The 49453-nt window shown below is 37.2% G+C and carries 58 protein-coding genes (1 of these 58 running past the window's edge); 49 read left to right on the top strand and 9 right to left on the bottom strand.

Annotated elements, in window-relative coordinates; translation table 11 throughout:
• The first annotated feature begins 245 nt into the window (after nucleotides 1–245).
• From rimP to tyrA, 35 genes are all read left to right on the top strand, one after another.
• Entirely contained in the window at nucleotides 246–701 is a 456-nt protein-coding gene (gene rimP / locus ABW51_RS00940; protein WP_053465171.1) for a ribosome maturation factor RimP, read from the top strand.
• A gap of 17 nt (nucleotides 702–718) precedes the next feature.
• Complete coding sequence (gene nusA / locus ABW51_RS00935; protein ID WP_005645077.1) at nucleotides 719–2206, top strand: transcription termination factor NusA; 1488 nt, start codon at nucleotides 719–721, stop codon at nucleotides 2204–2206.
• A gap of 11 nt (nucleotides 2207–2217) precedes the next feature.
• Nucleotides 2218–4752 carry a translation initiation factor IF-2 gene (infB, locus tag ABW51_RS00930; RefSeq protein WP_053465170.1) on the top strand — a complete coding sequence of 845 codons (2535 nt, stop codon included), beginning with the start codon at nucleotides 2218–2220 and terminating at the stop codon, nucleotides 4750–4752.
• A gap of 139 nt (nucleotides 4753–4891) precedes the next feature.
• Nucleotides 4892–5311 (top strand): hypothetical protein, encoded by a 420-nt coding sequence (locus ABW51_RS00925; protein WP_053465181.1) that lies wholly within the window; start codon nucleotides 4892–4894, stop codon nucleotides 5309–5311.
• Nucleotides 5312–6532: a beta-ketoacyl-ACP synthase gene (locus tag ABW51_RS00920; protein ID WP_053465169.1), complete on the top strand. Its 1221-nt coding sequence runs from the start codon at nucleotides 5312–5314 to the stop codon at nucleotides 6530–6532.
• Entirely contained in the window at nucleotides 6529–7002 is a 474-nt protein-coding gene (locus tag ABW51_RS00915; protein ID WP_053465168.1) for an ApeP family dehydratase, read from the top strand. The genes ABW51_RS00920 and ABW51_RS00915 overlap by 4 nt, the downstream gene beginning before the upstream one ends.
• 73 nt (nucleotides 7003–7075) lie before the next feature.
• On the top strand, nucleotides 7076–7810 hold the full coding sequence (gene fabG, locus ABW51_RS00910; protein ID WP_053465167.1) for a 3-oxoacyl-ACP reductase FabG: 735 nt from the start codon (nucleotides 7076–7078) through the stop codon (nucleotides 7808–7810).
• A 58-nt stretch (nucleotides 7811–7868) separates the two neighbouring features.
• Nucleotides 7869–9116, top strand: a complete 1248-nt coding sequence (locus ABW51_RS00905; protein WP_053465166.1) for a beta-ketoacyl-ACP synthase — start codon at nucleotides 7869–7871, stop codon at nucleotides 9114–9116.
• Nucleotides 9116–10024, top strand: coding sequence for a hypothetical protein (locus ABW51_RS00900; protein ID WP_053465165.1), 909 nt, complete (start codon nucleotides 9116–9118; stop codon nucleotides 10022–10024). The genes ABW51_RS00905 and ABW51_RS00900 overlap by 1 nt, the downstream gene beginning before the upstream one ends.
• Nucleotides 10025–10060: 36 nt before the next feature.
• On the top strand, nucleotides 10061–11194 hold the full coding sequence (locus tag ABW51_RS00895; protein WP_053465164.1) for a beta-ketoacyl-ACP synthase III: 1134 nt from the start codon (nucleotides 10061–10063) through the stop codon (nucleotides 11192–11194).
• A gap of 53 nt (nucleotides 11195–11247) precedes the next feature.
• On the top strand, nucleotides 11248–11631 hold the full coding sequence (locus tag ABW51_RS00890; protein WP_053465163.1) for a hypothetical protein: 384 nt from the start codon (nucleotides 11248–11250) through the stop codon (nucleotides 11629–11631).
• A complete protein-coding gene (locus ABW51_RS00885) occupies nucleotides 11624–12610 on the top strand; it encodes a BtrH N-terminal domain-containing protein (protein ID WP_053465162.1) in 987 nt (328 codons plus the stop codon). Before ABW51_RS00890 ends, ABW51_RS00885 begins: the two co-directional genes overlap by 8 nt.
• Nucleotides 12611–12627: 17 nt before the next feature.
• A complete protein-coding gene (locus ABW51_RS00880; RefSeq protein ID WP_053465161.1) occupies nucleotides 12628–13116 on the top strand; it encodes an ATP-binding protein in 489 nt (162 codons plus the stop codon).
• The gene (locus ABW51_RS00875; RefSeq protein ID WP_053465160.1) at nucleotides 13113–13838 is read left to right on the top strand and encodes an ABC transporter ATP-binding protein; all 726 of its coding nucleotides are present in this window, start codon (nucleotides 13113–13115) and stop codon (nucleotides 13836–13838) included. Before ABW51_RS00880 ends, ABW51_RS00875 begins: the two co-directional genes overlap by 4 nt.
• Complete coding sequence (locus ABW51_RS00870) at nucleotides 13832–15076, top strand: ABC transporter permease (RefSeq protein ID WP_053465159.1); 1245 nt, start codon at nucleotides 13832–13834, stop codon at nucleotides 15074–15076. Before ABW51_RS00875 ends, ABW51_RS00870 begins: the two co-directional genes overlap by 7 nt.
• Nucleotides 15076–15363 (top strand): acyl carrier protein, encoded by a 288-nt coding sequence (locus tag ABW51_RS00865; protein WP_053465158.1) that lies wholly within the window; start codon nucleotides 15076–15078, stop codon nucleotides 15361–15363. Before ABW51_RS00870 ends, ABW51_RS00865 begins: the two co-directional genes overlap by 1 nt.
• Entirely contained in the window at nucleotides 15363–16325 is a 963-nt protein-coding gene (locus ABW51_RS00860; protein ID WP_053465157.1) for a beta-ketoacyl synthase N-terminal-like domain-containing protein, read from the top strand. The genes ABW51_RS00865 and ABW51_RS00860 overlap by 1 nt, the downstream gene beginning before the upstream one ends.
• On the top strand, nucleotides 16316–16798 hold the full coding sequence (locus ABW51_RS00855; RefSeq protein WP_053465156.1) for a hypothetical protein: 483 nt from the start codon (nucleotides 16316–16318) through the stop codon (nucleotides 16796–16798). The genes ABW51_RS00860 and ABW51_RS00855 overlap by 10 nt, the downstream gene beginning before the upstream one ends.
• Nucleotides 16799–16883: 85 nt before the next feature.
• Complete coding sequence (locus ABW51_RS00850; protein WP_053465155.1) at nucleotides 16884–17321, top strand: hypothetical protein; 438 nt, start codon at nucleotides 16884–16886, stop codon at nucleotides 17319–17321.
• A gap of 9 nt (nucleotides 17322–17330) precedes the next feature.
• Nucleotides 17331–18095, top strand: coding sequence for a beta-ketoacyl synthase chain length factor (locus ABW51_RS00845; RefSeq protein WP_053465154.1), 765 nt, complete (start codon nucleotides 17331–17333; stop codon nucleotides 18093–18095).
• Entirely contained in the window at nucleotides 18080–18838 is a 759-nt protein-coding gene (locus ABW51_RS00840; protein ID WP_053465153.1) for a lysophospholipid acyltransferase family protein, read from the top strand. Before ABW51_RS00845 ends, ABW51_RS00840 begins: the two co-directional genes overlap by 16 nt.
• 16 nt (nucleotides 18839–18854) lie before the next feature.
• Nucleotides 18855–19112 (top strand): phosphopantetheine-binding protein, encoded by a 258-nt coding sequence (locus ABW51_RS00835; protein ID WP_053465152.1) that lies wholly within the window; start codon nucleotides 18855–18857, stop codon nucleotides 19110–19112.
• 9 nt (nucleotides 19113–19121) lie between these two features.
• Complete coding sequence (locus tag ABW51_RS00830) at nucleotides 19122–19373, top strand: acyl carrier protein (RefSeq protein WP_053465151.1); 252 nt, start codon at nucleotides 19122–19124, stop codon at nucleotides 19371–19373.
• A gap of 35 nt (nucleotides 19374–19408) precedes the next feature.
• Entirely contained in the window at nucleotides 19409–20740 is a 1332-nt protein-coding gene (locus ABW51_RS00825; RefSeq protein ID WP_053465150.1) for an AMP-binding protein, read from the top strand.
• On the top strand, nucleotides 20733–21266 hold the full coding sequence (locus ABW51_RS00820) for a hypothetical protein (RefSeq protein ID WP_053465149.1): 534 nt from the start codon (nucleotides 20733–20735) through the stop codon (nucleotides 21264–21266). The genes ABW51_RS00825 and ABW51_RS00820 overlap by 8 nt, the downstream gene beginning before the upstream one ends.
• Before the next feature lie 3 nt (nucleotides 21267–21269).
• On the top strand, nucleotides 21270–22904 hold the full coding sequence (locus ABW51_RS00815; RefSeq protein ID WP_053465148.1) for an ApeI family dehydratase: 1635 nt from the start codon (nucleotides 21270–21272) through the stop codon (nucleotides 22902–22904).
• A 10-nt stretch (nucleotides 22905–22914) separates the two neighbouring features.
• Nucleotides 22915–23634: a glycosyltransferase family 2 protein gene (locus ABW51_RS00810; protein WP_053465147.1), complete on the top strand. Its 720-nt coding sequence runs from the start codon at nucleotides 22915–22917 to the stop codon at nucleotides 23632–23634.
• Complete coding sequence (locus ABW51_RS00805; RefSeq protein ID WP_231625688.1) at nucleotides 23634–24572, top strand: LpxL/LpxP family acyltransferase; 939 nt, start codon at nucleotides 23634–23636, stop codon at nucleotides 24570–24572. Before ABW51_RS00810 ends, ABW51_RS00805 begins: the two co-directional genes overlap by 1 nt.
• Nucleotides 24573–24615: 43 nt before the next feature.
• The gene (locus ABW51_RS00800) at nucleotides 24616–25041 is read left to right on the top strand and encodes a hypothetical protein (RefSeq protein ID WP_053465146.1); all 426 of its coding nucleotides are present in this window, start codon (nucleotides 24616–24618) and stop codon (nucleotides 25039–25041) included.
• Between the two features lie 59 nt (nucleotides 25042–25100).
• Nucleotides 25101–25544, top strand: coding sequence for an acyl-CoA thioesterase (locus ABW51_RS00795; protein WP_053465179.1), 444 nt, complete (start codon nucleotides 25101–25103; stop codon nucleotides 25542–25544).
• 9 nt (nucleotides 25545–25553) lie between these two features.
• Nucleotides 25554–26126 (top strand): LolA family protein, encoded by a 573-nt coding sequence (locus ABW51_RS00790; RefSeq protein WP_053465145.1) that lies wholly within the window; start codon nucleotides 25554–25556, stop codon nucleotides 26124–26126.
• 16 nt (nucleotides 26127–26142) lie between these two features.
• Nucleotides 26143–28395: an MMPL family transporter gene (locus tag ABW51_RS10280; protein ID WP_053465144.1), complete on the top strand. Its 2253-nt coding sequence runs from the start codon at nucleotides 26143–26145 to the stop codon at nucleotides 28393–28395.
• A gap of 151 nt (nucleotides 28396–28546) precedes the next feature.
• Nucleotides 28547–28933 (top strand): 30S ribosome-binding factor RbfA, encoded by a 387-nt coding sequence (gene rbfA, locus ABW51_RS00780; protein ID WP_053465143.1) that lies wholly within the window; start codon nucleotides 28547–28549, stop codon nucleotides 28931–28933.
• Entirely contained in the window at nucleotides 28933–29853 is a 921-nt protein-coding gene (gene truB / locus ABW51_RS00775) for a tRNA pseudouridine(55) synthase TruB (RefSeq protein ID WP_053465142.1), read from the top strand. Before rbfA ends, truB begins: the two co-directional genes overlap by 1 nt.
• A gap of 89 nt (nucleotides 29854–29942) precedes the next feature.
• Entirely contained in the window at nucleotides 29943–31067 is a 1125-nt protein-coding gene (gene tyrA / locus ABW51_RS00770) for a bifunctional chorismate mutase/prephenate dehydrogenase (RefSeq protein WP_053465141.1), read from the top strand.
• A gap of 34 nt (nucleotides 31068–31101) precedes the next feature.
• On the opposite strand, the gene ABW51_RS00765 is transcribed toward tyrA, so the two are convergent.
• Nucleotides 31102–31857 (bottom strand): DUF3944 domain-containing protein, encoded by a 756-nt coding sequence (locus ABW51_RS00765; protein WP_053465140.1) that lies wholly within the window; start codon nucleotides 31855–31857, stop codon nucleotides 31102–31104.
• Between the two features lie 137 nt (nucleotides 31858–31994).
• On the opposite strand from ABW51_RS00765, the gene ABW51_RS00760 reads away from it, so the two are divergent.
• Nucleotides 31995–32246, top strand: coding sequence for a helix-turn-helix domain-containing protein (locus ABW51_RS00760; RefSeq protein WP_053465139.1), 252 nt, complete (start codon nucleotides 31995–31997; stop codon nucleotides 32244–32246).
• Between the two features lie 49 nt (nucleotides 32247–32295).
• Here the strand turns inward: ABW51_RS00760 and queF are convergent, their stop codons facing one another.
• The 5 genes from queF to ABW51_RS00735 are packed head-to-tail and all read right to left on the bottom strand — an operon-like array spanning nucleotide 32296 to nucleotide 36026.
• Complete coding sequence (gene queF / locus ABW51_RS00755; protein ID WP_053465138.1) at nucleotides 32296–33135, bottom strand: NADPH-dependent 7-cyano-7-deazaguanine reductase QueF; 840 nt, start codon at nucleotides 33133–33135, stop codon at nucleotides 32296–32298.
• Between the two features lie 54 nt (nucleotides 33136–33189).
• Nucleotides 33190–33975 (bottom strand): Zn-ribbon-containing protein, encoded by a 786-nt coding sequence (locus ABW51_RS00750; RefSeq protein ID WP_053465137.1) that lies wholly within the window; start codon nucleotides 33973–33975, stop codon nucleotides 33190–33192.
• Nucleotides 33966–34346 (bottom strand): SufE family protein, encoded by a 381-nt coding sequence (locus ABW51_RS00745; RefSeq protein ID WP_053465136.1) that lies wholly within the window; start codon nucleotides 34344–34346, stop codon nucleotides 33966–33968. The genes ABW51_RS00750 and ABW51_RS00745 overlap by 10 nt, the downstream gene beginning before the upstream one ends.
• Nucleotides 34343–35542 carry a cysteine desulfurase gene (locus ABW51_RS00740; RefSeq protein ID WP_053465135.1) on the bottom strand — a complete coding sequence of 400 codons (1200 nt, stop codon included), beginning with the start codon at nucleotides 35540–35542 and terminating at the stop codon, nucleotides 34343–34345. Before ABW51_RS00740 ends, ABW51_RS00745 begins: the two co-directional genes overlap by 4 nt.
• Nucleotides 35532–36026 carry a thermonuclease family protein gene (locus tag ABW51_RS00735; protein ID WP_053465134.1) on the bottom strand — a complete coding sequence of 165 codons (495 nt, stop codon included), beginning with the start codon at nucleotides 36024–36026 and terminating at the stop codon, nucleotides 35532–35534. The genes ABW51_RS00740 and ABW51_RS00735 overlap by 11 nt, the downstream gene beginning before the upstream one ends.
• A gap of 118 nt (nucleotides 36027–36144) precedes the next feature.
• On the opposite strand from ABW51_RS00735, the gene ABW51_RS00730 reads away from it, so the two are divergent.
• The 4 genes from ABW51_RS00730 (at nucleotide 36145) to ABW51_RS00715 (ending at nucleotide 40806) form a co-directional block, all read left to right on the top strand.
• Nucleotides 36145–36576 (top strand): CidA/LrgA family protein, encoded by a 432-nt coding sequence (locus ABW51_RS00730; RefSeq protein WP_053465133.1) that lies wholly within the window; start codon nucleotides 36145–36147, stop codon nucleotides 36574–36576.
• A 19-nt stretch (nucleotides 36577–36595) separates the two neighbouring features.
• A complete protein-coding gene (locus ABW51_RS00725) occupies nucleotides 36596–37291 on the top strand; it encodes a CidB/LrgB family autolysis modulator (protein ID WP_053465178.1) in 696 nt (231 codons plus the stop codon).
• 122 nt (nucleotides 37292–37413) lie between these two features.
• Nucleotides 37414–38769, top strand: coding sequence for an anti-phage deoxyguanosine triphosphatase (locus ABW51_RS00720; protein ID WP_053465132.1), 1356 nt, complete (start codon nucleotides 37414–37416; stop codon nucleotides 38767–38769).
• Nucleotides 38770–38862: 93 nt separating this feature from the next.
• Nucleotides 38863–40806 (top strand): ABC transporter ATP-binding protein, encoded by a 1944-nt coding sequence (locus tag ABW51_RS00715; RefSeq protein ID WP_053465131.1) that lies wholly within the window; start codon nucleotides 38863–38865, stop codon nucleotides 40804–40806.
• A 26-nt stretch (nucleotides 40807–40832) separates the two neighbouring features.
• On the opposite strand, the gene can is transcribed toward ABW51_RS00715, so the two are convergent.
• Nucleotides 40833–41522 carry a carbonate dehydratase gene (gene can, locus ABW51_RS00710; RefSeq protein ID WP_053465130.1) on the bottom strand — a complete coding sequence of 230 codons (690 nt, stop codon included), beginning with the start codon at nucleotides 41520–41522 and terminating at the stop codon, nucleotides 40833–40835.
• Between the two features lie 75 nt (nucleotides 41523–41597).
• A complete protein-coding gene (gene asnS, locus ABW51_RS00705) occupies nucleotides 41598–43001 on the bottom strand; it encodes an asparagine--tRNA ligase (protein WP_053465129.1) in 1404 nt (467 codons plus the stop codon).
• Nucleotides 43002–43226: 225 nt separating this feature from the next.
• Between asnS and ribH the strand changes: the two genes are divergently transcribed.
• From ribH to dapB, 6 genes are all read left to right on the top strand, one after another.
• Nucleotides 43227–43700, top strand: a complete 474-nt coding sequence (gene ribH / locus ABW51_RS00700) for a 6,7-dimethyl-8-ribityllumazine synthase (protein WP_005628657.1) — start codon at nucleotides 43227–43229, stop codon at nucleotides 43698–43700.
• A 3-nt stretch (nucleotides 43701–43703) separates the two neighbouring features.
• A complete protein-coding gene (gene nusB, locus ABW51_RS00695; protein ID WP_053465128.1) occupies nucleotides 43704–44138 on the top strand; it encodes a transcription antitermination factor NusB in 435 nt (144 codons plus the stop codon).
• Between the two features lie 65 nt (nucleotides 44139–44203).
• Nucleotides 44204–45190, top strand: a complete 987-nt coding sequence (thiL, locus tag ABW51_RS00690; protein ID WP_053465127.1) for a thiamine-phosphate kinase — start codon at nucleotides 44204–44206, stop codon at nucleotides 45188–45190.
• Nucleotides 45187–45678 (top strand): phosphatidylglycerophosphatase A family protein, encoded by a 492-nt coding sequence (locus ABW51_RS00685; protein ID WP_053465126.1) that lies wholly within the window; start codon nucleotides 45187–45189, stop codon nucleotides 45676–45678. The genes thiL and ABW51_RS00685 overlap by 4 nt, the downstream gene beginning before the upstream one ends.
• A complete protein-coding gene (locus ABW51_RS00680; protein WP_053465125.1) occupies nucleotides 45678–46307 on the top strand; it encodes a LysE family transporter in 630 nt (209 codons plus the stop codon). The genes ABW51_RS00685 and ABW51_RS00680 overlap by 1 nt, the downstream gene beginning before the upstream one ends.
• A 16-nt stretch (nucleotides 46308–46323) precedes the next feature.
• Nucleotides 46324–47136: a 4-hydroxy-tetrahydrodipicolinate reductase gene (gene dapB, locus ABW51_RS00675; protein ID WP_053465124.1), complete on the top strand. Its 813-nt coding sequence runs from the start codon at nucleotides 46324–46326 to the stop codon at nucleotides 47134–47136.
• Here dapB and yfaE read toward each other — a convergent pair.
• Nucleotides 47131–47379: a class I ribonucleotide reductase maintenance protein YfaE gene (gene yfaE / locus ABW51_RS00670; RefSeq protein WP_053465123.1), complete on the bottom strand. Its 249-nt coding sequence runs from the start codon at nucleotides 47377–47379 to the stop codon at nucleotides 47131–47133. The two genes, dapB and yfaE, sit on opposite strands and share 6 nt — an antisense overlap.
• A gap of 48 nt (nucleotides 47380–47427) precedes the next feature.
• On the opposite strand from yfaE, the gene ABW51_RS00665 reads away from it, so the two are divergent.
• The 3 genes from ABW51_RS00665 to pheT all read left to right on the top strand — a co-directional run.
• Nucleotides 47428–48105 carry a hypothetical protein gene (locus tag ABW51_RS00665; protein ID WP_231625687.1) on the top strand — a complete coding sequence of 226 codons (678 nt, stop codon included), beginning with the start codon at nucleotides 47428–47430 and terminating at the stop codon, nucleotides 48103–48105.
• A 147-nt stretch (nucleotides 48106–48252) separates the two neighbouring features.
• Nucleotides 48253–49242, top strand: coding sequence for a phenylalanine--tRNA ligase subunit alpha (pheS, locus tag ABW51_RS00660; RefSeq protein ID WP_053465121.1), 990 nt, complete (start codon nucleotides 48253–48255; stop codon nucleotides 49240–49242).
• Between the two features lie 33 nt (nucleotides 49243–49275).
• A protein-coding gene (pheT, locus tag ABW51_RS00655; protein ID WP_053465120.1) for a phenylalanine--tRNA ligase subunit beta crosses the window boundary here: on the top strand, nucleotides 49276–49453 show its start. 2210 nt of this gene lie beyond the right edge of the window; only the first 178 of its 2388 coding nucleotides appear in the window; it begins with the start codon at nucleotides 49276–49278; the stop codon falls past the right edge of the window.

The raw sequence follows: 49453 nt of genomic DNA, 5'->3' as shown, positions 1-49453 counted from the left end.
GTAGCTCGTCGGGCTCATAACCCGAAGGCCGTCGGTTCAAATCCGGCCCCCGCAACCAATAATAAGTTCAGTAAAAGAACCCCAGTTTTGGGGTTTTTTTCTATAAGAAATTTAATAAAAACTGGGCTTAGGTTCCTGTGAACCTAACCCTTTTTTTATGCCTAAAATTTTTTGTAGAAGTTTTTTAGATTAATTAAAAGAAGTAATTTTGACTAAAAACTAACACTACAGTATAGGAGTAGAAATTGGCTACATTAGAACAAAATTTACAAGAAATGCTACAAGGCGCAGTAGAGGATTTAGGCTGTGAACTTTGGGGCATTGAATGTCAACGCGCAGGTCGTTTTATGACAGTGCGTTTATTTATTGATAAAGAAGGTGGCGTAACTGTTGATGATTGTGCTGATGTAAGTCGTCAAGTGAGCGCAATTTTAGACGTGGAAGATCCAATTGCGGATAAATACAATCTAGAAGTGTCTTCACCAGGTTTAGATCGTCCGCTATTTACCTTGTCACAATTTGAACGCTATATTGGGCAAGATATCTCAGTGCATTTGCGAATTCCAGTGATGGAACGCCGTAAATGGCAAGGTAAGTTAGAGCGTATTGAAAACGATGTGATTATTTTAATTGTTGATGGACAGGAACAAGTTTTAGTCTTTGGTAACATTCAAAAAGCAAATGTTGTTGCAAAATTTTAAAAGGAGTAAGAGAAAAAATGAGTAAAGAAATTTTACTGGCGGCAGAAGCTGTATCCAATGAAAAGTTATTACCACGTGAGAAAATTTTTGAAGCGTTAGAAAGTGCTATTGCACTCTCTACCAAGAAAAAATACGAATACGAAACAGATATTCGTGTATCAATCAACCCAAAAACAGGTGATTTTGATACTTTCCGTCGTTGGTTAATTGTTGATGAAGTCAAAGTGCCAACGAAAGAAATCACTTTAGAAGCGGCACAATTTGAAGATCCAAATCTTCAACTTGGCGATTATGTAGAAGATCAAATCGAATCTATCGCATTTGACCGTATTGCAATGCAAACTGTACGCCAAGTAATCAGTACCAAAATCCGTGAGGCTGAGCGTGCAAAAGTTGTAGAACAATTCCGTGCTGAAGAAGGCAAAATTGTCACCGGTACTGTGAAAAAAGTAAGTCGTGACAGTATCATCTTAGATCTTGGCAATAAAGCAGAAGCGATGATTGCTCGTGAAGATATGTTACCACGTGAAAATTTCCGTCCAGGTGACCGTGTGCGTGGTGTGCTTTATAAAGTAAATCCTGAAGGCAAAACTGCACAATTATTTGTGACACGTTCTAAACCAGAAATGTTGATAGAATTATTCCGTATTGAAGTGCCTGAAATTGGCGAGGAAATGATTGAAATTCGTGGTGCGGCTCGTGATCCTGGCTCTCGCGCTAAAATTGCGGTGAAATCAAACGATAAACGTATTGACCCTGTTGGCGCTTGTGTGGGGATGCGTGGTGCGCGTGTTCAAGCCATTACCAATGAACTTGGTGGTGAACGCGTAGATATCGTGCTTTGGGATGATAATCCAGCACAATTTGTGATTAATGCAATGGCACCAGCTGATGTGTCTTCTATCATTGTTGATGAAGATAATCATTCTATGGATATTGCAGTTGAAGCAGCTAATCTTGCGCAAGCAATTGGTCGTAATGGTCAAAACGTGCGTTTAGCAACACAATTAACAGGTTGGACACTAAACGTAATGACGACTGATGATTTAAATGCAAAACATCAAGCAGAAGATAACAAAGTTTTAAACTTATTTATGAACGCATTAGAACTTGATGAAGAATTTGCACAAATCCTTGTCGAAGAAGGCTTCACAAGTTTAGAAGAAATTGCTTATGTGCCAATGAATGAATTGACAGCAATTGATGGTTTAGAAGATGAAGATCTTGTCGAAGAGCTTCAAACTCGAGCTAAAAATGCGATTACAGCCGCAGCAGTAGCTGAAGAAGAAGCATTGAAAAAAGCAAATATTGAAGATCGCTTATTGAATTTAGATGGTATGAATCGCCATGTAGCATTCAAATTAGCTGAAAAACAAATTACTACTCTCGAAGAACTCGCCGAACAGGGTGTAGATGATTTAGCAGATATTGAAGAATTAACAGCAGAACAAGCAGCAGATTTAATTATGGCTGCACGTAATATCTGTTGGTTTGGCGAAGAATAAGGAGAGCAGTAATGACTGAAGATGTTAAGGCTGATGCACCAAAAAAATTAAGCATTCAACGCAGAACAAAAACAACAGTAAGCAGTACAACAACTGGTGGTAAAAGCAAAGAAGTACAAGTAGAAGTACGTAAAAAACGCACAGTAAAAACTGATATTGCTCAACAAGAAGAAGCAAAATTAAAAGCACAGCAAGAAGCGGAAGCTAAAAAAATTGCTGAACAAAAAGCGGCAGAAGAAAAAGCTCGTTTAGAAGCTGAAAAAGCAGCAGCTAAGAAAGAAGCTGATGAAAAAGCAAAAGCTGAAAAAGCGAAATCAGAAGCAGCTAAGCCAGCAAAAAGTGCGGTAGATTCTAAAGCTAAATCTGTTGATCCTGAAAAAGAGAAACGCAAAGCAGAAGAAGCTGAACTTCGTCGTAAAGCTGAAGAATTGGCTCGTCAAAAAGCAGAAGAACAAGCTCGTCGTGCAGCAGAAGAAGCGAAACGTTATGCTGAAGCTGATGATTCAGACAATGAATCTTCTTCAGAAGACTATTCTGACTACAACTTAAGTTCAAGATATGCACTTGAAGCAGAAGATGAAGAAGATCGTCGTAACGAAAATCGTGGCCGTGGCAAAAATAAAGTAGCGAAAGCGAAAAAAGGTGGTCGCGACGATGAAAATAGCAAAAACTCGAAAAACGAGCGCGAATCTAATCGTAAAAATCAAAAAGATGCTAAGTTTGGTAAAGGTAAAAACGGCAAAAAAGGTGCCGCACTTCAACAAGCCTTTACTAAACCAGTTCAAGCTGTAAAAGCAGATGTTGTCATTGGTGAAACCATCACCGTTGCTGAATTAGCGAACAAGATGGCTGTAAAAGCGACTGAAATCATCAAAACGATGATGAAGATGGGCGAAATGGTTACTATCAACCAAGTTATCGACCAAGAAACCGCTCAATTAGTAGCGGAAGAACTTGGTCATAAAGTAATTCTTCGCAATGAAAATGAGCTTGAAGAAGCGGTATTAGGTGATCGCGATGTAAACGCAGAAAAAGTAACGCGTGCCCCAGTTGTAACCATCATGGGTCACGTTGACCATGGTAAAACCTCTTTACTTGATTATATTCGTAAAGCGAAAGTTGCTGCTGGCGAAGCAGGGGGGATTACCCAACATATCGGTGCGTATCACGTAGAAATGGATGATGGTAAAATGATCACCTTCTTGGATACTCCGGGACACGCAGCGTTTACTTCTATGCGTGCGCGTGGTGCTAAAGCAACAGATATCGTTGTTCTTGTTGTTGCTGCCGATGATGGTGTGATGCCTCAAACTATCGAAGCGATTCAACACGCAAAAGCAGCGGGTGCACCTTTAGTGGTTGCAGTAAATAAAATCGATAAACCAGAAGCCAATCCAGACCGTGTTGAGCAAGAATTATTACAACATGATGTCATTTCTGAAAAATTCGGTGGTGATGTGCAATTCGTTCCAGTATCTGCGAAGAAAGGTACAGGGGTTGATGATTTATTAGATGCTATTTTACTTCAATCTGAAGTACTTGAATTGACCGCTGTAAAAGACGGTATGGCAAGTGGTGTTGTCATTGAATCTTACTTGGATAAAGGTCGTGGTCCAGTGGCAACTATCTTGGTTCAATCAGGTACTCTATGTAAAGGCGACATCGTACTTTGTGGTTTTGAATACGGCCGTGTGCGCGCAATGCGCGATGAAAACGGGAAAGAAGTTGATGAAGCAGGTCCTTCAATTCCAGTTGAATTATTAGGTCTTTCAGGTGTGCCTGCAGCGGGTGATGAAGCAACCGTTGTACGTGATGAGAAAAAAGCACGTGAAGTGGCATTATATCGTCAAGGTAAATTCCGTGAAGTGAAATTAGCTCGTCAGCAAAAAGCTAAACTTGAAAATATGTTTAGCAATATGTCTGAAGGCGATGTGGCTGAATTGAACGTCATTGTGAAAGCGGACGTACAAGGCTCTGTAGAAGCGATTGTTCAAGCGTTAAATGAACTTTCTACCAATGAAGTAAAAGTTAAAGTTGTTGGTTCAGGTGTAGGTGGTATTACTGAAACTGATGCAACTTTAGCTGCAGCATCTAATGCCATCATTGTTGGCTTTAATGTTCGTGCTGATGCATCTGCGCGTCGTGTTATTGAAGCAGAAAACATTGATTTACGCTACTACTCAATCATTTATGAATTGTTGAATGAAATTAAAGCCGCAATGAGCGGTATGTTAGAGCCTGAATTTAAACAAGAAATTATTGGCTTAGCTGAAGTTCGTGATGTATTCCGTCATCCGAAATTTGGTGCAATCGCAGGTTGTATGGTGACCGAAGGTGTAGTGAAACGTAACAATCCAATCCGTGTATTACGTGACAACGTCGTTATCTTTGAAGGGGAATTAGAATCTCTTCGCCGTTTCAAAGACGATGTATCTGAAGTTCGTAACGGTATGGAATGTGGTATTGGCGTGAAAAACTACAACGATGTAAAAGTCGGCGACCAAATCGAGGTGTTTGAAGTGGTTGAAGTTAAACGTTCGATTTAATTTTTTCGTGGGTAATTGAAAGACTGATTTAATATTAGAATCTAAATCAGTCTTTTTTTATAAGGTGTTAGAAAAACAATTATCATTAAATTAAAGATTGGATCTACCTATATATTAAAGTAAGGTTATTACATTGAGAATAAGAAAGTTATTTGTAGTGATTTTTGCGTTATTTTTGACTTTCTGCACTACTTTACCTAAACCTGAGCGGCTACCTTTACAATCTCAAAAAGTGAGATTGTTTAAAGTAGAGAACGTAAATGAAGTTAGTTTACTTACGGTACAATTTGAAGATTTTCAATGGCGTTGGGTGCAAACTGATCCTTTAGGCTCACCGATTGCGCGAGTAATACTAACTAAGAAAGGCTGGCAAAATGATGGTTTTATTATGCCAAATATGCAAGCAAAGATGCTATTTTCAGGTTTAGCTGTTGCACTTAATTCTCAACAGCCTCCTTTTAAGCTTTCTTCACAATGGGATATTACTTCTAATTCGCCTCATTTTGAGATTCGGACACCAGACGGTATACTATGGAAAGTTGATGAATTGGAGCAATAAATGACACTATATCTATCCCAGCCTGCTATGTTGAGTGCAATTGGTAATGGCATCAATATTCATCTTGATATTCTATTAAATTATGGGGATTCACCTTTAACTAAAACCGATTTTCCTTATACTTCTCATCAAATAGATGGTCAATCTTATGTTTTAGGTAAAGTTAAGGAGGAGCTCCGTCCATTTCCTTGCGATCTACCTGCAGAACATCAAAGCCGTAATAATCAATTGCTTTGGCATGCTCTTGAGCAAATTGAACCACAAATTGAAGCTGCAATGACAAAATTTGGTAGAAATCGTGTTGCTTGTGTAATTGGCACTTCTACAACAGGCGTTGATGAAAATATTCCCGTATTCAAATATGCAGCAGAACACCAAGATTGGTCGTGCATACCATTTCGTCAGCAACAACAATATTTCTCAGCTCCCTCTGATTTTGTCGCATATCAATATGGCATACAAAATATGAGCTATGGTATTTCAACCGCATGTACATCGGGGGCTAGAGCACTTATTTCAGCTGCTCGTTTATTGAAAACTAATCTGTGTGATGCGGTAATTTGTGGCGGTGTTGATACACTTTCGCCTCTTACCATTACTGGGTTTAATTCACTTTCAGTATTATCTCATCAACGTACTAATCCGTTATCAGCCAACCGTAATGGTATCAATATTGGCGAGGGTGCAGCTGTATTTGTGATGACAAGGGAGGCAATAGATCATCATTCGATTGCCTTGTTGGGGTATGGTTCAAGTTCAGATGCTTATCATATGTCATCTCCTCACCCAGAAGGTATAGGTGCTATTGTAGCTTTTGAGGATGCATTAAAATCGGCTGAACTTTCTCCTGAAAAAATAGGTTGGATTAATTTGCATGGTACGGGTACAGTTCATAATGATCAAATGGAAACACTTGCTGTATCTAGTGTATTTGGTAATAAAATTCCTTGTACCACTACAAAGGCTTACACAGGGCATACTTTGGGGGCTGCTGGGGCATTGGAAGCTGCAATTTTATGGGCAGTAATTTCAAAATATCATAACCCAATAGGAAAATTGCCAGCTCAATTATGGGATGCCGTGCGAGATGATTCTCTCCCAACTATTTCAATTACGCATTCAAATAGCTATTGGAAAGATGAAAAGCGTATTGGGGCAAGCAGTTCTTTTGCTTTCGGTGGAAATAATGCCGTGCTGATTTTAGGTGAGGTAGAGCAATGAAATTAACCTTACCTATTGAAAATGTATCGCCTTTAATTCCCCAATCAGGTGAAATGGTTTTAGTCGATAGAGTAATTGATTACGGAGCTGATTTTCTTATTGGTGAAGCAAAAATTAAATCTGATCATATTTTATTAAGTCAAGGTGTTTTGCCAACTTATGCTGGTATTGAAATTATGGCTCAGGGCGTAGCTGCTTGGGCTGGGTGTCATAATCAGGAACAGGTTATAGCACGAAATAAGCAAGCTGAGGTTCGTTTAGGTTATTTACTTGGTACGCGCAAATTATATATCCATCAATCTCATATTGAGGTAGGGACCATCCTTGAAATTCAAATAAAGATGTCTATTCAAGATGCCACTGGTTTTGGTGTATTTGATTGTCAGTTAATTGATAAAAACTCGCGTAAGGTTTTACTTGAGGGGGCATTAAATGTATTTAGCCCAAAAGATGGTAAAGTGACGAAATAATATATAGGGACACAGGCTTGTGCCTCAAAATTGATGAATAGGAACATTACTCAATGTACAGCGAGGAAGAATTATGTCAGATAAGAAAACCATTTTAATCACCGGATCTAGTCGAGGTATTGGTAAGGCGATTGCCCTTGAATTAGCGCAAAAGGGCTTTGATATTGTGATTCATTGCCGAAGTTGTATACAAGAGGCTGAAGAAGTTGCACAAAGAATTAAAAATCTCGGAAAAAATGCAAGAGTATTACAATTTGATGTAAGCAATCGTGAGCAAGCAAAAATAGTTTTAGAAACAGATGTGGAAGCAAATGGGGCTTACTATGGAGTGGTATTAAATGCAGGTTTAACCCGAGATAATGCTTTCCCTGCACTATCAGAGGAAGATTGGGATATAGTATTACGCACAAATTTAGATGGTTTCTATAATGTACTTCATCCTGTGATGATGCCAATGATTCGACGCCGCAAGGCTGGGCGAATTGTGTGTATTACTTCTGTTTCTGGCATTATTGGCAATCGTGGGCAAGTGAATTATAGTGCATCAAAAGCGGGTTTAATTGGAGCGGTAAAAGCACTTGCTGTAGAATTAGCAAAACGAAAAATTACTGTAAATTGCGTGGCTCCGGGTTTAATTGATACAGATATTATTGATGAAAATCTACCACTTGAGCAGATTTTAAAGGCTATTCCAATGGAGCGAATGGGGCTTCCAGAAGAAGTTGCTCATGCAGTTAGCTTTTTAATGGACGGTAAAGCACAATACATTACTCGCCAAGTGATAGGGGTAAATGGTGGGCTTTGCTAATTGAGGATAATTAGGCAAATATCACGATTGTATTAGTATAAAATAATTGAGAAAAATAATGCAAAATAAACGAGTTGTAGTGACAGGTATTGGTGCAATTACTGCTTTTGGGCGTACATGGTCAGAAGTGCGGTCTGCTTTTGAGCAGAAACAAAATGCTGTGCGGAATATGGGATGGAATGATAAATACCCTGAACTTGAAGCGCAATTGGGGGCACCTTTACCCAACTATAATCCACCCAGTCATTGGACGCGTAAACAACTTCGCTCAATGGGACGTGTTTCTCAGCTATGCGTTGATGCAGCAGAACAAGCCTTAGCCAATGCTGGTTTGTTAAATGATGGTGAAGTGTCACCGCTTATCAAAAATGGCAATATGGGAGTAGCGAGTGGCTCGAGCACAGGTTCAACTGCAGATGTGCGAGATATGGCAGAACTGTTGATGACGGGAAAATCTGACACTTTCAATGCTTCAACTTATGTGCGTGCAATGCCTCATACTACAGCAGCAAATGTCGGTATTTTCTTTGGGCTGCAAGGCAGAATTATCCCAACTTCAAGTGCTTGTTCATCGGGCTCTCAAGGAATTGGCTATGCATATGAAGCAATTAAATACGGTATGATTCCTATGATGCTGGCTGGCGGAGGAGAAGAATTTTGTCCCTCTGAAGTTTATGTTTTTGACAGCCTTTATGCTGCGAGTCGTAATAATGATAATCCTAAAGGCTCTCCCCGTCCTTATGATCGAGATAGAGATGGTTTAGTGATCGGTGAGGGGGCTGGAATGTTTGTATTAGAGGAACTCGAGCATGCTTTGAATCGAGATGCTAATATTATTGCCGAATTGGTGGGCTACGGTGCTAATAGTGATGGTAGCCATGTAACTCAGCCACAAGCAGAAACAATGCAACATTGTATGGAATTAGCCCTAAAAGATGCGGGGATTTCAGCTGATCAGATCGGTTATGTGAGTGGACATGGTACAGCAACAGAAAAAGGCGATATTGCTGAAACTCAAGCAACAGAAGCGGTGTTTGGTAGGGTACCAATTAGTTCACAAAAAAGCTATCTTGGACATACACTCGGTGCTTGTGGTGCATTAGAAAGCTGGTTTTGTATTGAAATGATGAGGGATTGCTGGTTTGCTCCAACGTTAAATCTTGAGAATATAGACGAACGATGTGGTCAGCTTGATTATATTCAAGGTGATGGTAGAAGGATCCATACTGATTATGTGATGAATAATAATTTTGCATTTGGTGGAGTAAATACTTCGTTGATTTTTAAACGTTGGCAAGAAAAATAATGAAAAAAGTGCTTTTAATTTCTTATTCACAGACGGGGCAACTCACTAATTTAGCAGAAAATTTTCTTTCTCCTCTGAGAAATCATTCTGACATTTTTGTAGAGCATTGCCAGTTGCAACCTGAAACTGCTTATGGGTTTCCATGGCGGTTTCTATCATTTTTTAATACCTTTCCAGAAACGGTGCATTTAAAACCTGCCCCTATTATTCCGCCAAAATTGCAGCATGAAATGTATGATGTGATTATTATTGCTTATACAGTTTGGTTTTTATCGCCCAATCAACCGATTACTGCGTTCTTACAAAGTGAACAGGCGAAGTTGATTTTAAAAGATACGCCTGTGATTACATTGATCGGCTGCCGTAACATGTGGTTGCAGGCACAAGAGAAAATGAAAGGTTTACTTAAGCAATGTGAGGCAAAACTGATAGGAAATATTGTGAAAATCGATCAGTGCAATGATTGGGTAAGTTTTATTACTACGCCAGTTTGGTTATTAACAGGCAAGAAAAAAATTAAAGGCTTTCAATCAGCAGGTATCGCTGAAAGTGAAATACAAGATACCCAACGATTTGGATTACAGCTTTTGAAGTATTTCAATGATAATTACCCACTGGATAGAACAATTTTTCAAGGAATGGGCGCAGTAAAAATTGATGAAAAGCTAATGATGAGTGAAAAAGTAGGGGTAAGAAGTTTTCATATTTGGGGAAAGCTATTATTAAAATGCGGTAAGATTTCACCAAGTTTTCGTAAAATGATGCTTTGTGGTTACATTGTTTTTTTGATCGCTATGATTTTAACTGTGGTGCCGATTTCTTCCGTGATAAAGAGATTATTTAAACCGTTATTACAGAAAACATTAGATGAGCAGAAACGATATTTTGCTCAACCATCAGGGGAATGATAGCTTCCTATTATTAATGACAACGAAATAATAAAAATGCAAAACGTTTATATTAACAAAATTTCTTCTTTCCTGCCGAATAAGCCTGTTTCTAATGAGCAAATGGAAGCCGTGCTTGGAATGGTGGGGGATGTGCCTTCTCGTGTCCGTAAAATGATTTTGCGTTCAAATGGAATTGAACAACGTTACTATGCGATTGACTCTACGACTCGTCAAACAACGCATACCAGCACGGAATTAGCGGTTCAAGCAATTAAGAATTTAGGTATTTCTGCAAATGATTTCAGCGTATTAGCCGTAGGTACGTCTTATCCCGATCAAATTTTACCTGGTCAAGGCGTAATGGTTCATGGTTTGTTAGATAATGCACCACCAATGGAAGTGATGTCAATGGCAGGGGTATGTGTTGCTGGTATGGCTGCGATGAAACATGCCTATAATGCAGTGAAAACAGGTGAACATCAAAGTGCGGTGGCGGTTTCGAGTGAATGTGCTTCTGCCATTATGCGTAGCGAAAATTTCAAATCAGAAGTTGCTCAAAAACAACTTGAGGAGGCGAAGCCTGAAATTGGTTTTGAAAAAGACTTCTTACGTTGGATGCTTTCTGATGGTGCAGGGGCAGTACAGCTTTCTAACCAACCTAATGAGCAAGGATTCAGTTTTAAAATCCATTGGATTGATTTGGTTTCATATGCTAACGAAATGCCAGTGTGTATGTATGCGGGTGGCGAAGTGCAAAATGAACAATTTATCAGTTGGAAATCAGTTTCAGCCACAGAGCGTGATGCAAAAAGTTTTATGGCAATTAAGCAAGATGTGAAGCTACTCAATGAAAATATTGTGAAATATACGGTAGAAAAAGCCCTTTCTCGTATAGTGAAAAAATATCAATTAAAAGCCGATGAAATAGACTATTTGTTACCACATTACTCATCAAACTTTTTCCGTAATAGATTGCTTGAGGGCTTACGAAACATAAACTTTGAAATTCCTCAGAAAAAGTGGTTCACTAATTTAACTCAATGTGGCAATACAGGATCAGCTTCTATTTATATTATTTTAGAGGAATTTGTCCGCACTTTTGATCTTCGATCTGGGCAAAAAGTCCTATGCTATGTGCCAGAAAGTGGACGTTTTTCTAGTTGCTTTATGTTGTTAGAAGTAGTTTAAGTCTTTTCTAAATATCCTCTTTATAAAAGAGAAAACTTATATTTGATAAAATTATGGATATAAACGATATTCCCCAAGATGAGAGTAAAATTTTCCAAGGGCAGTGTAAAGTGATTTACGGTACCCGTAATGGAAAGTTTGAAGCAGGTAAATCTAATGGCTGGGCGGAAGAAGAATTTGCTACGGCTCAAGCTGTAGAAGAGCTTAATCAGCAAGCCCAAGAAGCCTTACAAGCCGTAAAAAACGGCGAAAAATCGCCACTTTACTATTTAATGTATAAAAATCGCTATGATCTCCAAAGCCTTGCTCAAGCAACAGGTTTTTGGCAATGGCAGATAAAAAGACATTTTAATCCAGAAGTGTTTAAGAAATTAAATAAAGCCAAGCTGGAACAGTATAAATTCGTTTTTGGTATCGATAATTTTACAAATGAATAATTTTCACCACCAACACACCGCCCACTGTGAAACTGGGGTAATGTCTACTTTATTAAAATCACAAGGTATAGATTTTAACGAAGCAATGGTTTTCGGGTTGGCCTCTGCTTTAACCTTTGTTTATCTGCCGATTATCAAAATCAGTGGTATGCCGTTAATTTCTTATCGGATGCCACCGAAGTCGATTATTACCAAAGTGGCTAAATTGTTAAAAGTGCGGTTAAAAATTCAGAAGTTTTCTTCTGAAATAGAAGGGCAAAAGGCACTTGACGAAGCCTTAAATCAAGGAAAACTTGTCGGTTTGCAAACTTCTGTTTTTTGGCTTCCTTACTTTCCGCCTGAAATGCGTTTCCATTTTAATGCGCATAATCTGCTGGTCTATGGTAAAGAACAACGTGATTACTTAATCAGTGATCCTGTTTTTGAAACAGTACAACGTTGTGCGGAAGAGGATTTGCAAAAAGCACGATTTGCGAAAGGTGCGTTGGCGGCAAAAGGATTGATGTATTATTTAGAAAAATTGCCAAATCAGACCGCACTTGATTTGTCTTCAATGCTACGTAAAGCAATTCGCAAACAAGCCAAACAGATGCTTACGCCCTTGCCATTTGTTGGCGTAAAAGGCATTCGCTTGGTAGCAAAATCTATTGAAAAATTAGCCTTTTGTAAAAAAAGTGAAAAATTTAAAAAGCTTTATTTAGGGCATATTGTGCGGATGCAAGAAGAAATTGGCACTGGTGGGGCAGGTTTCCGCTATATTTACGCTTATTTCTTGGAACAAGCTGCAGAGATTTGCCAAGAACCAAAATTTAAACAAGCTTCTGAACAGCTTACTCAAATCGGTGATTTGTGGCGAGAATTTGCCAGTCTTTGTGTGAAACAGTGTCGTAAATCAAGTGTTGATGGGTATAAAGAAACGGCAGAGTTTTTGAGAGATATTGCGGAGAGAGAGCAAGGACTTTGGGAAATTTTAGTATAAAAATAAGAGTGTAAAATATGAACAAACAAATTATTGTACTATTTGGTTCTAGTGGCCGAGGAAAAACAACGACATTAAAAAAACTTATTGAAGAGTTAAAAACTAAGTCAGAATTTTTATTTATGGGATATGTGGATGAGTATAATGATAGTCGTGTTGATGTTATTGCATTATTTAAACATCAAGAAAGTGATACTATTATTGGTATTTCAACAGCAGGAGATATCCAGAGCATTATTAAAAAGAGAATTGGTAGTATTTTAATTGAAAAATATAAATGTAAAATCATTTTTACTGCGTCAAGAACAAAAGGTAAAACTTGTTATGAATTAGATTCTTTAGCGGAAAAGCATAATTATTCTTTAAATTGGATTGAAAAATTATATAGAACATATGATCCTATTAAAAATTTGATTGGTGTAAAAAATAATAGCCATTTAGATAATATTACAAAAATAGAAGTAAAATATTTATTAGATTATTTATCGAATTATACTTTAAAATGATTGTATTAAAAGAACTCTTTCATTTCTACCCAAATGCTCATACCCCAGCCTTATATAATATAAACCTCAATATAACTCAAGGCTCTACCGTTGGTTTACTCGGACCTAATGGTGCAGGAAAAACCACGTTGATGTCGTTGCTTACTGGTTTGCAATCGGTACAGCAGGGGAAGATTTTATTTGAAGGTATCTCATTTGATAAATTGACGAAACAGCAACGTCGCCAATTTTCACTTGTTCCGCAGGATTTTGCTTTTTACCCACTTTTAAGCGTGTGGGAAAATTTGAAATTTTTCGCCGCACTTTATGAGATCACTGATAAAAATTGGCTATTAGAATTGTTGCAAAAAACGGGATTGACAGCATATAAATCCAAATTGGCAAAACATCTTTCTGGCGGTTTGAAACGTCGTTTAAATTTTGCGATTGGTTTAATTAATCGTCCCAAAGTCATTTTTCTTGATGAAATTACTGTGGGAATAGATCCTCAATCTCGTCAGTTTATTTTAGATAGTGTAAAAATGCTAAAAGAGCAAGGGGTCACAGTGATTTATACCTCTCATTATTTACAAGAGATTGAGCTGTTATGTGATAAATTAGTGCTATTAAATGAAGGAAAATTAATATATCAAGGGGAATTAAGCGGTATTTTGTCTGCTGGACAAAATCTTGAGCATTTTTACTTGCATTTTTTAGACAAACAGGTGGTAAAAACGTGCTGATTGTTTCAATTCTCAAAGAGCTTCGGCTATTAAGTCGAGATCTTCATGGCGTGGCAGTATTATTTATTATGCCAATTCTGTTTGTGTTGATTATGTCGGCAGCATTAAGTAATAACAATGAATTAAGTCAAGATTTGCCGATAGTATTATTATCTGACAGCAACAATCTATTAAATGATGAATTATTGCAAAAACTGAAATTGGAACAGCTTAATGTTCAGCAGGCTGATATTCATCAACTGTCTGAGTATCAATCTGAGTTACAAGCCGGTAAATTTGAATTATTGATTGCAAATTTTAATGAAAAATCGACCGCACTTTCAGATGAAAAACCACTAGCATTGTGGCTTAATCCTAGCGTTGAGCGAGGCTGGTTATTAGGTGTGAAAGGCGTATTGCAAAAATATTATACGCAGTTACGTTTAGCACAATATTTATCAGATAACCACATTACACTGAAAAATAATAAACAGAAACAAATCAAAGCGATAGAGAAAAAAGTCAATCAAGAATTAGATAAAAAGTTTGAGCAGATTAAGGTTTATTTAGATAAAAATTTATGGGAGGAATCCTATCTTAATCGTCAAGGTAAAGAAGTGGAGAAACCTAATTCAGTACAACATAGTGTACCTGCATGGTTAATTTTTGGTATGTTCTTTATTATGATCCCACTTTCAAATGTAATGGCAATGGAGCGACAAACGAATACTATCACTCGTCTTAGAATGGCTCGAGCTTCGGCATTTAAGCTTATTTTGGCTAAATTAATTCCCTATTTTTTAATTAATCAGTGTCAATTTATTGGAATGGTTGTATTGGGTTATTGGGTGTTACCTCATCTTAGTATGCCAGCTTTTGAGTTAAATGGTTCATGGTTTATCTATGCCGTTTTATCGAGTTGTGTGAGTTTAGCTGCTTTAGGTTATGGTTTGTTGATGAGTGTCATTGCGCGAACCACGGAACACGCTGTTGTGTTGGGTGGCGGGGGCATTATTATTATGGCTGCGGTTGGTGGAATTATGGTGCCTACTTATGTTATGCCCGAAATGATGCAAACCGTGGCTCAATTTTCACCGATGGGATGGGCATTAACAGGCTTTCAAAATTTATTGTTGAATCAATACCATTTGATACAAATATCTTCACAGTTAATCAAATTAGGCTTTTTTGGTGTAATTACATTGATATTGTCTGCAATAATTTATCAACAACAATTAAAAAAACAGGTAAGATTTTAATGAAATATACGTTCACTTTAGCACCTCAATTATTAGAGTTGGAATTAAAAAAGCTGATTTTGACAGAATCTCAGAAAGATGATTTTGAGCCTGAAGAAATCAGCGATGATGAACTACTCTTTGGCGACCAAAGTCGTATTCAATTGGATTCTCTTGATGCCTTACAGATTGTAGTTGCCCTGCAGGCTCATTTTAAAGTGCGTTTGCAAGGGGATCGTCAAGTGCGTAAACATATGATGAATGTGCATGATTTAGCGGCATTTATTCGTGCGGAACACACGAAATAATGGCGGTTTATATTCAAGCAAGCAGTTTAATTTCTGCAAAAAATTGTCAAAAACGTACCGCACTTCAATTGGAACGAGAGATTGAATTACCCTATTTTAGTGCGTTTGATAAGCCATTATTGAGTTTAAATGCTCTCGTTCATTTACTTATTCAGCAAGTTGAAATATGTATTAAAAAAGCGGGTTGGCAACAGACAGCGTTATCTGAAATCCCTATTTTACTAGGTTCAACAGCTTATACGATCGCGGATTGTGAATGGCGTTTTCAGCATCACCAATCTTTACCAGAAGTTCCCAATATTACGAGCATTGCGGAACAGCTTAAACAATATTTTGGCTCGCCTGTTTTAAGTATTGCCACCTCTTGTACTTCATCGGCGCAAGCTATGGGATATGCAAGCAAAATGATTGAGCAAGGAATATGCCGCAAAGCGATTGTAGTTGGTTTTGAAATGTTTAATCGGCTTACGTTTGAGCATTTTCAAGCAATGGGGCTATTGTCTCAGACTGAGAGTGAAGATGGTATTATTTTAGGGGAAGGCATAGGATGTGTTGCATTAAGTCATGAGCCATCTGAATGTCAAATTTCATCCATAGTGAGTGTGACCGATAACGCTAGTTTAACAAATAATAGTGATAAATCATTACAAGACTTAATAACGCAGATTTTAAATAAAGCGGATAAAGACGCTACAGATATTGATCTTATTAAACCACATTTTGTGGGAGGGCAATTTGATCGCGAAGAGAATGCGTTATTACAACAGCTAGCACTTATTCGTTCTGATGATATGTTAATGTTACCCAAAAAAGTGCTAGGGCATACGCTTGGGGCTAGTGGAGCAATGGAAACCGCTTGGCTTTTAACACAATTACATTTATCAGATAAGCCTAAAACAATCTTGAATTATTTTCTAGGTTTTGGTGGTAGCAATATTGGATGGATACTAAAATGGAAATAGTGGCACAATTTGAATTGCATGAACCAATTGATGATAAAATGTTGCGACAACACTTAAAAATAAAAGGAATCGATGCTCGCCGATTAAGTCGATTTACTCAACTTGCTTTATTTGGTGCTTTAGAACTACAGTCCTATTTATCTGAAGATAGTTGTATTTACTTAGGATCATCATTTAATTCACCGAGTAAATTTTTCAAAATGTTTAATGGACTTATGATGGAGAATGTACCAAGCCCATTAGATTTTGCTGCAAATATAAGTAATGCAACAGTTTTCCAACTAGCGAAGACATTAAAGTTACAAGGCACGAGTTTATTTCTTGCCTTAGAGAAACTGCAACTTCCCCAGCTTTTTCAACTTGCTCAATTAGATGTTCAACCCAATCAAACTGCTTTGATTGGTTGGGTGTTGGAAGATATTAATGATATAGCAAACGATGAAAGTCAGTGGTGGGTGATTAGAGGAAAATGAGTTTTTAGCTTGATTTGTTATTTAGAAAAAATCGTGTAAACTTGGCGCAATTTTTTACTGCAATGATATAGAGGATTATTAGAAAATGAAAAAATTAACATTAGCGATGTTAGGTGTATTGGTTGTGAGTGCATGTACAAATAACTTTGCGACGATTACCCCCATAGAAAAACGTGATAATTTAAATCATATTTGTATTAAGGAAGCGAAAAAACCGCGTTTGCCATCATTTGTACCAAGTATTGTAAACAGCTTGAAAAATAAAGGTATTACAAGTCAAGTTTATGTGAATAGTATTCCGAAAGAATCGTGTAAATATATGTTGAATTACGCTATTAATACTCGTAATGACGTTGTATTACGTACAACTATTCGAGTGCAGGAATTGGAAGGGGACGATTATACTAAAATTGGTGAAGTTGTTTATAAACAACGTAGTGCGGAAGAACAGGCATTGTCAAAATCACAAGGTGTACAAGGTCAAGCTGATCGTATTGTCGCAGAGCTGTTCAAAAATTATTAATTAGCTGACATGGATCAAAAGTGTGAATTTTCTTTTCACATTGTAGAGTGGAAAGTTGTAACTAATAAACTGTTATCTGAAGATGATTGGCGTTTAGGTGCCGAGCATTGGTATAAAAATAGATCTTCTTTTGAAGATTTTACGCCTAAACTCACTTTTTTACCTGCAATGAAACGTCGTCGTTTGAGCGATCTCGCACGTTTGTTTTTTGAAGCTGCTTGGGAACTTGTACCCGAAGAACAGAGTAACATTCCTGTAGTGTATGCTTCAAGAAATAGCGAGATCAATCGTAATTTTGCTTTATGGCAACAACTTTTGACAGAGGGCGACGTTTCGCCCACCTCATTTAGTTTATCAGTACATAATGCGTTGGTTGGGCAATGGTCTGAATTTCGTCAAGTAACAACTGAAACGATAGCGATTACGGCTCGTCAAGATAATCTTGAAACGGCTTTATTAGAGGCTTATTTATTGTTAAATGATGGATATGAACAGGTATTAGTTGTCTCGTCAGAGTATCCACTCGCAGAAAGTTATAATGTTCAACCTGTTGAACGACAACCTTTTGCTTATGCATTAGCAATGGTTATTGAGAAAGGTGAGCAGTACAGTTTGGCTCTTTCTACTATAAATCAAGAAAAATTAACTGTTTGTAAATCTTCATTGTTTACATCAGATAGCACATTGATGTGGGTTCATAACCAATTTGTAAAAAAAATGGAATGGGATACTGTAAGTAGTTCAGGAGCAATTTGGAAATGGCAGAAAAAATAGATTTTGTACGCCGTTTTATAGGTACAGCTTTCGGTTTTTTCTTGTTCGGTTTACTTGGGATTGCATATAGAATTATTCTTTATCCTTATGTCAAACGTGCAAAGTGTGGTGATTTTTCACAACAATTTAAGGCTCGGCAATTAGTGGGTAATATTTGGGCTTTCTTCGTTAAATATATGATTTGGGCCGGATTGCTAGAAGTAAAATATGAGGGATTTGAACGTTTAGGACGAAAAGGTCAATTGGTTGTGGCAAATCATCCTTCATTGATTGATGTTGTATTGATTTTTAGTAAAGTACCTCGTTTGAATTGTATTGTTAAAAAAGACTTGTTAAAAAATCCAGTTATGGTTTTTCCTATCATTGCTTGTGGTTTTTTACCTAATAGCGAAAGTGAGGAAGTGTTAGAAAAAAGCCATCAAATTTTGCAAGAAGAATCCTTATTACTTTTTCCAGAAGGAACGAGAACAGGTTTAGATGGAATCGTAAATTTACATCGAGGAGCTCTGTCAATTGGCTTACGTAGTTCAAGTCTTATTACACCTATTATAATAAAGATGACCCCTCCTAGTTTAAAGAAAGGGCAGCCTTGGTATAAAATCGCGACAAATAAAATTTGTTATGAGCTCAAAGTTGGAGAGGATATTGATCCTAAAGTGTTATTATCTGAAAAACCACTACCAATAGCTTCTCGTCGTTTGAAAAAGCAATTAGAAGATTTATTTAATTCACAAACTCATTAAATTTTAAGGAAACATTATGGAACTAGAACAACAATTAAAACAGCTGATCATTGATAGTCTTGCTCTTGAAGATATGACTGTTGAGGATATAGAAACGGATGCACCATTATTTGGCGATGATGGTTTAGGTTTGGATTCTGTAGATGCATTGGAATTGGGGCTTGCTGTGCAAAAAGCATTCAATTTGCAATTAGATAGTGAGAAGCAAGGATTAAGAGATCACTTTGAATCTGTCGCAACGTTGGCAAAGTTTATTCGTGAACAAAATAACTAGGGGTTAATCATGACTGAACAAGAAATTCAAATAGTATTGGTTAATGCATTAGAAACACTTTTTGAGGTTGATCCAAATAAGGTCACTCTTGATACAAATTTATATCAGGATTTGGAAATAGACAGTATTGATGCAATTGATTTAATTGATCATATTAAGCGTGAAACAGGTTATAAACTTCAAGCGGAAGATTTTCGTAATGTTCGCACAGTCGCTGATGTCATACAAGCTGTGTTAAAAATTAGTCAGAATACGGAGTAATTAGATGGTAGGTATTTTCCTACCTTATTTAGATTATGCAATTTTTATCTTCTCATTATATCGCTCAAAATCCAGTATGGCTCTATATTGATTTTGAAAAGCGAGTTTGGCAAATCGTACACCAATTTAGACAACACAAAATTTCTAGTGTTGCATTATGGTTTGAAGATGGCGCAAAGCTTGCTTGTACCCTGCTTGCTTGTTGGCACGCTAATGTCCGTGCGATTTTTTTACCTAATTTAGCAGAAGAAAACCTAGTTTGGGGCAAATCATTAGTTGATTTGTGGCTTACCGATACTCAGTTTCCTCTTGATGATGCCGTTCAGTTTGATTGTTTTGCAACTGAATATATAGAGAAAATTATTCCAGACAAGTCACTTATGGATTTTATTTCTGAAACGGAATTTTTATTGAAAACCTCAGGAAGTACTGGTAGCCCTAAAATTATTACAAAAACGGCAGGACAGCTTTGGCAGAATGCTCAAGCTTGTGCGAAAACGTTTGGTTTTACATCAGATAATAGCTATACCGCAATTAGCACAGTTAGTATTCAACATTTATATGGTTTAATTTGTCAGATTATGATGCCATTAGTACTGGGGTGGCAAATTGAACGTAAACAACAATTTTTTCCTGAAATGGTTTCTTCAGCCTGTAAACAAGCAGAAAAAAGTGTGTTGATTACCAGTCCGACAATGTTGTGTAGCATTGATTGGAATCGTCTTAAGTTTCCGAATTTAACCGCTATTGTATCGGCGGGAGGAAGACTTTCAGAGGATGTAGGAGAGAATATTTTTACAATAACTAATGTTGATGTTATTGATTTTTATGGCACCACTGAAATTGGCGCTATTGCAACAAAACAACGTAATCAACATTGGAAGCCAATGGAAAATGTGATGATTGGTGTTGATGATCGTTCAGCATTATGGGTTGAAGCTCCGTGGGCTAAAGGAAGGGAGCAAACAGAAGATGTCGTTTGTTTGCATTCAACATATTTTGAGATGCTAGGAAGAGCAGATCGTATCTTAAAATTAGGGGATAAACGTATTTCTCTGTTAAGTGTGGAAAATGCATTATTGCAGCATCATTGGGTTGAAGATATTTTTGTTGGGAAACATCCTGATTTTGATAGACTTGTAGCTTGGGTGGCACTTTCTGAAAGTGGAATGTCTGTTTACCATCAGAGTCGTAAAATTTTGGTTACAACGTTAAAACAACACCTTGCTCATACACAAGACAAAATGGCTTTTCCTCGTTTTTGGCGATTCACGAATAAGCTACCGCGTAATGCGCAATCTAAATTAAGTAAAATAGACTTTGAAAATCTTTGTCGATCAAAAAAGTTAGACGAATTTTATGTTTAAACTAAGCGTAAATACTTTATTAACATTACTTTCGATTGCATATCCATTATGTATTTTATGCCAGCCACAAGCAAAATTTTTGTCTTATTTTGCTTTTGGTTTGTCTATTTTATGGTTATTTAAAAGTCTACAAGCTGTTAAATTTTTACGGCTTTTTGCTATTTTTATGTCAATGCTACTTCTTTTAGTAGGGATAACAAGAACATTTAATCTTATGTATTGGTATCCTGTTGTTATTAACAGTATTATGTTGATATCCTTCGGGGGAAGTTTATGGGCAAAACAAACTTTTGTGGAGCGTTTAGCCCGTTTACAAACACCTAATTTGCCTTTTGAGGCTGTTGCTTATACACGTAAAGTAACGCAAATTTGGTGTGGTGTTTTTATTCTGAATATAGTGATGTCAAGTGGTTTAATTTTGTTTGAACAGATTGAACTTTGGGCATTTTATACGGGCGGTGTAGCTTATTTTATTATGGGGGCTGTTATGTTAATTGAATGGATTGTTCGCCCTAAATATAAATAGATTATGAAAAAGAATTTAATTGCTATACATCCTCATTGGGAGGAAGATGATTTTTTTTTGAGAGTGGCACAGATTGCAAAGCAATTTCGGCAAGATGATGTTCATTCTATTGGACTTTGGTTTGAAGATGCTGCAAATTTTGCTTGTGTGCTTATAGCATGTTTTCAGGAAAATATCACTGTATTATTACCACCAAATTTGCTGGTAGAAAATCAGCAATGGATTGCTGATAACACGACCTTATTTCTTGATGATAATAAGTTTAAAAAGTATGGCTGCTTGCAGCATATTACAGAAATTCAGCCATTCGATCCTACTGTTTCTCAAGCCAAAATTTGTATGAAAACGTCGGGGAGTAGTGGGGAAGCTAAAGTTTTGGTAAAAACGGCTGATATTTTATGGAGAGAGGCTATTGAGGTTGGTAAGTTTTTACCTTTCCAACAAAATACTTTATCTGTTATAGGTACTGTTAGTATTCAGCATTTTTATGGCTTAACCTATCGCGTTTTAATTCCTCTTTGGCATAGATTGCAAGGAAAACAGTGGTTATTGGGAAGAGAGCAGGTTATTTATCCAGAGCGTTTGATTATGAATAGTCAAGATGAAATAGAAACATTATGGATTACTAGCCCGGCATTACTTAGTAGAATGAATTTAGATATGCTTAAATCGGCAGATTGTCATCTTGCAGGTATAATTTCTTCTGGTGGAGCCTTAGATGAACAGTTAGGTTTAGCTATTCAACAAGCTACACATAGCCCAGTTATGGAAGGATATGGTAGTACAGAAACGGGATGTATTGCTTTTCGGCAACCTACTCAATTGTGGAAACCTTTATTTGATATAAAACTTGGTATAAATGATGAAGGCGCATTATGGGTGGAATCAAGTCGTACTGAAGGGCGAGAACAAACAGCTGATGCAGTAGATTTATATAAAGAAGGATTCCATTTATTAGGACGTATTGATCGTATCGTTAAGTTAGGAGATAAGCGCCTATCGTTAGTAACGATAGAGCAGTGTTTACAGCGTAGTGAATTGATAATGGATGCATATGTTGCACAACATCCTGAAAAACAACGAATTGTGGCATGGTTAGCTTTAAATGAAATAGGAATTTCATTCATTCGTGAAAATGGACGTAAGGCACTTATTGAAGGATTAAAATTAAATCTATCTCTCAGTCATGAGTTATTTGCTCATCCTCGTTATTGGCGATTCACGACAGAACTGCCTCGTAGTGCGCAGTCAAAAATACAACGTAGTGACTTTGAAGCTGTTTGTTATAACGAATTAAGAGAGCCAATTTGGTATGAGAATCAAACTGAAGATAATTCAATAACCTTTAAAGGTGTTGTGCCTCTGGATTTAATTTATTTCAAAGGGCATTTTTCAAATTTTCCACTTGTTCCTGGAGTTGTAGAATTACAGTGGACGGTAGAAAAGTCACAAGAATTTTTAGGGCGAAATTTTGAAATAGAAAGAATCGATAATTTGAAATACCAAGCCTTTCTTCGCCCAAATGATTATGTTGAATTAACTCTAATTTGGGATCAGGATAAACATCGTATGAAATTTACCCTTAGAAATGCAGAAAGCCTCTGTGCAAGTGGTCTTATTATTGAAAGACTTTGTTAAGGAGAAAATAATGTTTAATCCCGTTGCGTTAGTTCCACACTACAATCATTCCAGTACAGTGACACAGGTTGTGCAAGATTTATTAGCTCTTGGTTTGCCTGTTATTATCGTCGATGATGCCTCGCAAAAAGAGCAAACAAGTGTGCTTGAAACATTAGCGATATTGCCAAATGTCTCTGTTATTTATCGTTCTAAAAATGGGGGAAAAGGAGCCGCGGTAAAAACAGGATTAAAAGCTGCGAAATCAGAGGGATTTAGTCATGCTGTACAAGTTGATGCTGATGGACAGCATCATCTTGAGGATATTCAAAAAATGTTAGTGAAAGCACAACAATATCCAAATGCAGTAATTTGTGGAAAACCTATTTATGGCGATGATGCTCCTAAGTCTCGTTTGTATGGCCGTAAAATTACGAATTTTTGGATTGCCATTAACACTTGTTCTTTAGCTATTGAAGATGGAATGTGCGGTTTCCGTTTATATCCCTTAGAGTCGGTTGTTACGATTATTGAGCAGGTTAATTTAGGCGAGCGTATGGATTTCGACATTGAGATTTTAGTACATTGCCACTGGGAACGTATACCAATGGTTTGGATTGCAACCCCTATAAAATATGAACAAAACGGTATTTCACATTTTCGTGGTTGGGTTGATAATTGGCTGATTAGTAAAATGCATGCGAAACTATTTTTCAGGATGCTGAAACGTGTTGTGACTGGGAAAATTTAGTGATTTCAAAACAAAATGAACAGCATTGGGCTAAGCAGAAAGAGAGAGGCTCAAGGTTTTTTTTAAGTATTACTCGTTGGGTGGTACAATATTGTCCACTATGGTTGATCCGTTTTTTTACTTTCTGGGTTGTTTTATATTTTTACCTGACTTCTCGTCATGGGCGTAAAAATATTGCAGAATATCAGCAAAATTTGACCGCACATTTCCCTCATATTCAGTTAGGTTTCGCACCTATTTTTCGGCAATTTTTAGCTTTTGGTGAAGCTATTACTGATCGTTTTGCCGTTTGGCAACGCCAAATTTGTTATGATGATCTAGTTATTGATGATTCTGAAAACCTTTATGCTGAAATTGATGCTGGAGGGCGAGGACAAATATTGTTGTGTTCTCATTTTGGTAATATAGAAATTTGTCGTGCTTTATCTAATAATGAATATCACAAAGAGTTTAAATTAAATACATTAGTACATAGCAAAAATGCTGAAGTTTTTAATCATGCTTTATACGAGGCGGGAGCGGGGGCATTACCATTGATTCAAGTAGAAGATCTGAATGCAGAAAAGATGCTTGAATTAAGTGAGTGCCTTGAGCGAGGAGAATGGATTGCTATTGCAGCAGATCGTGTGCCTATTCGAGGCGATAGAATACAAAAAGTGGATTTTCTTGGTAAGTCTGCTGCTTTTCCTGAGGGCGCTTGGTTATTAGCAAGTTTATTAAAAGCACCAATTAATACAATTTTTAGTATCAAAGAAAATGGTCGCTATCGCTTAAAGCTTCGTCATTTTTCTCCACCTATTACGGGGAGAGGGAATGTCCGTCAAGAAAATATTTACGTTGCTATGCAAAGGTATGCTGATGTTTTAGCTAAAGAGTGTGCTGAAAATCCATTGCAATGGTTTAATTTTTATGATTTTTGGCATAGTTATTCTGATTAAACTATGCTATAAAAGGGCAATTTCTATAACTAAGGAGTTTTCTATGAAATTAATAAAAGTTATTGGTGTAGGGATCACAGCTGCTATGTTAGCCGCCTGTGCTCCTCGTAATACAACACAATATTATTCTATTCAAGATGCGTTAAATTCGGCAGAAGCTAAGGAAGCCCTGGATCCAAAGATTAAGCTTTATTTTGCAAAGCCAGCACCTGGCAAAGTGATTAAAGCTGGGATTACGACCAATCCTAAAACTAATTCAGCAAACAAATCTGACGAAGCTTCATGTCGTTGGGCATTTTTGTCTGCTGTAAAAAAATTCCAAGAAAGAGCAGTAAAAGAAGGGGCAACAAAAGTTGGTAACTTGGTTAGCTATTATAAGAAAAATGAGTTCAAAAGTGCTACTCAATATGAATGTCATGCAGGTAATTTAATGAGTGGTGTGGCATTAAAAGGCGATATTGTAAAATAAAGACATCATAGAAGAAATTTTGTAGAATGGGCGATAATTTTATTTATCGCCTATTTATTATGAAATTAAAAAAACATGTTTATTGTTATGATGAGTCTGAGTATGAAATTCCTTTTTTTGATGTAGATTCAATGAATATTATGTGGCATGGACATTATGTAAAATATTTGGAGCTTGCTCGCTGCGCCTTTCTTGAGCGAATTAATTATACTTATGACGTAATGCGAAAAAATGGCTATGGTTGGCCTATTGTTCAATTAAATTTGAAATACATAAGGCCTGCTTTATTCCGGCAGAAAATCTGTGTTCAATTACAATTAGTTGAATATGAAAGTTGTGCACGTTTTGATTATACGATCATTGATATTGCAACGGGTGAAAGATTAACGCAAGGAAGTACAACACAAATGGCTGTAGATATTAATACCCGAGAAACTCAATTTCAAACGCCTCTTTCATTTAGAAAAGCAGTTGAAAGTTATATGACCTTTCAACCTCGATAAGGAAAAAAGATGAAAAAATACTTATGTTTGGCGTTGTTATTTATCAGTTCTGCTGCGATGGCATTTTCTGAGGCTGAGCTCGTTCAAATGTTACAAAAACCTGAAAATGTTCAAGGAAATTTTGTGCAACAGCGTTTTTTAAAATCATTGGTAAAACCCATTACGACAAGTGGTCAATTTTCGTTAGTAAAAAACAAAGGATTACTTTGGCAAATGCAAAAACCCTTTGTTAGCAGGTTGAAGGTATCATCTGAAGGGATCCAACAGTGGAATGGCGTTTCTTGGGTTAATTCTCAAAAATTTGGACAATCAGAACAAATAGCCCTTTTCCTTAATTTGTTGACAGGAGATGTGTCAGGATTATCTCAACACTTTGAAATAATTTTAACTGGAACAGAAAAACAATGGCGTTTAAAATTACTTCCTCGCACATTGATTATGAAACAGATTTTTCAATCTATTCAATTACAAGGCGATCATTTAGTAAAGGAGATAGAGCTGTCAGAAGTACAAGGTGATCGTACTTTGATTCAATTTAGCCAATTAAAAATGAACCAACCTTTGGTTGATTTTACTCAATAAGTTTTGGAATGCTTAAATGAAACGATTGAATTTAATTCGTTTATTTTATACCGCTCTTTTGGGCGGTATTTTCATTTTGTTTTTTTCATCATTTTCACAGGAAAAATGGCTAGAAACCGATCTTAGAACATTGCTACCTACAGAAACAAGCTGGTCAAGTATTCAAATTTATGCGGATAAACGACAAGAAACATTGCTTAATCAAAATATTGTCGCGCTTATTGGCCATCAACAGCCAACAACGGCTTATCACTTAGCGAATGAAATAACAAAGTTATGGCAAGAAAGTAGTCAATTTTCACAGATTAATAGTAAAATTCAGCCCGATTTATTAGCATTACAAGCAGATATTCAACGTGTGAAATTTGCTGTGTTACCTGAGTCTATTCGACAGATATTACTTACTCAACCAAGTAATTATTTTCAAGTTTATGCACAACAATTAGCTAATCCCTTTATAAAAACTAATTTATTACCTTTAGAGCAAGATTGGCTTGGTTTTGGTCGTTTTGTACTACCTCAATCACAAAAATTAAGCCATATGCAGTGGGATGCAGAAAATGGTTTTATTTATACTGAAAACGCTAGAAAAACTTGGGTTTTGTTAAATGGTCAATTAAAACAGCGCGAAATGATGAATGTTTCCCAAGATATTCCTACATTAATTACACAGAGTAAAGCAATCGCTCAACACTCCCATGCTGATTTTATTTCAACAGGTGCCTTACTTTTTTCTGCACATTCAAAGCAACAAGCAGAAAAAGAAAGTACTTGGATGAGTATAATTGGTATTGGATTAACTTTACTTTTGCTTCTGAGTGTTTTTCGAACATTACACATTTTATGGCTTTTTTTACCGATTGTATTGGGGATGCTTATTGGTTCACTCTTTACTATTTTAGTACTTGGTAAGATCCATATTCTGACTTTAGTTATAGGAACAAGCCTTGTGGGAGTATTGATTGATTTTCCCTTACATTGGTATGCATCTTCCATTCAAAGTACAAATTGGCATTCAGAAAAAGCTATGCAAGCACATCAATCCAGTTTTCTGATTACATTATCTATCACATTATTAGGTTATGGTTTACTATGGTTCACTGATTTACCTATATTAAAACAAACAGCTTTGTTTTCTGCTACCGCCCTTATCGTGGCGTTGCTAACGACCAGATTATTTTTACCCTTACTTATTAAACAACCTCCATTGACAGCGCGTCTTCCAGTATTGCCTTTTTCAAAAATTCGCTTAAAACATCCCATATTGTATGTTATAGCGGGGCTATTTATAGCAACGGGTATTTATCAATCAAAATGGCAAGATGATATTCGTCAATGGATTAATTTGCCTAAAGCTATGCTCGCTGATGCACAAAAAATTGGTGAATTAACAGGGATTGATTTAGGCAGTCAGTATTTCCTAGTAACGGCTAAAAATGATGATGATTTGTTAGAAAAAGAACGAGTATTATCAGCACAATTAACTAAACTTGGACAACCACATCAAGCGTTGAGTCAATGGATAATGTCAGAAAAAATGCAACAAGCATTTTATTTGCAAATTACTGATAAAATTCAACCAAATGATTATCATGCATTAGATGAATTAGGCGTGCCAAATGAATATATTTTAGCTGCATTTGATGAACTTAAAAAAATTCATCCAGTGAGCCTAAAAACAGCATTAAATACTTCATTAGGTCAAGGATGGAACGCGTTATATTTAGGTAATTTGAATAGTCAAGTCGCCAGTTTAGTTAAGATAATCAATGCTAAAGATCAAGTACAGATGCGCGCTTTAGCAAATGGTGTAGATATTTTTTGGCAAGATAAAAGAGCTTATTTGAACGATGCTTTTCAGCACACAAGAAATAAAGCTGCTTGGTTAAAAATACTTTCATTTGCTATTGCTGGGTTATTTTTATGGCGGTGCTTTGGTGCCCCAAAAACTATTCGTCTTCTGTGTATTCCATCTATTGCAATCGCTGGCACAATAGCAATGTTTGGTTGGTTAGGATTTCCGATAACATTATTTGCCATGTTTGGATTACTGCTTGTATCTGCGATAGGTATTGATTATGTTGCCTATATGCAATCCATTCAGGAACAAAAATCTACAAAACACATTGCGATTACACTTGCCGCAACGACAACACTTATTTCATTTGGTTTATTAGCTTTTAGTTCTACACCAGCAGTATCTTCTTTTGGATTAAGTGTAACGATTGGTGTATTTTTCGCTGCGTTGTTAAGTTTAAGTTTAGATTAAAAGGAAAAATTCCAGATTCCATAAGAAATTATATTTATGGAAAATTGAAATGTTTCAATAGCTTATTAGCGATTAGGTTGAAAGGGATTTTTGCGTGCTAAATCCAATGATTTCCAGTAGAATGGGGCGCTTTTATAAATAAGGAATAACTATGGCAAGAGAATTTAAACGTAGCGATCGCGTCGCTCAAGAAATACAAAAAGAAATAGCGGTAATCTTACAACGCGAAGTGAAAGATCCCCGTATTGGGATGGTGACGGTTTCTGATGTGGAAGTATCTAGTGATTTATCTTACGCAAAAATCTTCGTGACTTTTTTATTCGATCACGATAAAACGGCAATTGAGCAAGGAATGAAAGGCTTAGAAAAAGCATCGCCTTATATTCGTTCGTTGCTAGGCAAAGCGATGCGTTTACGTATCGTGCCAGAGATTCGCTTTATTTACGATCAATCCTTAGTGGAAGGGATGCGTATGTCAAATCTTGTGACAAATGTTGTGCGTGAAGATGAGAAAAAACACGTTGAGGAAAGCAACTAATGTCTAGACCTCGTAAACGCTGGCGTGATGTTGATGGTGTATTTTTGTTGGATAAGCCACAAGGCATGTCATCAAATGACATCATGCAAAAGGTAAAGCGTTTATTTCAAGCGAACAAAGCAGGGCATACTGGCGCGCTCGATCCCTTGGCTACGGGAATGTTGCCGATTTGCTTGGGTGAAGCAACTAAGTTTTCACAATTTTTGCTTGATGCCGATAAGCGTTATCTTGTTACGGCAAAATTAGGCGAACGCACCGATACTTCCGATGCGGAAGGGCAAGTCGTGGAAACTCGTGAAGTTCATGTTGAAACTCAGCAAATTTTGACCGCACTTGAACAATTTCGTGGTGACCTTTTACAAGTGCCAACCATGTTTTCCGCACTAAAGCATAACGGTAAACCGCTTTATGAATATGCGCGCCAAGGTATTACGGTTGAGCGTGAGGCGCGTCCAATAACGATTTTTGAACTTAATTTTATTGAATATCACGCACCTTATTTAACCTTAGAAGTGCATTGTTCAAAAGGCACTTATATTCGCACCTTAGTAGATGATTTGGGTGAAGTGCTAGGTTGTGGCGCACATGTGACAATATTACGCCGTACAGCCGTAGCGGATTATCCCGTAGCAGAAATGATGCCAATTGATGAGTTACAACTGCTCGCTGAAAGTTTTCCATTAAGTGAATTAGATCGTCTATTACTGCCAACCGATACCGCTGTAAGTAAATTGCCCGCTTTGCATTTGGATGCAGAGCAGAGTAAAGCCATTGATTTTGGTCAGCGAGTGAAATTTGCTAACGATCAGCAATTAAGTGGCCAAGTGCGGTTATTTTCAGCGGAGAATTTATTCTTAGGCGTGGCATTGATCGACGGGAATATTATTCGCCCACAACGGTTAATCACGCAATCCGCATAACCTAATTGCCTTTCTTATAAAATTCTAGTAATCTCATCTGTAATTAATTTTTTACAAATTGTGTAAAATAAATTTTGCAGGTGAGTTTTATGGAAGCCCTAAAGGATTTACGTTCTGAAATTGATTCGCTTGATCGCGAACTTATCCAACTTTTTGCTAAACGTCTTGAGTTGGTTTCTCAAGTCGGTAAAGTTAAACATCAACATGGATTACCTATTTATGCGCCAGAGCGCGAAATAGCAATGCTCCAAGCACGTCGTTTAGAAGCTGAAAAAGCAGGCATTTCAGCAGATCTGATTGAAGATGTTCTACGCCGTTTTATGCGTGAATCCTATGCCAATGAAAACCAATTTGGCTTTAAAACCATCAATCCTGATATTCACAAAATTGTTATCGTGGGCGGTTATGGTAAATTGGGTGGCTTATTTGCCCGCTATTTACGTGCATCTGGCTATCCAATTTCTATTTTAGATCGTGAAGATTGGGCGGTAGCTGAAAATATTTTAACGAATGCTGATGTCGTGATCGTTTCTGTTCCTATTAATCTCACCTTAGAAACAATTGAACGCTTAAAACCTTATTTAACGGAAAACATGCTACTTGCAGATTTAACCTCTGTTAAGCGTGAACCGCTAGCTAAAATGCTTGAAATCCATTCTGGTGCTGTTTTAGGTTTACATCCAATGTTTGGGCCAGATATTGCAAGTATGGCAAAACAAGTGGTTGTGCGTTGTGATGGCCGTTTTCCTGAACGTTACGAATGGTTACTTGAGCAAATTCAAATTTGGGGCGCAAAGATTTATCAAACCGATGCCACAGAACACGATAACAATATGACTTATATACAAGCCTTGCGCCATTTTTCAACTTTCGCGAATGGTTTACATCTTTCCAAACAGCCCGTTAATCTTGCTAATTTATTGTCTCTTTCTTCTCCTATTTATCGTTTAGAACTTGCGATGATTGGGCGTTTATTTGCGCAAGATGCAGAGCTTTATGCAGATATTATTATGGATAAACCAGAAAATTTAGCGGTAATTAAAACGCTAAAACAAACTTACGAAGAAGCCTTAAGTTTCTTTGAAAATAATGATCGTCAAGGTTTTATTGATGCTTTCCACAAGGTGCATGACTGGTTTGGCGATTATTCAGAACAATTCTTAAAAGAAAGCCGTCAGCTATTGCAGCAGGCAAATGATTTGAAGCAAGGGTAGTAAAGTGCGGTGAAATCTCACCGCAGTTTTCTGTTTATTTAAAGGAAATTTCGTTAGCTGTATTAGCGTATAATATTTTTTGTCTTAAAGCAGCTACTTGTATAACAGCAGGAATAGTGACTCGATATGCTGCGCCAGCAATATCAAATGCAGTCCATAATCCAGTAATTACCCATCCAATAGGTCCACTTAATACAGCAAAAGCTCTTGTTGCTGCGGCATTTCCAGCAAAAGATAGTCCTCTTCCAATTAATGCTTTTAAAACTGCATTTACGACAATGACCGTTAATTGGTAAGATTTAAATCCACCAGCTCTAAAAATAGTTTGGAATGAACCTAGTAAGACTTGTTTAGTAATGTTTTGAGTATTTTGGATTCCGAGTCCAGCAGCAAGTTGTCTGATTTCATCAGGAGACATTTTTTCCAATGAATCTTCCAATATTTTTGATAGAAGTGCATCTTCTATTCTATCAGCAGTAGAATTTTTATTGTAATTAACTTTCATTTTATCGCATACGTCACAGAGTACTTCTTTATAAAGTACTCCTTTACCACCACAGAATATATTTGCGAAAGTATTTCCACCAAAACATTGAATTTCTGCGGCAATTTCTTCCCAATATAGACTATGATAAGGATGATGCTTTTTATATGCATCACTTAATGTTAATTCCTCAGTTAGTCTTTTACTGCCATCTTTATCGTGTGTTAAACAATACACAAGATCATTAAGATCTTCATCTGTACATTTAGATAAAAATTCAAGATCTGGATCATATCTATAAGCCATAATTATTTTCCTTATATAATTAATGATGTTTTTAATAGTCAAATCCTATATTATATAAATATAAAAGTCAATTATAGTTATCTTTTATTCGTTTTTAGTTTGTTGTTGTTTGTTGCTGAATTTTACAAACTAAAAAAATGAATAATGTAAAACAATCAGCACATAAACAGCGTTATATTTTTGCTAAAAATATGAGAAAGGTTCGTCGCTGGAAAGATATATCTCAAGAAACATTGGCTTTAACAGCTGGTGTTAGTAGAACGTATATCGGGGAAGTTGAAAGAGGCGAGAGAGCTGTATCAATAGATATAATGGGTAAAATAGCAGATACGCTAGAAATTGAACTATTTGAATTATTAAAAGAAGAATTTGATAAAAATTTCTTATAGTTATGAATTTAATGGCGAGGTATCCCTCACCATTAGGCGATTTTTATATTTACTGTCTCGCTAATCTTAAGTTTTCAGGTAAGTTCTCAAAATTAGAACGGAAGGGGTTGATGTCTAATCCGCCGCGTCGGGTATAGCGTGCGTAAACAGTAAGTTTTTCTGGTTTAGCGTAGTGCATTAAATCGCAGAAAATGCGCTCGACACATTGTTCATGAAATTCATTATGCTGACGGAACGATACAACGTAACGCAATAATTTTTCGTGATCGATTTTTTTACCAACATAATGAATATGTAACGTTCCCCAGTCTGGTTGATTGGTAATCAGGCAGTTAGATTTCAACAAATGGCTGACTAATTTTTCTTCGACAATTTCATCAGATACGCAATCTTTCAGCCAATCAGCGTTAAATTCGTAGCTGTTAATTTCAATATCTTGTTCATCAATGCAATCGCCTTGTAAATGATCAATTTTTTGAGAATCATAAACTGCCACTGGATTTAACCGCACTTTTACATCGCCTTGCGCGCATTCGCTTAAATCGCGTTGCATAGTTTGTTGAACGGCATTGAAGTCGGCAAATTTGCTTTGGTTGAAGCTATTTAAATAAAGTTTAAAACTTTTTGATTCAATCAAATTTTGGCTTTGATAATCTAGATAAATGTCTGCGATAGTCACTTGTGGCAAGCCTTTTTCATTGAGCCAAGAGATTTCATAAGCCGTCCAAATATCGGCACCGATAGTAAATGGTTGGTTTTGAGTAATGCCCAATCCATCACGATTTAACGCACGTGGCACAGGTTGTAATAACGTGCGGTCATATTGAGAAGCGTATTCCGTTTTTTGACCGAGTTTTAAGGATTTTAAGCTGTTGTCTTGATAATTCATCTTTTCTCCGATTAGGTGTTCGAGTTTTGCAAATTTCGACACTTTATAAATTAATTACAAAAAATTCCACGATAGATTCGAAACTAATCGACAGGTATCGCATTTAAAATGAAAGGTATCAAAAATCGCGTCTTTTAACGCCCAGTTTGCACCACAAGAAGGGCAGCAACGAGATTTTTCAGATTCTAAAGATTGCCCACCTACACGATATAAATAATAGTAAGTCGGTATGTCTGTTTCTTTTTCTATTTCTTGGACTAAATAACGCCCATGTTTTGAAAGTGTGCTTTGATGATCGGAAATTTCTGCCAAAGATTGTTGTTCTAATACCGCACCATTCATTTGTAGTTGATCGCAGGCTTGCCAATTTTCTTGCCATTTAATCAGATCTTGGCTTAAGTGCGATTGATTTTTCAACTGTTTATATAAAGGGATTGGGGCGAGATTTTCTCCGCTGTGAATCGGCGAGCAACTTTGTAAATGGGTTGTGTAAAGCACTTGCCAAGCTGGCGACGCATTTTCTGCCGTTTGATCTGAATTGAAATCATCGCCCACAAGTTGAAAACCATCAAAAATTACACCGCACTTTTCGGCTTCTTCTAATGCCCTATTCACTTCTGTGTTATTATTTTGCGGGAAAAGACTATCTTGCTCGGGGCAAATGACACGCATAGCAAAGCCTTGTGCGCCACCTTCTTCCGCTAAATATAAAGGAATTTCACGTCCGATAATTTGCCCGTTATACCGCCATTGATCGATTACGGCATTAAGTAAACGGCTTTGTGATTCAATGTTATTTTCAAGGGCAGTCAGGCGAAAATAGGTCTCGATTAAATACATAAATTTTTTAATTGCTGTCCGATTTGGTTTAAGCCGTTTAAACGCGTTTCGCTTAAACGTTGTGAAATGCCGAGTTCGCTAAAAAATGCAGTAATATCAAATTTATTCAATTCATCCGCTGTTTTACCATTAATTTGATTGAGTAAAATCCAAAGCAAGCCATTCATAATTCTAGCTTCGCTAAACCCGTTGAATTGAAAAGTGCGGTCATTTTTAGGCATAATTTGAAACCACATTTGTGCTTCGCAGCCAGTAATAGGTTGCATTTGAGCAAGTTCATCATCGCTTGGGCGAGATAAATTTTTGCCAGCTTGAATAATCAGGCGATAGCGATCTTCCCAATTTTTAGCTTGTTTTAATTGTTCTATCATTGTAATAAATCCAATGCTTTATCTAAGGCGGTAAAAAATGCCTCTACATCTTCCTGTGTATTATAAGGGGCAAAAGACAGGCGTAATGTGGTGCGTTCGCCTAAGCGTGCTAAATAAGGCTGGGCACAATGTTCGCCCACACGGAGCGCAATATTTTGCTCGCTTAAGAGCGTTGAAAGATCGGAACTGTCAATGTCATCAAATATAAAGCAAACAACGGTACTTGGTTGAGGAGAATTGAATAATCGGCAATTCTCGTAAGATTTTAACCGCACTTTGACGGATTCAGCCAAGGATATGGCGTGCTGTTCTGCCGCAGTGAAATCCCATTTTTGTAGCCAATTCAGTATAGCATTAAAGCCAATAACTCCAGCAATATTGGGTGTGCCAGCTTCTAAACGATAAGGCAATTCGGCAAAAGTAATGTGATCACTTGATACACGATCAACCATTTTCCCACCAAAAAAGAGTGGTTGAAGTTGAGAAAGTGCGGTCAATTTTCCTGTTAAAACGCCAAGCCCATTGGGACCATAAATTTTATGGGCAGAAAATGCGAGGAAATCGGCATCTAAATCTTGTAAATCAATTTTGATATGGCTAATCGCTTGTGCAGCATCCACTAAAACCAACGCATTACTATGTTTTCTGATAAGTTGAATCAGGCATTTAATCGGCTGTTCTGTGCCCGTGACATTTGAAACAAAATTCAGAGCAACGAGTTTAGTTTTTTCAGAAAGGGCAGAAATAAGGGCATTTTCATCAATTAGCCAATTATCTAAAATCGGTAAAACTCGAATTTTTGCACCGCACTTTTTCGCTGTTTTGTGCCAAGTGACAAAATTAGCATGATGATCTGCTTGGCTAATCAGAATTTCATCTTCTGCGTTTAATTGTGGTAGTAATCCATTTGCCACTAAGTTAATCGCGTGAGTTGTACCCGAAGTCCAAATAACAGCGCGTTTATCTTCTGCATTAATTAATTCTTTAACTTGTGTGCGAGCCTGTTCATATTGCGCAGTTTGAGCAGCATCATATTGGCTACGATGCACTGAACCTGCAGAAGCATAAAATTCAGCGGTGCGATCAATTAACACTTGAGGCTTCAACGCAGTGGCTGCGTTATCTAAATAAATAACGGCATCTTCACGTTGGAAATAGGGAAATTCTTGACGGAAAGTTTGAACATCAAAAGCCATATTTATTTTTCTCCTGTCTGCGCCATTGACTTGGTTCAATTGGATTATTGTCCGCCCAAAGACCAATTCGCTTGGCTTGTGCATTTTCTTGCGCTTGAAGATAAATCGGATCATGGGCATATTGCTTATACGCCCATGCCATACCCTGTTTAACCATCTCTAAATTGATATTTTGTTTTTGATAATAAACTACCGCTAAGGTGCGTTGATAGCGATCTTTTCCTTTTCGCGCAAGGCGTACGTCTTTTTGATAAACCAGATCAGACAAGGTTTTTTTCGATTTTTGCCCAAAGGCTTGGGATTTTTCTGGCGCGTCGATTTCGGCTAAACGAACTTTAATGGATTTATTGCCTTTAGTGAGGCAAGTAAGCGTATCGCCATCACTAATTTTAACCACACGACACGTATTTTTTTCGCGAGAACAAGCAGAAAGTGCGGTGAAAATGAGTAATAAACTGGTAAATAGTGTTTTTTGATTTATCATTTTGCAAGGTTCTTGATCTAAGTCTGGTTATTTTACCGAAAAAAACTGGTCAATTCAGAAAAAAAAAGCGTAAAATAATTTTGAAACATTATGAAAAAAGTTGAAAAAAAGGTTGTATATGGTTCAAAAATCATTTTTATTGGCCCGTTCGTTGGTCATTTTGTACATTATGTTATATCTCGGAAATCTTATCGCTCATTATGTGCCAGCCGGTGTACCTGGGAGTATTTGGGGATTGCTATTGCTCTTTTTAGGTTTAACGACACGATTAATTCATTTAGATTGGATTTATTTAGGCGCGAGCTTATTGATTCGTTTTATGGCGGTGCTTTTTGTGCCGGTAAGTGTTGGAATCATTAAATATTCAGATTTATTAATAGAACAAGTGAATATTTTATTGATTCCTAATGTTGTCAGCACTTGCGTAACTTTGGTCGTCATGGGCTTGTTAGGGAATCATTTATTCCATTTACAATCTTTTACACATAAACGTAAAAAGGTGATTAAACGCCGTGAGAACCAAGCTAAACAAATGAATGAATCAGCTTAATATAGTGGGAAATTTTTATATGCAGCAGTACATTATTTATCTTTATACATTTTTGACAATTTTCGGATTTTGGCTCGCACTACAAATTAGCAAACGTTGGAAATCAATGATTTTTAATACTTTTATTTTAACGGTATTAATTTTGGTTGCGATTTTAGTGATAGGCAAGATTCCTTATGATGATTATATGGCAGGAAATGCGCCTATTAATAATTTACTTGGCTTGAGTATCGTTGCTCTTGCATTACCTCTTTATGAACAACTTCGCCAAATTGCTAAACAATGGAAAATTATTTTATCTATTGTGGTGATCGCGTCTTTTTTCTCGATGTTAAGCGGGGCGGTGTTAGCGCTCATACTTGGTGCATCGCCTGAAATGGTAGCGACGGTATTACCAAAATCAATCACTACACCAATCGCGATGGAAGTTTCGCATAATCTAGGGGGAATCCCTGCCGTCACTGCAGTTGGGGTAGTCGTTGCAGGCTTGCAAGGCTCTGTATTTGGTTATTTAGTGTTGAAAAAATTACGCGTTAAACATCAAGAAGCGATTGGTTTATCTGTTGGAGCGGTATCTCACGCACTTGGCACTGTAAGTTGTATGGAAACTAACCCAACAGCAGGCAGTTATAGTTCTATTTCTCTTGTGCTTTGTGGGATTATTAGTTCTATTCTCGCGCCATTTGTATTTAAGCTCATTTATTTCTTTGTTTAAATATCAATAAAAATTCAACCGCACTTTATTCATTCTAGATTTTGTTTGTTCTAGATAAAGTGCGGTTGTTTTTTGTGCTAAATGATTAGATAATGCAGAAAAACTAAATAAAACAAAGCGATATGAAACCACTTATCATTGATTCTTCTTGGACAGAACGTTTTCTCCCCGATCCGCCACGCGAAAAAGATAATCGTCCACCATTTCGTCGTGATCGTGGGCGAATTTTACATTCTGCCGCCTTTCGTTGCTTGCAAGCGAAAACCCAAATTCACGCAATTGGCGAAAATGATTTTTATCGCACTCGCTTAACCCATTCTTTGGAAGTCGCACAGATTGGTAGTAGTCTCGTTGCACAGCTTAAATTTGTAGAAACCTTTGAAAGCCTTTCGCAAACATTAAATATTGATAAAAACGAGTTACAAAAGCAGTTGAAACCTTTATTGCCGAGTAATGATCTTATTGAGAGTTTGTGTTTTGCTCATGATATTGGTCATCCGCCTTTTGGGCATGGTGGCGAAACGGCATTAAATTATATGATGGCAGAGCAGGGCGGTTTTGAAGGCAATGCGCAAACCTTTAGAATTTTAACAAAACTTGAGCCTTACACTGAAAATGCAGGGATGAATCTAACGCGTAGAACACTATTGGGTGTCGTGAAATATCCTGCGTTGTTAGATGTGGCTTCGCCTCAATATGCAGAACTTAATTTTTCTCGCAATATTGATCCGCGTTTTGTGCGTATTCACGATTGGATTCCTGGAAAGGGCATTTTCTGCGATGATTTAAAAATGTTTAATTGGTTGCTGGAAAATCTTTCTGAAAATGACCGCACTTTATTTGGGAAATTTAAAAAAGTGCGGGAAAATCCTGCGGAATTTTTACAGACGAGCTTTAAATCTTTGGATTGTAGCATTATGGAATTGGCAGATGATATTGCCTATGGTGTACACGATTTAGAAGATGCCATTGTAACTGGCGTGGTAAATCCACATCAATGGCAAGCGGCACATTCCGCATTAAAACAAATTCCGTCAGCTTGGTTGCATGAAAATATTGATTCAATTAGCCAACGACTTTTCTCTGATAAACATTTTGAACGCAAACAAGCGATTGGTGCATTGGTAAACTTTTTTATTACTAATGTGCGGTGGAAATTAACGGCAAATTTTGATGAACCTTTGTTACGTTATAACGCAGAGCTGCCACCTGAAGTGATTGCTGCACTTGGTATATTTAAAAAATTCGTTTGGGATTATGTTATCCGTAATGTGGATACTCAGAGAATTGAGTATAAAGGGCAGAGAATGCTGACAGAAATGTTCCAAATTTTTGAATCTGACCCAGAGCGTTTATTACCAAGAAATACTGCAAATCGTTGGCGTAATGCACCAGAAGATGGGAAGAAGCGGATTATTTGCGATTATATTGCAGGTATGTCAGATGCGCACGCCTTGCGGGTATATCAACAACTTTGATTTAAGAGCGAATCCCATCGAATTGATGGGATTTTTTATGCAAACCGTATAGAATAGTGCGGTTAATTTTCACTGAATTTTTATGGGGCAATTGTGGCATTAATTAGTTTAACCAATGGATATCTTTCCTTTAGTGATGCACCTTTGTTAGATCACGCAGAACTACATATTGAACCGAATGAACGTGTTTGTTTAGTTGGGCGTAACGGCGCAGGTAAATCGACTTTATTGAAAATCATCGCAGGCGATGTGCTCATGGATGATGGCAAAATCCAATACGAAAAAGATCTTGTGGTTTCTCGTTTAGAGCAAGACCCACCGCGTAATGCGCAAGGTAATATTTTTGATTATGTCGCAGAAGGTGTCGGGCATTTAACGGATTTATTGAAAGAATATCATCATATTTCTGTTCAATTGGAAGAAAATTACAGTGATCAAATTTTAAGTCAACTAGAGCAAGTTCAGGCTAAATTAGAACACGCTGATGGCTGGCGATTTGAAAATAAAATCAATGAAGTGTTGTTAAAACTAGGCTTGAATCCAAATACAAAATTATCTGCACTTTCAGGCGGTTGGTTACGTAAAGCAGCATTAGCGCGCGCATTGGTGTGCGATCCTGACGTGTTATTACTTGATGAACCGACTAACCACTTGGATGTGGAAGCCATTGAATGGTTGGAAAATTTCTTACTGGATTTCCAAGGTAGTATTGTATTTATTTCCCATGACCGTTCTTTTATTCGCAAAATGGCAACACGGATTGTGGATTTAGATCGCGGTCAATTAGTGTCTTATCCAGGCAATTATGATTTATATTTAACCACGAAAGAAGAAAATCTACGCGTTGAAGCCTTGCAAAATGAATTATTTGATAAACGTCTTGCACAGGAAGAAGTGTGGATTCGCCAAGGTATCAAGGCTCGCCGTACAAGAAATGAAGGGCGAGTGCGTGCATTAAAAGCGATGCGTGAGGAACGCCGCCAACGCCGTGAGGTAATGGGAACAGCTAAATTACAGTTAGACACCTCAAGTCGTTCAGGCAAAATTGTCTTTGAAATGGAAGATGTGAGCTATGAAATCGCAGGAAAAACCTTATTAAAAGATTTTTCAACAACGATTTTACGTGGAGACAAAATTGCGCTTGTTGGGCCAAACGGCTGTGGGAAAACCACGTTCATTAAATTATTGCTGGGGGAAATTCAGCCAACATCAGGAAAAATTCGTTGTGGCACCAAATTAGACATTGCTTATTTTGACCAATATCGTGCTGATTTAGATCCTGAAAAAACCGTAATGGATAATGTGGCAGATGGTAAACAAGATATTGAAGTCAATGGTGTAAAACGCCATGTGCTAGGGTATTTGCAAGATTTCTTGTTCCCGCCAAAACGTGCAATGACGCCAGTTAAAGCCTTATCGGGGGGGGAGAGAAATCGTTTATTGCTCGCAAAATTGCTACTCAAACCAAATAATTTATTGATTCTTGACGAACCAACCAATGACCTTGATGTAGAAACATTGGAGCTTTTAGAAGAAATTTTGACTGATCATCAAGGCACATTGTTAATTGTGAGTCATGACCGTCAATTTATCGATAATATTGCGACAGAATGTTATTTATTCGAAGGTGAAGGGCGTTTGAATAAGTATGTGGGTGGATTCTTTGATGCTAAACAGCAACAAGCCAATTTCTGGGCAAGTAAAGCCGTGGAAGAACAGTCTAAAGCGAAGAAAACTGAACCGTTAAAAGAAGAAAGTGCGGTGAAAAATGACCGCACTTCTAAGCCGAAATCCGTGAAACTTTCTTATAAAGAACAACGTGAGCTAGAACAACTTCCACAACTATTGGAAGAGTTGGAAACTAAAATCACCGTACTTCAAGCTGAAATAGCCGATCCAGCATTTTTCCAACAGGCTCATGATATTACTGACGCTAAATTAAAAGCATTAGCGGATACTGAAACCGAATTAGAAACAGCATTTTTACGCTGGGAAGAATTGGAAGAAAAGAAAAGTTTGGCTGACGGTAAAGCTTAAAAAAATAACGCCCGAAAGGGCGTTTTTTAAAGATTTTCTAGGTGTTCTTTTTTCAAAATATTTTCTTCATCAAGTATTGATAAACGAGCGATAGCGTTTCGATAGGAAATTTCAAGAGTTTCTCTACTGGTTGCCATTACGCCTTGATCCACTAAAAATCCATCATTTACATCATATACCCAGCCGTGTAATGAGAGTTTTTGTCCGCGTTCCCAAGCACTTTTTACAATTGAAGTACGCCCAAGATTGTAAACCTGTTCCGCTACGTTAATTTTAGTCAGCATATCTGCACGTTTTTCTGGGGAAAGTTTACCGAGAAGATGACCGTGTTTAAACCAAATATCACGAATATGAAGAAGCCAGTTGTTGATAAGCCCTAAATCTTTATCAGCCATAGCGGCATGAATCCCCCCGCAGTTGGTGTGACCACAGATAATAATATGTTCGATTTTAAGTACATCAACAGCATATTGCACAACAGAAAGGCAATTAAAATCTGTGTGAATTACTTGGTTAGCAACATTACGGTGAACAAAAAGCTCGCCTGGTTCAAGATTTGTCAATTTTTCAGCGGGCACACGGCTATCAGAGCAACCAATCCAAAGGTAATGTGGCGTTTGATGATCCGCAAGTTCTTTGAAGTAAGTCGAATTTTCTTCTTTCATTCTTTGCGCCCAACTGTAATTGTTGGCAAAGAGTTGTTTAATTTTATCCATTTTGCTTTCCTTAAAATTTTGAAAAAATTGACCGCACTTTGGCGTAAGTGCGGTCAATATTAACGTTAAATTTAATTAGAAATTCGCATTTCTTGGCGCGCGTGGGAATGGAATTACATCACGAATGTTTTGCACGCCAGTTACATAGACGATTAAGCGTTCAAAACCAAGACCAAAACCAGAATGTGGAACGCTACCATATTTACGAAGATCGCGATACCACCAGTAATCATCTGGATTTAATCCCATTTCTTCCATGCGTTTATCAAGCACGTCTAAACGTTCTTCACGTTGTGAACCACCGATGATTTCACCAATTCCTGGAGCTAACACGTCCATTGCTGCCACAGTTTTTCCATCATCATTTAAACGCATATAGAATGCTTTAATGTCTTTTGGATAGTTTTTCACTACAACTGGTGATTTAAAATATTCTTCCGCCAAGAAACGTTCGTGTTCAGAAGAAAGATCGATCCCCCAAGAAACAGGGAATTCAAATTTCTTACCAGATTTTAATAACACATCAATGGCATCGGTATAGTCAATTTGCGCAAAATCTGAGTTTACAAAGTTTTCTAGACGAGTAATAACATCTTTATCTACATGTTTTTCAAAGAATTGTAAGTCGTCTTTACGCTCAGCCAATACTGCTCGGAATACGTATTTCAACATATCTTCGGCAAGTTTTGCGTTATCCGCTAACGTTGCAAATGCTACTTCTGGTTCAACCATCCAGAATTCAGCTAAGTGACGAGTGGTATTCGAGTTTTCTGCACGGAATGTTGGTCCGAAAGTATAAATTTTGCTTAATGCACAAGCATAGGTTTCGCCGTTTAACTGACCTGAAACCGTTAAAAATGATTCTTTACCGAAGAAATCTTGGTTGAAATCTACTTTTCCATTTTCACCACGTGGAAGATTTTCTAAATCAAGTGTAGAAACACGGAACATTTCACCTGCACCTTCAGTATCTGATGCAGTAATTAATGGAGTTGCCACCCAGTAGAAGCCTTGCTCATGGAAGAAACGGTGAATTGCTTGAGATAAACAATGGCGAACACGTGCGACAGCACCAATAATATTAGTGCGAGGACGCAAGTGAGCCACTTCGCGTAAATATTCAATAGAGTGGCGTTTTGCTGCCATTGGGTAAGTATCTGGATCTTCAACAAACCCTGTCACTTCCACCTTTTCTGCTTGTAATTCAACCGCTTGTCCTTCTGCAGGAGATTCAACGATTTTACCTGTTACAATCACAGAACAGCCTGTTGTTAAACGTAAAATTTCGTTTTCGTAATTTTCAATATCGTTATTAATAATCGCTTGAATTGGATCAAAGCAAGAACCGTCATAAACTGCTAAGAAAGATAAGCCTGCTTTAGAATCGCGACGGGTACGTACCCAACCACGTACAGTGACGGTTTCACCAATCGCCAGTTTCCCTTGTAATACATCAACAATTGATGCCACTTTAGACATATTAAACCTCTGTAACTAAATGTAATTCATTCAAAATGACCGATAGTTTACCTTAATAAAGGAAATTTTCCATAAAAATATAGTGTTGGTGCGGGTTATGAACAATAAAATAGCCTTAAAAATGTGCCCTAAATAAAATAGGTAAAGCCTTATTAATATTGAATATACGCGATTTTATGCTAAAATCTCGGGCCAAAATCATTATGGCTAATAATAGGAAAAAATATGAAAGTTTTAGAAGGCTCAGTCGCAGCACCTAATGCAAAAGTTGCAGTAGCAATTGCTCGTTTTAACAGTTTTATTAATGAAAGTTTATTAGAAGGTGCAATTGATGCATTAAAACGTATTGGCCAAGTGAAAGATGAAAATATCACTATCGTGCGTGCTCCTGGCGCTTATGAGTTGCCATTAGTTGCTCGTCGTTTAGCTGAAAGTAAAAAATTTGATGCGATTGTGGCATTAGGTACAGTTATCCGTGGCGGTACTGCGCACTTTGAATATGTAGCAGGGGAAGCAAGCAGCGGTTTAGGAAAAGTTGCAATGGATGCTGAAATCCCCGTCGCTTTTGGCGTATTAACCACAGAAAATATTGAACAAGCAATTGAACGTGCTGGCACTAAAGCAGGTAATAAAGGTGCAGAAGCAGCCTTAACCGCACTTGAAATGGTTAATCTTATTCAACAAATTGATGCGGCATAAATCATGACAGAACAAAAACAAGTGAAAAAGCCTTCTGCTCGTCGTCGTGCGCGTGAATGTACTGTTCAAGCCTTGTATTCTTGGGCGGTATCTGGCAATACTGCAGAACAAGTTGAATTAGCCTTTGTGTTAGATCAAGATATGGATGGCGTAGATAAACCTTACTTCCGTAAATTATTTCGTCAAACAGTAGAAAATATTGAAATCGTTGATTTTTCAATTTCGCCTTATATTGACCGCGCTTTTGATGAGCTTGATCCTATTGAAACTGCAATTTTGCGTTTGGCTGTCTATGAATTGCGCTTTGAATTAGATGTTCCATATAAAGTGGTTATCAATGAAGCGATTGAAGTAGCAAAAGTATTCGGTGCAGATGAAAGCCATAAATATATCAATGGCGTACTTGATAAAATCGCACCAGCATTAGGGCGTAAGTAATCCTTTTAAACTGAAAATGGCGCGCGTTTTTAACGCGTGCCTTTTCTTTTATAAGATAGGTGAAAATGGCAATGGGTGAATTTGATTTAATTAAACGATATTTTCAGCAACAAATATTAGTTGATGATTCCGTTCAATTATCTATTGGCGACGATTGTGCGCTGGTTTCCATGCCAGAGAATTATCAACTTGCCATTACGACGGATACCATGGTGGAAAATACACATTTTTTACCGACCATTTCGCCTGAAGATTTAGCTTATAAGGCTGTTGCAACAAATTTAAGTGATATTGCTGCAATGGGGGCACAGCCAAAATGGGTTTCTCTGGCATTAACTTTGCCAAATGTAGATAAAAATTGGATTTCAATATTTAGTCAAAGTTTATTGCACACGTTAAAACAATACAACGTCACATTAATTGGTGGCGATACCACAAAGGGCAACTTATCTATTACGATTACAGCACAAGGTTTTGTCGAAAAAGGTAAAGGAATTTGTCGGCATAAAGCGCAAGTTGGTGATTTAATTTATGTTTCAGGCACTTTAGGCGATAGCGTATCAGGTTTAACACAAATTTTATCGGGCAAAAGTGCGGTTGATTCTGATGATGTTTTTCTGCAACAACGTCATCTTAGACCCACACCTAGAATAGAACTTGGACGGGCGTTAATTGATATTGCTCACGCTGCCATTGATCTTTCCGATGGGTTAATCTCTGATTTAGGGCATATTCTTGAACGAAGTCAATGTGGCGCAGAAGTTGAACTTTCTGCTTTACCTCTTTCATCCGCGATTTTGCATAAATATGATCGCGCTCAAGCGGAACAATTTGCCTTAAGTGGTGGAGAAGATTATGAACTTTGTTTTACCATACCGCCCGAATCTAAAGATGAATTAGAATTACGCTTGAAAAAACTGAACGTGTCTTGTACTTGCATTGGTAAAATCACAGAAAAGTGCAGCGACTTTTCGCCACGTTTTTTACGTGATGGAAAACCTGTGAATATAACTTTTTCAAGTGGTTTCGATCATTTTAAGGAATCAAAATGACAGAAAATAATCCTCTTAAAAAAATCTCTCTTTTAAATCCTATTCATTTGCTTGCCGTTGGTTTTGGCTCGGGCTTAATTCATCCAGCTCCAGGCACGTGGGGGAGTTTAGCCGGAACAACTTTAGGCGTGATTTTGCTTTCTTTGTTAGGTGTAAAAACCTTTTTAATTTTCACTGTACTTTGTTTTCTACTCGGTTGCTACCTTTGTCAAAAAACCACAGAAGATATGGGCGTACACGATCATGGTTCTATCGTCTGGGATGAATTTGTCGGTGTATTTATTGTATTAGCGGCGATACCGTCATTATCTTGGCAATGGATTTTGGCTGCTTTTGCGTTATTTCGCTTTTTCGATATTTTAAAACCGTTCCCAATTCGTTATTTTGACGAAAAACTCGAAAGTGGTTTTGGTATCATGGTCGACGATGTATTAGCGGCAATTTATGCGGTGATTGTCGTATTTGCTATTCAATATTGGATGTTGTGATGCTGAATTTAATCATTGTGCATTTATTTGGATTAATGACGCCAGGCCCTGATTTTTTCTATGTAAGCCGAATGGCGGCAAGTAATTCTCGTCGTAATACAGTTTGTGGCATTTTAGGCATAACGCTTGGCATCGCCTTTTGGGGAATGCTTTCTATGTTGGGATTGGCGGTGTTGTTCGTTACCATTCCAGCATTACATGGCGTGATTATGTTTCTAGGTGGTAGTTACTTAGCATATCTCGGTTTTTTAATGGCTCGCAGCAAAAAATACGCTAAATTTGAACCGCACTCTGATACCGAATTTAATCAGCAAACTACAATTAAAAAAGAAATTGTGAAAGGGCTTTTAGTGAATTTATCCAATGCAAAAGTCGTGGTGTATTTTAGTAGCGTGATGTCGCTTGTCTTAGTAAATATTACTGAAATGTGGCAAATTATCTTGGCTTTTATGGTAATTGTGGTAGAAACATTTTGTTATTTTTATGTGATTTCATTGATTTTTTCACGTAATATTGCCAAACGTTTATACAGTCAATACAGTCGTTATATTGATAATATGGCAGGTATTGTATTTTTATTTTTTGGTTGTGTGCTTGTTTATAACGGCATCAACGAAATAATTCATTAATAAAAAAGGAAGTAACATGACATTAAAAATTGCAATCGCCGGCGCTGGCGGAAGAATGGGGCGTCAATTAATTCAAGCGGTTCATTCTGCGGAAGGCGTAGAACTAGGAGCGGCTTTTGAACGCAAAGGATCATCTTTAGTCGGAACAGATGCGGGAGAATTGGCAGGAATTGGTCAAATTGGTGTAATAGTTTCGGACGATCTTGAATGCGAAAAAGATAAATTCGATTTATTAATTGATTTTACTCGACCAGAAGGCACCCTTGAGCATATTGAATTTTGCGTAGCGAATAATAAAAAAATGGTTATTGGCACAACAGGTTTTGATGAAAATGGTAAAGTGGCGATTAAAGCAGCTTCAGATAAAATTGCTATTGTGTTTGCATCAAATTTCAGTGTCGGTGTGAATTTAGTCTTCAAACTTTTAGAAAAAGCGGCAAAAGTGATGGGCGATTATTGCGATATTGAAGTGATCGAAGCTCATCACCGTCATAAAGTTGATGCGCCATCTGGCACCGCACTTTCTATGGGTGAACATATCGCAAAAACCTTAGGTCGCGATTTAAAAACTCACGGAGTCTTCTGCCGTGAAGGAATTACAGGAGAACGTAAACGCGATGAAATTGGTTTTTCAACTATTCGCGCTTCGGATGTGGTGGGGGAACACACGGTTTGGTTTGCAGATATTGGCGAACGCGTTGAAATTTCCCATAAAGCATCAAGTCGTATGACTTTCGCTAATGGTGCAGTGCGTGCTGGTAAATGGTTAGAAAATAAGGCGAATGGCTTATTTGATATGACGGATGTATTAGATTTAAATAATTTATAAATCAATTTCAATGTCACTTTCTACGTGACAGCAGCATAATAAAATTTCATCAGATTGAATAAAGGCAAGGGGCGTATCTTTATAGGATACCTTGCCTTTTTTGATCTTCACACGACAAGAACCACAATAGCCACTACGGCATTGATATTCATGATGAATATTATTTTTCTCGAGATGATCAAGTAAACTTGTTTCATTATTGAATTCTAATGTGGTTTTACTGTAGATTAGATGAATTTTCATAATAACAATGCAGTGAAATTTGCTGGGCATTATATAAGGAAAATCCATATGTTAAAAATACTGTGTTTTATAACCGCACTTTTTATTACTGCTTGTAGTTCTATTAGCAAAGAACCAGTGAAGACAGTGAATGTTTATATCAAACCTTATTATTCTGCTGAAAATGGAAAAGCAGAAAATGTATTTGTACATAAAGAAATTGATCCGATGCTACGTGAAAATACGCTAAAAGGTTATAAAAGTGCGGTAAAATTTGTAGAAGAAAATCCAGCTCGCATTTCACCAATGACAATGTTTACCTTAGCTGCTCGGGCTTACGATTTTGGCTTAAGAGATGAAGCGGTTACTTGGTTTTATCGTGGACAAAACCGTTTGATTACCGCACTTTATGTGTTGGATTTACCAAAACAAACGGTGCAGGATAATACAGGGTTCAGCCATGTTGTAGGGCAGTTTGTTAATGCTTATGCGTTTTGTAATTTTGATAAACAAAGTCGTGCTGCAGAAAACGCGATGAAATGGACAATTACGCATCCTTATGAAGTGATTTTCTTACCAGCATTGCCCTCAAAATTTGCAGATCGTCAAAAAGCGTTAAAAGAAGCAGAAACAAAATTAGTTCAACGTTTACAGGAACAAGCACGTTTTTTTGCTAATCCAAAAAATAAAGAAAAATGGCAAAAAGAGCGGTCAGAAAATTTTGTGAATGAACGATTTTGTTGGTAACAAGACAAAATGGAATAGCGATAACGTTATTCCATTTTATTTTTGATAAACCAATGATTTTTCGTATTATTCTTTTACTTTTTAAGGACTTGGTATTATCATTACTCGGTTTTTTATTTTATAGAGAAAAGAGAAGCAGGGGAAACTATGCAACATCTGAACGAGCTTGTTGAGAAAGCGAAATTAGCGATTGAATCCATTCAGGATAAAAGTTTAACGGCTTTGGATGAAATCCGTGTCGAATATTTTGGTAAGAAAGGGCATTTTACTCAATTAATGCAAGAATTGCGTAATGTGTCAGCAGAACAACGTCCGGCTATGGGCGCAAAAATTAACGAAGCAAAACAAGCTGCGTTAGAATTTTTAAATGCAAAAAAAACGGAGTGGGAACAGGCTGAACTTAACGCAAAATTAGAAAAAGAACGTGTTGATGTCAGTTTACCAGGTCGCAAAGTTGAAACCGGTGGCTTACACCCAGTTACCATGACGATTAATCGTGTAACAAAATTTTTCTCAGAACTTGGCTTTTCAGTTGAAAATGGCCCTGAAATTGAAAGTGATTATTACAACTTCGATGCTTTAAATATTCCTAAACATCATCCAGCACGTGCGGATCACGATACTTTCTGGTTTAATCCAGAATTATTACTCCGCACTCAAACCTCTGGCGTGCAAATTCGTACTATGGAAAAAATGCAGCCGCCAATTCGCATTATGGCTCCAGGACGTGTATATCGTAATGACTACGATCAAACGCACACACCAATGTTCCATCAAATTGAACTACTTTATGTGGATAAAAAAGCAAATTTCACAGAATTAAAAGGTTTATTGCACGATTTCTTACGCGCTTTCTTTGAAGAAGATTTACAAGTGCGTTTCCGTCCATCTTATTTCCCGTTTACTGAACCTTCAGCAGAAGTGGATGTGATGGGGAAAAACGGTAAATGGTTAGAAGTGTTGGGCTGCGGTATGGTGCATCCAAATGTGTTGCGTAATGTTGGTATTGATCCGAATGAATATTCTGGTTTTGCAGTGGGAATGGGCGTTGAGCGTTTAACAATGTTACGTTATAACGTAACAGATTTACGTTCGTTCTTTGAAAACGACTTACGTTTCTTAAAACAATTTAAGTAATTTCTCGGATTTGAATTAAAAGGATAACAACAAATGAAATTTAGTGAACAGTGGGTAAGAGAATGGGTGAACCCTGCGGTGTCCACCGAGCAATTATGCGAGCAAATTACTATGCTTGGCTTAGAAGTCGATGACGTAGAAACCGTTGCGGGTAAATTTAATGGTGTCGTTGTGGGTGAAGTGGTGGAATGTGCACAACATCCAGATGCGG

Origin of the sequence: Haemophilus sp. C1, assembly GCF_001276515.1 — a bacterium.
Taxonomy (GTDB): domain Bacteria; phylum Pseudomonadota; class Gammaproteobacteria; order Enterobacterales; family Pasteurellaceae; genus Haemophilus.
This window is presented reverse-complemented; position numbering and strand designations above follow the sequence as displayed.

Excerpts from the sequence above, each read along its gene's own strand:
- nusA (WP_005645077.1), top strand. The coding sequence starts at position 719 with ATGAGTAAAGAAATTTTACTGGCGGCAGAAGCTGTATCCAATGAAAAG.
- infB (WP_053465170.1), top strand. The coding sequence starts at position 2,218 with ATGACTGAAGATGTTAAGGCTGATGCACCAAAAAAATTAAGCATTCAA.
- ABW51_RS00920 (WP_053465169.1), top strand. The coding sequence starts at position 5,312 with ATGACACTATATCTATCCCAGCCTGCTATGTTGAGTGCAATTGGTAAT.
- ABW51_RS00915 (WP_053465168.1), top strand. The coding sequence starts at position 6,529 with ATGAAATTAACCTTACCTATTGAAAATGTATCGCCTTTAATTCCCCAA.
- fabG (WP_053465167.1), top strand. The coding sequence starts at position 7,076 with ATGTCAGATAAGAAAACCATTTTAATCACCGGATCTAGTCGAGGTATT.
- ABW51_RS00905 (WP_053465166.1), top strand. The coding sequence starts at position 7,869 with ATGCAAAATAAACGAGTTGTAGTGACAGGTATTGGTGCAATTACTGCT.
- ABW51_RS00900 (WP_053465165.1), top strand. The coding sequence starts at position 9,116 with ATGAAAAAAGTGCTTTTAATTTCTTATTCACAGACGGGGCAACTCACT.
- ABW51_RS00895 (WP_053465164.1), top strand. The coding sequence starts at position 10,061 with ATGCAAAACGTTTATATTAACAAAATTTCTTCTTTCCTGCCGAATAAG.
- ABW51_RS00890 (WP_053465163.1), top strand. The coding sequence starts at position 11,248 with ATGGATATAAACGATATTCCCCAAGATGAGAGTAAAATTTTCCAAGGG.
- ABW51_RS00885 (WP_053465162.1), top strand. The coding sequence starts at position 11,624 with ATGAATAATTTTCACCACCAACACACCGCCCACTGTGAAACTGGGGTA.
- ABW51_RS00880 (WP_053465161.1), top strand. The coding sequence starts at position 12,628 with ATGAACAAACAAATTATTGTACTATTTGGTTCTAGTGGCCGAGGAAAA.
- ABW51_RS00875 (WP_053465160.1), top strand. The coding sequence starts at position 13,113 with ATGATTGTATTAAAAGAACTCTTTCATTTCTACCCAAATGCTCATACC.
- ABW51_RS00865 (WP_053465158.1), top strand. The coding sequence starts at position 15,076 with ATGAAATATACGTTCACTTTAGCACCTCAATTATTAGAGTTGGAATTA.
- ABW51_RS00860 (WP_053465157.1), top strand. The coding sequence starts at position 15,363 with ATGGCGGTTTATATTCAAGCAAGCAGTTTAATTTCTGCAAAAAATTGT.
- ABW51_RS00855 (WP_053465156.1), top strand. The coding sequence starts at position 16,316 with ATGGAAATAGTGGCACAATTTGAATTGCATGAACCAATTGATGATAAA.
- ABW51_RS00850 (WP_053465155.1), top strand. The coding sequence starts at position 16,884 with ATGAAAAAATTAACATTAGCGATGTTAGGTGTATTGGTTGTGAGTGCA.
- ABW51_RS00845 (WP_053465154.1), top strand. The coding sequence starts at position 17,331 with ATGGATCAAAAGTGTGAATTTTCTTTTCACATTGTAGAGTGGAAAGTT.
- ABW51_RS00840 (WP_053465153.1), top strand. The coding sequence starts at position 18,080 with ATGGCAGAAAAAATAGATTTTGTACGCCGTTTTATAGGTACAGCTTTC.
- ABW51_RS00835 (WP_053465152.1), top strand. The coding sequence starts at position 18,855 with ATGGAACTAGAACAACAATTAAAACAGCTGATCATTGATAGTCTTGCT.
- ABW51_RS00830 (WP_053465151.1), top strand. The coding sequence starts at position 19,122 with ATGACTGAACAAGAAATTCAAATAGTATTGGTTAATGCATTAGAAACA.
- ABW51_RS00825 (WP_053465150.1), top strand. The coding sequence starts at position 19,409 with ATGCAATTTTTATCTTCTCATTATATCGCTCAAAATCCAGTATGGCTC.
- ABW51_RS00820 (WP_053465149.1), top strand. The coding sequence starts at position 20,733 with ATGTTTAAACTAAGCGTAAATACTTTATTAACATTACTTTCGATTGCA.
- ABW51_RS00815 (WP_053465148.1), top strand. The coding sequence starts at position 21,270 with ATGAAAAAGAATTTAATTGCTATACATCCTCATTGGGAGGAAGATGAT.
- ABW51_RS00810 (WP_053465147.1), top strand. The coding sequence starts at position 22,915 with ATGTTTAATCCCGTTGCGTTAGTTCCACACTACAATCATTCCAGTACA.
- ABW51_RS00800 (WP_053465146.1), top strand. The coding sequence starts at position 24,616 with ATGAAATTAATAAAAGTTATTGGTGTAGGGATCACAGCTGCTATGTTA.
- ABW51_RS00795 (WP_053465179.1), top strand. The coding sequence starts at position 25,101 with ATGAAATTAAAAAAACATGTTTATTGTTATGATGAGTCTGAGTATGAA.
- ABW51_RS00790 (WP_053465145.1), top strand. The coding sequence starts at position 25,554 with ATGAAAAAATACTTATGTTTGGCGTTGTTATTTATCAGTTCTGCTGCG.
- ABW51_RS10280 (WP_053465144.1), top strand. The coding sequence starts at position 26,143 with ATGAAACGATTGAATTTAATTCGTTTATTTTATACCGCTCTTTTGGGC.
- rbfA (WP_053465143.1), top strand. The coding sequence starts at position 28,547 with ATGGCAAGAGAATTTAAACGTAGCGATCGCGTCGCTCAAGAAATACAA.
- truB (WP_053465142.1), top strand. The coding sequence starts at position 28,933 with ATGTCTAGACCTCGTAAACGCTGGCGTGATGTTGATGGTGTATTTTTG.
- tyrA (WP_053465141.1), top strand. The coding sequence starts at position 29,943 with ATGGAAGCCCTAAAGGATTTACGTTCTGAAATTGATTCGCTTGATCGC.
- ABW51_RS00765 (WP_053465140.1), bottom strand. The coding sequence starts at position 31,857 with ATGGCTTATAGATATGATCCAGATCTTGAATTTTTATCTAAATGTACA.
- ABW51_RS00760 (WP_053465139.1), top strand. The coding sequence starts at position 31,995 with ATGAATAATGTAAAACAATCAGCACATAAACAGCGTTATATTTTTGCT.
- queF (WP_053465138.1), bottom strand. The coding sequence starts at position 33,135 with ATGAATTATCAAGACAACAGCTTAAAATCCTTAAAACTCGGTCAAAAA.
- ABW51_RS00750 (WP_053465137.1), bottom strand. The coding sequence starts at position 33,975 with ATGTATTTAATCGAGACCTATTTTCGCCTGACTGCCCTTGAAAATAAC.
- ABW51_RS00745 (WP_053465136.1), bottom strand. The coding sequence starts at position 34,346 with ATGATAGAACAATTAAAACAAGCTAAAAATTGGGAAGATCGCTATCGC.
- ABW51_RS00740 (WP_053465135.1), bottom strand. The coding sequence starts at position 35,542 with ATGGCTTTTGATGTTCAAACTTTCCGTCAAGAATTTCCCTATTTCCAA.
- ABW51_RS00735 (WP_053465134.1), bottom strand. The coding sequence starts at position 36,026 with ATGATAAATCAAAAAACACTATTTACCAGTTTATTACTCATTTTCACC.
- ABW51_RS00730 (WP_053465133.1), top strand. The coding sequence starts at position 36,145 with ATGGTTCAAAAATCATTTTTATTGGCCCGTTCGTTGGTCATTTTGTAC.
- ABW51_RS00725 (WP_053465178.1), top strand. The coding sequence starts at position 36,596 with ATGCAGCAGTACATTATTTATCTTTATACATTTTTGACAATTTTCGGA.
- ABW51_RS00720 (WP_053465132.1), top strand. The coding sequence starts at position 37,414 with ATGAAACCACTTATCATTGATTCTTCTTGGACAGAACGTTTTCTCCCC.
- can (WP_053465130.1), bottom strand. The coding sequence starts at position 41,522 with ATGGATAAAATTAAACAACTCTTTGCCAACAATTACAGTTGGGCGCAA.
- asnS (WP_053465129.1), bottom strand. The coding sequence starts at position 43,001 with ATGTCTAAAGTGGCATCAATTGTTGATGTATTACAAGGGAAACTGGCG.
- ribH (WP_005628657.1), top strand. The coding sequence starts at position 43,227 with ATGAAAGTTTTAGAAGGCTCAGTCGCAGCACCTAATGCAAAAGTTGCA.
- nusB (WP_053465128.1), top strand. The coding sequence starts at position 43,704 with ATGACAGAACAAAAACAAGTGAAAAAGCCTTCTGCTCGTCGTCGTGCG.
- thiL (WP_053465127.1), top strand. The coding sequence starts at position 44,204 with ATGGCAATGGGTGAATTTGATTTAATTAAACGATATTTTCAGCAACAA.
- ABW51_RS00685 (WP_053465126.1), top strand. The coding sequence starts at position 45,187 with ATGACAGAAAATAATCCTCTTAAAAAAATCTCTCTTTTAAATCCTATT.
- ABW51_RS00680 (WP_053465125.1), top strand. The coding sequence starts at position 45,678 with ATGCTGAATTTAATCATTGTGCATTTATTTGGATTAATGACGCCAGGC.
- dapB (WP_053465124.1), top strand. The coding sequence starts at position 46,324 with ATGACATTAAAAATTGCAATCGCCGGCGCTGGCGGAAGAATGGGGCGT.
- yfaE (WP_053465123.1), bottom strand. The coding sequence starts at position 47,379 with ATGAAAATTCATCTAATCTACAGTAAAACCACATTAGAATTCAATAAT.
- ABW51_RS00665 (WP_231625687.1), top strand. The coding sequence starts at position 47,428 with ATGTTAAAAATACTGTGTTTTATAACCGCACTTTTTATTACTGCTTGT.
- pheS (WP_053465121.1), top strand. The coding sequence starts at position 48,253 with ATGCAACATCTGAACGAGCTTGTTGAGAAAGCGAAATTAGCGATTGAA.